This window comes from Acetobacteraceae bacterium (genome assembly GCA_039613835.1).
Taxonomy (GTDB): domain Bacteria; phylum Pseudomonadota; class Alphaproteobacteria; order Acetobacterales; family Acetobacteraceae; genus Sorlinia.
This window is the reverse complement of sequence record CP154827.1, coordinates 1-56291: the sequence shown is the minus strand read 5'-3', so window position 1 is coordinate 56291 and position 56291 is coordinate 1. Positions and strand designations below refer to the sequence as shown.

Genomic DNA, 56291 nt, shown 5'->3' with positions numbered 1-56291 from the left:
GACGCGGTTTGTGGCGGCAGGGGGCGGGGAGAAGCGTCACGCCGCCGCCATGCCGAGCATGAGGCGGATATTCTGGAGCGCGGCCCCGCTGGCGCCTTTGCCGAGATTATCGAGGCGCGCTGTCAGCACGGCGTGACGGCGCGCATCATTGCCATGTACGCGCAACTCAAGAATATCCTCGCCCGCGAGGGCATCTGCCGTCAACCGCCCGGAAGAGTCGTCCGCAACCCGGATGATGCGGCTTTGCCGGTAGGCCGCGCGGAGACATTGCCGCAAATCCTCGGAGGTGGTTGCACCGAACTGATCAAGATGGAGCGGGATGGAGACAATCATCCCCCGCGCGAAATGCCCGATAGATGGCACAAAGACCGGACGGTGGGAGAGCCCGGCATGGCGCATGATTTCCGGCACATGTTTATGCTCAAGTTCCAGCGCGTAAAGCGCGAAAGCGGGGCCGCCATCGCGCTCATGCTGCTCAATGACACGATGCCCGCCGCCGCTATAGCCACTCACCGCGTTGATCGTCAGCCTGATATCCGACGGCAGAAGACCCGCATCCACCAGAGGGCGCAGCAGCGCAATGGCGCCTGTCGGGTAGCAGCCCGGATTGGAGACTCGGCTGGCCTGCGCGATATGCCGGGCCTGCGATGCGGAAATCTCCGGAAATCCATAAACCCAATCCGGTGCCACGCGATGGGCGGAACTGGCATCAAGCACCCGGATTTCGGGGCGATCAGCCAGCAGATTAATCGCCTCACGCGCCGCATCATCCGGCAGGCACAGAACGACGAGGTCTGCGCTGATCATCTTCTCGAGTCGGGCCTTCGGGTCCTTTCTCTGTACCGGATCGATTGAGATCAACGCGATGTTCTGAGCTTCGAGTCGGGCTTTGATATCAAGACCTGTGGTGCCGGCCTCTCCATCGATGAAGATGTGCGGCATCCAAAATCGATCTTTAAAAATGTTTCTGTAGACGAAACGGTTGGAAATGTAGCTACTGGATTTTATGATGAATATAAAGATCATCTTATCGCAGAATAACGTCAATAACGATGTCCCCGGCGCATCGGCCTCCCATAAACTCAAAGATCGACATATTCGCATGATCGCCCTTGGCGGGGTGATCGGGGCGGGTTTATTTGTCGGGAGTTCAGCGGCGATCCGACAGGCCGGCCCATGCGTGCTGATCTCCTACCTTGCGACCGGAATATTGATCATCCTCATCATGCGGATGTTGGGGGAGATGCTGATTTCCCGCGAGAGTGTCGGAAGTTTCGTCGATTGTATTCGCGTCGCAATGGGTAATGGCAGCGGCTTTGTCGCGGGTTGGCTTTATTGGTCTTTCTGGGTCGTGACCATCGGCGCGGAGGCCATTGGCGGCGCGATAGCCCTTCAGGACTGGGTGAGCATACCTGTCTGGATATTGGCCCCGACGCTGATATTGGTGGTGAATCTCGTCAATCTCATCTCCGTGCATGTTTTTGGTGAGTGTGAGTTCTGGCTCTCATCCATCAAAGTCTTTTCCCTCGTGATTTTTTCAGCCACCGGGCTTATCGCCCTCGCGGGATTTATTGGCCCGCAACCCGTTACGCCGGTCGCCAATCTGATGGTGACACATACACTCGCCCCTTATGGCTGGAGTGCGATTTTCGCGGCCATTCCCACGGTGATATTTTCCATGATGGGGTCAGAATCCGCGACCGTCGCTGCGGCAGAATCCAAAAATGCGGGTGAAAATCTGGCGAAAGTCACGCGCTCGATCGGTATTCGCATCACGGTGTTTTTTCTCCTCTCCATCGCGCTGATTCTGCTCCTTTATCCATGGTCCGCCCTTCAGTCAGGCTATTCTCCTTTCGTGACGGTGCTGCGGCATCTCGGCATTCCGGGCGCGGCGGAAATCATGCAATTCGTCACGCTCAGCGCGATTTTGTCCTGTCTGAATTCCTCCATCTATATTTCATCCCGCACCTTGCGGGGGCTTGCCGACAAGGGCCAGGCGCCGGAGCCCTTCTCCCTCCTCTCCGTACGTCTTATCCCGAAACATTCCGTCTTCGCGTCGAGCGTCATTGGACTTGTCTCAGCTTTCAGCTCCATATTCTCGCCTGACCTTGTCTTCGCCTTTCTCTTAAGCGCCACAGGCGCCGTGATCCTGATTATTTACGGTATGCTGATTGTTTCTCACGCGATTTTCGTGCGGCAGGACCCGAGTAATAAGGCCTTCATCCTGCCCATGAGTGGCGTACTGCATGTCATTATGACCGGTGCCATTGTCGCCGTCTTTGTGGCGATGCTGATCCAGCCTGGTAATCGCGGCACAGCCTTTTCGAGCCTTGGCAGCGTCGCTTTTTATGCCATCATCTATCTTTGCACACGCCATCGACATCGTGAGGTCGCGGCTTAAGGCGTGTGACGTTATCAGGATGAACGATGATTTCGGGCAATAATATCGACCGGCTTCTTAAGATCATGCAGCAGCTTCGTGATCCGGGAAAAGGATGATCACGCGCTCGCTGATGAATTGGGGGATCTGCTTCTCCAGGTCGCTTTTCTCAGCCAGATCGCGTCAGAGAAAAATGCCTTCACTTTCACGGATGTGGTGGACCGGATCTGCGACAAGATGATTCGCCACCACCCCCATATCTTCAAAGGCGAGGCGCTTGTTGGTTGGGAGGATGTCAAGGCCGCTGAGCGACGGGAGAAGGCGCAGAATGGTGCGCTGGAGGGTGTGGCGCAGGCTTTACCTGCTTTGAAACGCGCCGCCAAACTTTGCCAGCGCGCCACACGCACGGGATTCGATTGGGAGGACGCGGCTGAAGTCCTCGAAAAAGTGGATGAAGAGGTCGCGGAAGTCCGGGCAGAAATGGCGAGACGCAATCGTGATCGGCTTGAGGATGAAATCGGCGATGTGCTTTTCACGACGGCGAGCCTCGCACGCAAGCTGGAGCTTGACCCGGAAGCCTGCCTTGAGCGGAGCAATCGGAAGTTCATCTCCCGTTTCGAAGCGATGGAGAAGAAACTCGCCGCCGAAGGCAGCCGGCTGGAGGAAAAATCCCTTGCGGAACTGGAAGCCCTTTGGCAAAGCGTGAAACGAGACCTCTCCCATGCGTCGTCATGACGCTTTACACGCGTGTTTCGATATTGATCGACTGAAGATTTCGTCGCACCATGTGTAATCGTGCCCCCGCCTTTATCTGCGGAAAATATGACCAAGATTGAACTTGCCTGGAGGACGCCGGAAGCGCTTTTAACCGCGTTCGAGGACGTGCCGCATCTTGCGTTTCTCGATAGTGGCGGCACAGTTTCAGCGCGTTCCCGCTGGTCCGTCCTCTGTGTTCATCCGCGGGAAATTTTAAGCAGCGCCAACCTGGATGGGTGGGACCAATTGCGGGGGCTGTTACGTACGAAGCGGGATGACCTGCATCATGACATCCCTTTCTCAGGCGGTGTCGTCGGTTTGGCGTCTTATGAAGCGGGTTTAGCGTTAGAGGGTCTCCAATCTCGTTTTCGACCCTTTATCCCTGCTTTGATCGCGATGGCCTTCGATGGCGCGTTTATATTCGACCGACAGGAAAAGCGTCTTTTCTGGTGCAGCGACTCGGGCAGCCCGATGCCGCCTCTGCCATCGCCCGACCGGGTGAAACGCGTCCGCACCCTGCCTCGCGTGCCCCTGAAATCGGATATGCAGGCAAATGACTGGAAGGACGCTGTTGAAGCCACGCGCGCATCGATTGGCAGGGGGGAACTGTTTCAGGCCAATCTGACATCGCGGTGGCGCGGTGAGCTACCGGATGATGTGGATATTTTCTCCCTTTATCTAAGTCTGCGGGGGACCTCTCCCGCCCCGTTCGGCGGTTTTATCAAGTTCCCCCAATTTTCGCTTCTCAGCGCTTCGGTGGAACGTTTTATTTCCCTTGATCGCCGTGGTTGGCTTGAGACCCGTCCGATCAAGGGGACAGCGCCTGTTGGCAGGGATGGGCAGGAAGATGCGCATATCGCTGAGAACCTCGCACACGATGCGAAGGAATATGGTGAAAATCTGATGATCACCGACCTTATGCGCAACGACATCGCGCGTGTCTGTGAGGTCGGGAGCGTGTCCGTCCCCGCTTTATGTCAGATCGAGCGTTTCACCCATGTGCATCACCTCGTTTCCACCGTGCGCGGCAAGCTGGCACGCGGTAAAACGGCCGTGGATCTCATGCGGGCCAGCCTTCCCCCCGGTTCCGTCACCGGCGCGCCGAAACATGCGGCGTTGCAATTGATCGACCGGTTGGAGGGCTCAGCGCGCAATGCCTATTGCGGCACGATGTTCTGGATTGGAAATGATGGCGCGATGGATAGTAACGTTGTGATTCGTTCCATCCTGATCTCGGGTGGGGAAATCGAGATTGGCGCAGGGGGTGGCATCACCTACCCGTCCGATCCGCAGCGGGAGTTTGACGAGATGTGTCTGAAAGCCGAGCCACTCTTAAAGCTGTTTAGATAATGAATCATGTCTGCATAAATGGGCGTTTCGTCCGTGCTGCGGAAGCCACCATCCCTGCGGATGATCGCGGCTTTCTGCTCGGTGACGGCATTTTTGAAACAATCCGCGTTGCGGACGGGGATTTGCAGCAATGTGACCGCCATATGGCGCGCCTGTCACAGGGGCTTGAAACGCTGCATTTTCCCTTCATCCATCAGGACGATCTGGTTGAAAATATGTTGGCGCTGCCGCAGCGTAACGCCGTGAAATCGGGCGCGCTGCGCCTGACCATCTCACGCGGTTCCGGCCCGCGCGGCCTGACACTGCCGCGCCCTGCCTCTCCGCATTACATCATCACGACGCATGACACGCCGCAGACGATGACAGAGGTGCAACTCGCCGTTGCGCGCTTCCCCAAGGATCATCTCTCGCCGTTAGCGGTCATCAAACATACGAACTACCTCCCAGCGATCCTCGCGCGGTGCGAAGCAGCTGAGCAGGGTTTTGATGATGCGCTCTTCCTGAATTCTGAAGGATATGTGGCGGAGGCGTGCGCCGCCAACATCATTGCCCTTTTTGGTGACAGGCTGGTCACGCCGCCTATCCGGGACGGTGCACTCCCCGGCATCAGCCGCGGGCGCCTGCTGGAAAAAAATCTCTGTTCAGAAAAATCTCTTACCGCCGGTGAACTGACAGTCGCAGATGCCATCTGGCTGAGTTCAAGTTTGGGACTTGTCGCTGTCTCTCACATTCATCATCACGAAATGCCGCGAAACGCGACCCTGCAGCGCCAACTGACAAAATTTTTATTCGGGTAAGGCCGCGCACCGTCCGTTAGCGCAACTCATCGCGATCAATGCCGTCAACATCAATCAGGCGAAAGCGTAGACGCTTGATGGATGCCCCCAGATAGGCCCCTTCACCCTTCCCCCGCATATTAACGCGTGTGCCATATTGATTCTCCATCATGAAGACGTTGCCCCCGCGCCCGAGGGCCGCATCCGCGCTGAGAGACCAATAAGTGCCGTCAAAATCAGTTGGTTCTTGATGTCAAAACCCGTCCCTGACCCGATACTGAGGAATAGCCGAGGGCGACAACGCCGCCACCTTCAATGCGGAAGTGATAGGTCTGACCATCATAATGAAGCTCGCCCTTACCCCAGCTATAACCGATACCCAGAGCCGCCTGCCTCAGCGTGAATTTGAATGTCAAATCTTTGTTACTTATCGGCGCCTTATTGCCTGTCGACGCAGCATTCTCCGCCGCACGCACCTGAATGCCCCCAAGCACGAGGATCATGATGGCTCCGAGGAAACAGATCAGTTTCTTCGTCATATGCGGCCCCTTTCAAAGCACCGTTTCACGGCGTCAATATGGAATAAGAGTTTGCGCGGACGGGTCTCTGACTCAATATTTACGACGATTTTGAAAAATAGCCAGACGCGAAAACCGCTCGATCTCAACGCGCCCTTCTGTCATAAGATGCTTTACATATGACGGCATAAAAGGCGGTCCTTCACGCACTCATCTCGACCCGCACAATTGTGGAAAAATATCAGTGTCATGGCCAATCATACCGACGATCATTTAAAATCCCGGTTATGCAGGTGGAAGGGCCGGTTTTTACCATAAGCTTCTTCAGTTGTCTTCTCGTGATGATCGGTGGCGCTATCGGCACGCTCGGGCGTTTCCTTGTCGGATATGCCGCTCGACCCATCAGTCATGGATTTCCCTGGGGGACTGTCCTGGGCATTAACGTTGTCGGATCATTCATCATCGGTTTTTTCGGCACATTAACTCTGGCACATGGGCGTTTTCCCGTTTCAGAAAATACCCGCTTATTTGTTATGGTCGGTCTGTGCGGGGGATATACGACTTTCTCAAGTTTCAGCCTGCAAACGCTGGACCTTATCCGTTCAGGCGCATGGGAGAAGGCGTTGACCAATGTCGTCCTCTCCTGCGCCCTTTGCGTCCTGGCTGTCGCTGCCGGACATGGGATTGCCTCCCATTTGAACGGCCATGCAATTGAGATTGCCCAGCTGGATATTGAAGAAGAGAGCTGAGCAGGGTCCGGCGCAGGCCCACGCTTCGAATCGTCAAGCAATGTTACCAGATCTACCGTGCGCTCGGACGCGACGGGGTGGACCGAGGCATTTCAAAGGTCAATTTCACTGCGGGGCGCTGACGCGGCAGCCTGGAATTATGTCGTGAAGTGTCTCACTACGTTGCACCCGCCTGACCATCAGCAAAGATGCGTGAAACGTTTCAGCCTATAAACGCTTCACCGCAATAAGCGTGTCGATTGACAGCGGCCTCATCCGATCATATCAGCTTCCCCACATGCAATGCGCCAATCATCGTCGCTTTTTTGCGCGAGACGTACAATGTGATCATGAGGTGTCATGTTGAGTCGTTCTGCATCTTTCAGCAAAAACCAGCACGAATCCAATATCGTTATACAATCTCCTCCAAGTCGAATTTATAGTTTAAATCAAGTGAAAATTTATCTCTACTATCTCGATATTTTGTTGAGTATTTGAGAAATTTTTTGATATAATCCGTCATCATCGATGATTTTAATCGAAAAATTTTACGCGTCCTCCAGAAGGAAGGTACGATTTCTCAACGTGAACTTTCGGACCGTGTCGGCCTGTCGCAAAATGCATGTTGGCGACGTATGCAGATCATGCGCGATAAAGGCATCATCATTGGTGAGAGAGTTCAACTCAGCCGGGAAGCGCTTGGGCCTCGGCCTCACTGTGTTCCTCCTTATCAGGACGCGGCAGCATTCAGAGAGCTGGCTTGAAAAGTTCCGGCGCATCATGCTGGACATCCCAAACGTTATCGATTTCCATCGCCTCGCCGGGGATTATGATTACCAGGTAAAGCTCGCTGTGCCGGACATTAAGGAATTTGATCGTATCTACCGAGACTTGATAGCGCGTATCGATCTGAGAACGGTAACTTCATGCATCTCGATGGAGGATTATTGCGACGACCGGGAATACCCGATTTAAGAAATCTACTGCGTTATATGAAACGCACCTCCCAACTCATGATATTCCTTGAACCATGTCGCAAATATTTTGAGCCCATCTTTCAGGGAGGTCTTCGGTCGCCAACCGAGGACTTCACCCACATGGTCGAGCGATGCCCAGGTTGACAGGACATCCGTTTTCGGGAGAGGCGATAAGGAGATGTGGGCTGGTTTGCCGAGGCATTCTGCCAGGAGCGTCACCATGTCACGGATGGGCGTGGGCTGGTCACCGCCAAGATTGAAGATGCGCGCCTCGCCTCGCTTACCTGGATGGTCCATCGCCGCGACAACGCCACTGATGATGTCATCAATAAACGTGAAATCGCGCGCTAAACCCTCGGCATCATAGAGCCGGACCGGCGTGCCCGATAAAATCGCCTGTGCAAATTGATAATAGGTCATATCTGGCCGCCCCCACGGTCCATAAACCGTGAAAAAGCGAAGACCCGTCTGCGGAAATCCGTAAAGATGTGCATAGGCCTCGGAAATCAGCTCATCCGCTCTCTTTGTCGCGGCGTAGACGGAGCTGGGCCGATTTACCGCATCGGTTTCCTTAAAAGGGAGATCCGTATTGAGACCATAAACGGAGGAAGAAGAAGCATAGACGAAATTCTGCAATCCGGGCATGGCGCGTGCGCATTCAAGCATTGTGACATGCCCCTGCACATTGGACGCGACGTAACACGCCGGCGCCGCCAGAGAATGACGGACACCCGCCTGCGCGGCGAGGTGGACAATATGGGTCACATCCTGATGCGGCTTTAATGCGGTCGAAATTGCCGCGAAATCAGCCAGGTCCCGCTGATGGAACGTAAACGCCTTGCTTTGACGTAAATGCGCGAGGCGCGCTTCCTTTAAGGTGACGTCATAATAATCATTGACGTTATCAATCCCGATCACACGATCTCCACGCGCCAGAAGAAAGCGCGCGAGGTGGAAACCGATAAACCCGGCAACGCCGGTGAGGATGACAATCCCTTGAGAATTCAAGGCTTCTGAACCTTAAAATCATCATAAGCCAGTTTATCACCCACACGAATGCCGCGCTTTGCCGTTGTCATGGCGGGGAGCTCTAGCACAGCGACAGAGACGCCATGCCCCCAAATCAGCGCCTCACTCAGTGGCACGGTGTTTTCAGCAATCGCGGCAATCTTATGTGACGCGTCGATAAAGACGATGTCGAGGGGGATGTAGGTATTGCGCATCCACATGATTGAATTGCGGGGCGCGGGCCAGATGAATAACATCCCATGATCAACCGCCAGGCTTTTACGAAACATAAGGCCCCGCGCCTGATCCGCTGATTTGACCGCAACCTCGACGGTAAATCGGTGGGTGACGCCATCCCGCGAGGTGATTGTCAGGCTTTGCGTCGGCAAAGGGTGGATTTTGCCGTCCTCATTGGTTGACGGCGCGGCATGGGGAAGGGCCTCGGCGCATGATGCCGGTGGCGACAGCGCGATCTGCGCCGTGAAGGCGATGGCGATTCCGTAGAAGAGCGTCCAGGACGATTGAAGGAATTTCCGCATAAATAGCCTTTCAAATGTTCGTGACGCGTTATCTGAAGTAGTCGTTATACTGTTTCTCAACGTGGATGAAACTCGGCAATCCGTGCCCGGGCATGATTTTATAGCGGTCGGGCAGAGACATAATTTTTTCTTTGATACCGGAAATGAGGAGATCATAATCACCATAAGCAAAGTCGGTGCGCCCCACCACGCCGCGGAACAACGCGTCTCCCGTCATGACGACTTCTTCCGTCTCATCAATCAGGACGATATGGCCCGGCGTGTGACCGGGGACGTGCCGGACACGTATGACGCGCCCGAGCAAATTCAGCACGTCTCCTTCTTCAAGAAAGCGGTCCGGTATGACCGGACCTGTCTCAAACCCTGATGCATCAACCAGAAAAGCCGCGAGTTGATCCGCCATTGTGTTGAGAAGAAAAGCTTCATCTTTATGCAGCCCATAGACCGGCACATCAGGCTGCCCCCTCTGGGCAAGGTGAGCCTTAAGAGTGTTGACACCACCAGCATGGTCAAAATGCCCGTGCGTGAGCAGGATGGCCTCGACACGCGCATCGCCCAGCACCTGCATGACAAGATCAATATCGCCACCAGGGTCGATCACGACGGCCTCTTTGCGGGCGGGTACCGCTTCTTTTTTCCAGAAAATGGCGCAGTTCTGCCGGACCGGGGTGACCCTCACGATCTGCATAGGCATTTCAGTGTCTCTCCTTGTCCAGACTGACCATGTCGACGGGAAGCGATAACGCGGCGTTTCCGCGCTGGCAAGCGACATGCGTGCTTGACCCTGAGGTCCGTGACCGGCAAAATTACGCCTCGCGCGTCAGCGTGCCGTAAAACGCCATGATCACCTGTTACAGAATCGTAAGGATACGATAAATGAGTCGCATATTGAGGTCCGACCCAACACCCAGCCTCTCTAAAGCTGTCGAATATCACGGCTTTATTTTTACGCAAGGTGTCGTTTCGAGTGATCTCGCAGGCGATATTACTACACAAACTCAAAATATTTTCATGCAACTTGATGCATTGCTCGAGCGTCATGGCACTGACAACACACGTATTCTGCAATCACAGATCTGGTTAAAAAATATTGAGGACCGCGCAAAATTTAATTCTGTCTGGGAAAATTGGCTGCCGGAAGGCCAGGCACCAGCACGCGCCTGCGTGCAGGCCGTACTCGCCGATCCGCGAATGCTCGTTGAGGTCATGCTGGTCACAACGAAATAACGCTGAACCCTGCCTCCGATGCACCAAAATTTTTTGGAAGAATCGCGCAGGAAAATCGGTGCCAAAGCTTGTCAGATTGCCGGTTTACAGTTACTTCCATGCAATAGGTGATAGTATCAGAAAGATGGGAAGCCGTTCGTGAATAAAAAACTCCGCCCAGCGCGCCCGACAAATCGACTTTATCTGACCTGCCTTTCTGCATTATCGCTCCTGGCCGCAAATATTTTCGGCGCTGCTGACGCTTCCGCCCGCACAAAGACATCTTCCCGTCATGGCAAGGTTTCGGCATCGCATCACGCGCGCAGCCATCACGTCACGCGCCTGGCCCATCATCGTATTCGTCACAGATATCGTGGGGGACGCGTGATTCAGTGCGTCGCCTATGCCAAAACGGCCTCCAATGTACACCTGCATGGCAATGCGCGGGATTGGTGGCGCAATGCGGCAGGGATTTACGCCCGTGGTGCAGCGCCTGAGGCAGGTGCCGTTCTCAATTTCCGCCCGATCCGCCGGATGCCCCTGGGCCACGTGGCGGTCGTGCGTCAGCTCGTCAATGACCGCACCATTATCATTGACCAATCTCACTGGGGACAGCGTGGCGTAGCGCGAAATACGCGGGTGATTGACGTGTCGCCAAATAATGACTGGAGCGCGGTGCGCGTGGCCATTAACGGCCATCCTGAAAGCTTTGGCAGCATTTACCCGACCTACGGCTTCATTTACGAGCGCCCGGATCAAGGCATGATTCTCGCGCATGAGGACAGCTCCAATTCGGCGCCCATGTCGGCTGTCGCTCCCAGAATGTCTTCCATGCGGAATACCGAGGTCGCTCAAGTGCCTGAGACGGCTTTCAGCGTTGATGGGCCGGAGCATCGCCTGCAATAAGCGGCCCCACGACTTCCCCTTATCGAAGCGAACACGCCACGGAGTCAGTCACGCCGTGGCGTGTTCGCTTTGAGGAGACGGTAATTTCAGGGACGCATGGCGCGATGGTAAGGGTGCCCGCTTGAAATTAACCGTGCCCGATAGAGCTGCTCAGCCAACATGCAACGCACCATCATATGCGGCCACGTCATTCGGCCAAAAGAAATTTTGATATCGCATTGGTCGAGAACCGCACGATTCAACCCCTCCGCGCCGCCGATCAAAAAGGCGACACCCTTGCCGTGAGACAATATTTTATCAATGGCCGCGGCAAAGCCAATACTGTCGAAGATGGTGCCCCCTTCATCCAAAGCAACGCGCTGATAATTCCCACGCGTCGCATGAAGCAGAGCTGCGCCTTCCTGACGCCGTTTTTCCGCAAGTGCGCCCCACGCTTCCGATAGTTCTGAAATCTCAAGTCGGGGACGAATGCGTGTCTGGTAACGCGCGACGAGCTCACGTTCCGGCCCCTGACGCATTTTACCAATAGCGGCGATCAGTAACATCGGGCTCAGTTATCAGTATCATCATCCAGCTCCGGCGCCCACATCTTCTCAAGGGCATAATGCTGGCGCGCCCGATGATATCAATAATGGTAATGTCCTCCGCCTTGTCCGCCATAAGACTTTCACGAATAACATCCATCAGAATATCGGTGTCGACATCCGGCACGGCGGGGCGGGATCTCGCTTTTTTTCAGGTCCGGCTGAAACGCGCTTTTTCCGGCTTGTTTTGTCAGGAGCCTGACGCGCACCCGTCGTCGCAATTTGAAGAGAAGCTTCGTCTTGAGGCTCATGAGAGGGAAGAGACGCGGCGTTCTTCAACCGCGGGGAAGGTTTGGTAGGGATGGGTTCGTACTCCAGTCGGTAATAGGTCGATAATGTCCCGTTGCGAGACGCTAACCGACGCAGATCGGTCGAAGATATACCGCTATGCGGCGTCATAAGGAAAGCCCACCCCGGCGCATCCAGCGGCGCCAGGATTGGCGCACATCGCGCCTGTTTGCGTAAACGTCTTAACCTTTGCGCCGTTTTGCCGAGAAGGGCACCACGCGTTTGACCCGGTCGGGGCACGACGGCAATCGCCACCATCTGGATGATTTTCCGCCAATGATTCCAACGCGTCAGGGAGGCAAAACTATCCGCACCCATAATCCAGACAAAGGTGATGTGCGGAAAACGCCGGCGCAACATGGTTAATGTCTCGGCGGTGAATTTCGCGCCCAGGCGCGCTTCGATATCCGTTGCAACAATGCGCCTTCCGTCGGAAATGCGCCGTGCGGAACGCAATCGGGCCTCGAAAGCCTCCGAGCCCTGATGTTTCTTGAAAGGGTTGCCCGGTGTCACCAGCAACCACACCTGGTCAAGCCTCAAATGCTTCAAAGCATAAACAGCGAGGCGCTGGTGGCCCTCATGAGCGGGGTCAAAACTGCCGCCCAGAAGGCCGACCGTCATACGCCGTCCATCCCCGAAAACGGGGAAAGAACCGAGTTCAGGGGCGCGTTTGGCCATCGCCCCGAACTTCGTAACGATAAGTGGTTAATTGCGCGACACCGACCGGGCCACGCGCATGGAGCCACCCCGTGGAAATACCGATTTCGCCACCAAACCCGAACTCGCCACCATCACAGAATTGCGTCGAGGCATTCCACATCACGACGGCACTCGGCACACCACGCATGAAGGCTTCTGCCGCCGCTTCATTTTCCGTAATGATCGCCTCTGTGTGCCCACTGCCATAACGCCTGATATGCGCGCATGCCCCTTCAACGCCATCCACAATGGCAATGGAAAGTTCAGCATCAAGCCACTCCGTCGCGAAGTCACGTTCCGAAGCAGGATCAAGTGTTGGCAGGACGGCGCGGGCCGCCTCGTCCCCCCGGCAGTGACAGCCCAAAGCGCTGAGATCCGCGACCAAAACGGGAAGAAACGTTGGCGCAATGGCGCGATCCAGCAATAAAGTTTCCGTCGCCCCGCAAATGTCGAGTCGCCGCATTTTGGCATTAGCAATGACGGCGCGCGCTATCTCAAGCCGGGTATCCTGATTCACGAAGCTATGACATAGCCACTCAGCATGTGCCAGAACCGGCACGCGGGATTCCTGCATGACGCGCGTCACCAGAGATTTACCCCCGCGCGGGATCAGTAGGTCGATTTGCCCTTGAGCGTGCAGCATCTCTGTCACGTGGGTACGATCCGTATCCGGCACGGATTGCGCCGCTGCATCGGGCAGTCCCGCATGGCGCAGGCCCTGTTGAACAGCCCGCATCAGGCTTTGCGTGGAATGGAAACTCTCCGAACCGCCACGCAGGATGATGGCATTGCCCGATTTGATGCAGAGCGCCGCCGCGTCGACCCCGACATTCGGGCAGCTCTCAAAAATCATCCCGATCACACCGATCGGGGTGGAAACCTGCCGGATGACGAGCCCGTTGAGCCGGATCCATTCCTGCATCACCTTGCCCACCGGGTCGGGAAGCGCGGCGATGCGTTCGACGGCTTCTGCCATGTCTTGCAGACGCTGGGAGGTAAGGGTCAAGCGATCCAGAAAGGCTGCATTGCCTTCAGCGTGGGCAAGGTCACGCTGATTGGCCTCAAGGATCTCCGCTTCATGCGACCGCAACGCGGAAGCTATCTCTATCAATGCCTGACGGCGTTGCGCGGCTGAACTGGCGGAAATGACATCATATGCCGTGCGCGCCGCTGTCATGAGCGCGGTGAGATCCCTTATGGAAGTGTCTTCCAGCATCAGCCGAGCCTTCTGAAATTCAACGTTCTCGGCATCCTTGAAACATGCGGGATTTGCAATCCCGTTCCGGTCACCACGCTGATATAAGGGCGGCGCGTGTCAGACATTGAAGCGAAACAGAAGGACATCGCCATCTTTAACGACATATTCCTTGCCTTCGATGTGCAATTTACCGGCTTCCTTTGCACCGGCCTCACCTTTGAACGTCACATAATCACCGTAGCTAACGGTTTCACAGGCGATAAAACCGCGCTCAAAATCATTATGAATGACGGCAGCCGCCTGCGGTGCTTTCGTGCCCGCGACGATTGTCCAGGCGCGCGTTTCCTTCGGGCCGACAGTGAAATAAGTCTGTAATCCGAGAAGTCGATATCCGGCAGCGATGACGCGGTCCAGGCCCGAATTTTTCAGGCCAAGACCTTCAAGAAATTCGCCACGTTCCTCCGCCGCGAGCTGACTGACTTCCGCCTCAATAGCGGCGGAAACCACCACCATGGCCCCACCTTCCGCCGCCACACGCGCCGCGATTTTGTCGGAGAAGGCGTTGCCCGTTGCCGCATGGTCCTCATCGACATTGCAGACATATAGGACGGGCTTTGTCGTCATAAGCTGAAGGCGACGCGCCGTTTCCTCCTCCCCTTCCGGGATGGCGGTGCGCGCAGGGCGATCTTCACGCAGTGCCGCCAGGATAGGCTGTATCACGGCGAGAAGCTGCTGCGCCTCACGATCATTACCGCGTGCGCGTTTCTGCAAAGCGGGTTCCCGCTTTTCCAGCGATTCCATATCGGCGAGCATCAGTTCGAGCTCGATAATCTCCGCATCCCGCTCCGGATCGACGGAACCTTCCACATGGGTGATGTCGCCATCTTCGAAACAGCGCAACACATGAATGATCGCATCGACTTCCCGAATATTGGCGAGAAACTGGTTGCCCAGCCCCTCCCCCTTTGAGGCGCCACGCACAAGCCCGGCAATATCGACAAATTCGAGACTTGTCGGCAGGGTGCGTTGTGAGTTGCCGATGCGCGCCAAAATCTCGAGCCGCGGGTCCGGGACGGCCACGCGCCCCACGTTCGGCTCAATCGTGCAGAATGGATAATTGGCCGCCTGCGCCGCGACAGTTTCTGTCAAAGCGTTGAAAAGCGTGGATTTGCCAACATTCGGCAGGCCAACAATACCGTAATTAAAGCCCATGAGTGGCCTCCCTGACCAGAAGGGTCGTTTTTGTCATGAATTCTTCCGGCTGACTGTCCGCCAATAAAGGGCAGGCAATGGCGATGGAGTCGAGGTAAGCGGTCAGGAAAGGCGTTTCGCTCTTACTGAAGTCACCCAACACGTAACCATGCACCCGGTCCCGGTGGCCCGGATGCCCGATCCCGAAGCGCACACGCCAATAGGATGCTGAATCTAAATGCTGGTCGAGGGAGCGCAACCCGTTATGGCCCGCAGCGCCCCCACCTTTTTTGACGCGTGTTTTACAGAATGCCAGATCAAGCTCGTCATGAAACACAGTGATATGGTCAAGGGCGAGCTTGTAGAAATGGACGAGTTTCTGAACGCTCTCACCTGAGCGATTCATGTAAGTCATCGGTTTGAGGAGGAGGATCTTATGCCCGTCAATCACGCCTTCACTGGTCAACCCGCCAAGGCGGGCACGCCAGGGCGAGAAACCATAGCGACGGGCAATCTCATCGACCGCCATGAAACCGATATTATGGCGCTGCCGCTGCATTGAGGGCTCGGGATTGCCGAGCCCCACCCAAAGAAGCATAAGCGCCCCCTCGTCAGTTTACTTCTTTTTGTCGTCGGCGGCCTCGGCCTCAGCCTTCGCTGCAGCTTCTGCCTCCATCTCCGCATCCACGGTCGGTGGCGCGATGGTGACGATCACAACATGAGAAATCTGCCCGACAGGTGTCACGTTTTCCGTGCCCTTCAGATCTGCCCAGCGAATCGTGTCATGAATGTCGAGACCGGACAGGTCAGCCGTGAAACTGGACGGAATCTTGTCCGCATCGGCCAGGACTTCCACTGAGTGGCGCACGATATTGAGCACACCGCCGCGCTTGATGCCCGGTGCAGCTTCCTCATTCTCAACATGGATCGCGATTGTGACGTGGACTTTCTCACCCGCCGCGAGACGCTGGAAGTCGACATGAATCGGCACATCCGTCACCGGATGAAGCTGGACATCGCGCATGATGGCGCGGACCGGGCCGCCCTTCAGCTCAAGCGAGAACAGGCGTGAGCGCCAGCCATTACGGTGCATTTCACGCATGAGGACGCGCGGATCGAGTTTGATCAGCGTCGGCTCCTGCTTGCCACCGTAAACAACACCGGGCACCATCCCGGACCGTCTCGTTGCGCGCGCTGCCCTCTTACCAGCCTTCGCACGCGTCAAGACCTCAAGTGAAGTCATGTCAACCACGTTAAAACTCCTTGCAGATAGACGAAGATCAGGCCTCCAGGGGTGCCTGATCCGAACCGGCGACTTACCCGAAAACCCGCATCCTTGCAAGTTTTACCCATCCGACAACAATATGCACATGCCCGCGCGCGCTCGTGTGCCCGTGGACAATGCGTTGCCTGATTGGCGGCGGCGTGACCTCACTCCGTGATCTCATAAGACGTCAGGGACCACGCACCCTCATTGAAAGCGCAATATATCGGGGTTGCGTTGGGCAGGCGCGCATTAACAGGCAGATTCATCGCCGCACGTATCGCACGGAAAAGCGCGCCATGGGCGACGATGAGCGGTAACCCTCCATGCGGCTGTTTCAGAGCGCGATTCACAGCAGACACAGCGCGGCTTTTAAGATCGTCAAAGGGCTCACAGCCCTGAGGCAGGTAAGTCCCGGCAATCCATGGGTCATACCAGTCTCCCATGGGATGGCCCTCTTTTTCCCCGAAGGACACCTCATGCAAATCATCATCATCAGAGAGAGGCACGGCTTTACCTTGCACCGCTTCCAGCGCGGATTGCGCTGCGCGCGCCGTTTCCCTGGCGCGCCCCAAAGGGGACGTGACGATATGCGTGATCGGTTTCGCACCACGGTCCCAATATTTTTTCAGCTCTTCTCCCGCCGCGACAGCCTGTTGCCGCCCCACCGCATTGAGGGGAATATCACTGCGGCCCTGGGACAGGTTCCGGGCATTCCAATCCGTCTGACCATGGCGCAGATACCAGAAGGGCTGCGGGAGAATCATGCATCAATCCTCAATGAAACAGAGAAGAGACTGAGCTCTCCTCAGATACGGCTTTCATCGCGTCAGCGAGAAGATTCGCCGTGCTGATCTGCCGGATATTCGGTGCGGCCAGCGTGGCTTCCGTGGCCGGTATTGTATCGGTGATCGACAACATTTTTAAAGGCGATTTTTCAATGCGGGCCACCGCATCATTCGTCAGCACGCCATGCGTTACGTAAGCCTCGACACCGGCAGCGCCGCAATTCATCAAAGCTTCCGCCGCGTTGCACAATGACCCGCCACTATCGGCAATATCATCGACCAGGATACAATAGCGCCCCGTCACTTTACCAATGACATTCATCACTTCAGAGACACCTGGCTGCTCACGCCTTTTATCGATAATGGCCAGATCCGTCGCGAGACGCTCCGCCAATTGTCGCGCGCGGACGACGCCACCGACATCAGGTGAGACGACCATTAATTTCTCATTGGCATGACGCGCCTGAATATCCCGCGTGAAGAGCGGCGCGGCATATAGATTATCCGCCGGGATATCGAAGAAGCCTTGTATCTGCATGGCATGGAGGTCAATCGTCAGGATGCGGTGCGTCCCGGCTTCCACCAGCAGATTCGCGACAAGCTTGGCGCTAATGGGTGTGCGGGGGCCGGATTTACGATCCTGACGTGCATATCCGAAATAAGGCATGACCGCCGTCACCCGCCGTGCGGAGCCGCGACGCAGCGCATCCAGCATGATCAGTAATTCCATCAGATTGTCATTTGTCGGCGCGCATGTGCTTTGAATGACAAAAACATCTTCGCCGCGAACATTCTCCCTTATTTCAACAAAAACTTCCGCGTCCGCGAATCTGCGCACGGAAACTTCGCAGAGCTTCATATTCAGCTTCTGCGCGACGGCAGAAGCGAGCGGAAGGTTACTGTTACAGGCGACAATCTTCATCGAAAGACGACTCCGGTTGGAGAAGGCGGGAATGCGGGCTTCTAACAATGCTGGGCATTCATGTCACCCGAATGACGTAAACCGAAGCAACTTCGATAAATTTCTCGCCTCATGCGTGTCCTGACTGCACCGATTTCGCGGGGGCGTAAAGTCAATGCGCATTTTTCGGCAATGGTTGATAATTGCGCCCGGAATAGGCGGAAATGATCTGTCGCACGGCGCCAGCCGCCTCCTGCGCGGCAGCGAGGGCAACATCCCCCAAGCATGGTCAAGTGATCCGGAAGGAACATCATGAAGTTGCGTCGCCGCCCCGGCTTCCTTCCCGGCTCTGTCACGCACGTGCCATACGATTTCGATATGCTGGCTTGATTTGCCCGTCGTACCTTTCGGGCCATCCGTCATTTTCACACGCCCATCCACAGTAAAATCGGCGGACTCTTTTTTAGTCGTGATCTGGTCATATTGATCAGGCAAGGATGTCATGAAAGCGCGTGACAGGGAGATATCGCCGTCCCCCGGCGTGCCCTGCACACCAAGGAACTGGATTTTCGCAGCGCGGCGCTTGAGACTGTTCGGGTCCGCCATCATGGCTTCCGCCTTGATCCCGGTCAGAAGGCTGGCGATGCGCGGGGCGGCCTCCATCATAAATTGCCGGCGCGTGGCCTCTGACAGGCCGTTCCACTGCGACTCATTGATGGCGGGGCCGTCAATATGTCCCCGCGCATTCCCATCCGGCGCGATGATCGTGTAACGGGACACCACTCCCGCCTGCGTTTTTTCGGGCGCGACTTTCAGCCACCAATCACCCTGACTGGTCGTTTTTGTCACAGCAGGAAGGGATTGTGAGACGAGAGCCTGCGTCATGACACGCGCGAAATCGAGAGATGTTTTCCGATCTCCGAAGAGGGCGTTCGGCGGCGGCACGGCCAGGCGTGGCGGCGGGAGATTGGCGACCAGCCTCTTCCCCTCCTTGCCCGGATCGTAAAATGGTTTGGATACGGAAACGCAGGCAGCAAGGCCTGTCATAAGCGCGATTCCGAAAAATGCGCGGAGAGTGCGCCTGCCTGGCATCATATTCTTTTTCCTGCCTTGATCGCCGAAATCTGACACCCTGTATGCGCATGTCCGCCAAGTGTCATGCGGCGATGGCTGAAGAAACGACGTGGATCACTGAGCGTGTCCAGTCTGATCTGTGAAATGTGGCGCAATCCGGCGCAGGCGCAGGCGGAGGGCGCAATAGCCTCCAAGGTCAAAAGATAGGCGCCAGCCCGCTCAGCATTGATGAAAAAGCGCGCGCTTTGTCATCCTGCGCCAGCAACTCAGCGCGCATATCCTCCTCAACCTCATAGCGCCTCTGGCTGATACGCAGGAGCTGACGGCCGTCAGCTCCTGCGCGCCGAGGGCCTGCATCGTCCAGATCGTGTTTTCAATAACGCCGCGCATGGCGCCACGCCACCCCGCATGAATGGCCGCCACAATATACCCCGACGCGTCGGAAATCAGGATGGGCCCTCAATCCGCCGTCTGCACGCCGATCGCGATGTCACCGCATGTTGAGACGATGGCGTCGGCCGGATCGGCGCTTGAGGGTCGCTGGAGATCGGTCGGGTTCTGGAGCGTCAGCACGTCAGATCCATGGACCTGATGCACCGTGACGAGATGATGTGCGGGAACGCCCATAAATTGGCAACCCGCTCCCGATTGGTCGCCACATTCTCCGCGCGATCACCCACTGACGTCGAAATATTCAGACAATCATAAGGGGGCGTGGAAACGCCGCCCTGACGGGTGAAAAATCCATGCACGATGTCCGGCAGGGCCTGGGCCTGTAAGACATGTTGCGGCGAGAGGACTTTAACCATGATCGCCGCCTCCCGCCATCATGGAAGTCCCGCGCGGGTGCCGCATGGCGTAAATAATGAGGCCGATCCCGGCGACGGCCATGGGTATGGAAAGGACCTGCCCCATTGTCACCCCGAAAGGCAGATAGCCGATGAAAGCATCCGGCTCCCGGAATATTTCACAGAAACTACGCGCCACCGCGTAACCGAGTAGGAAAAGGCTTGACAAAAAACCAAATCGCGCCCGCACCCAGGGGTTTCTGACCGCCCAGAGCATCACGGTGAGGAGCATCACCCCCTCCGTCAGCGCCTCATATAGTTCGGACGGATGACGCGGCAGCGGACCCGCATCGGGAAAAATCATGGCCCATGGGAGGTGATGCGCTACGGGCCGCCCCCAGAGCTCTCCATTGATGAAGTTGGCGCAGCGTCCCAATCCGAGGCCGATCGGCACAACGGGCACAATGCGGTCGGAAAATGCCAGAAAATCGAGGCCATTCCGCCAGGAGAAAATGGCCAATGTCAGTATGACGCCCAGCGCGCCCCCATGAAACGACATCCCACCATTCCAGACTTGAAGGATCGCCGCAGGGTGGGTCAGGTAATATCTTGGCTGATAGAACAGCACGTAGCCGAGGCGTCCGCCCAGAACAACGCCAATCATGGCCCAGAAGACGAAATCATCCATCTGCTCCCGCGTCGCGGATTGGGGCGGGAGGGCTGCCAGATGGGTCGCGATCTTCCAGCCAATATAGATGGAGAAGATATAAGCCAACGCATACCAGTGCACGCTGAGAGGTCCCAGATGAAAAGCGACCGGGTCAATATGCGGAAAATGCAGGGCGCTTTCAGTCATCAGTAATTCCGATCATGAGGGATGGCATCAAGGCAGAGGAGATTGATTGCATGATGTCGGCCCCTGATGCAATCTCGCCGGGACGTTGAACTCACGCAGCCAACGCGCTGAACGACCGGCAGGCTCGAGCGTTGACCTGTTTTCAGTCGCGAAGCGGGCACATCGTGCTTCCACAAGCCGGGTCGCGATCCGCAGGCCGCTTCGCCTTTTATAACGGGCGCGCAGAACGCGCAGCGCAGGAGAGTATCATGAGAGACCGCCCCAGAATATTTGATGATATGTCCGGCCTTGTCGGAGGTGCCTTCTCTGCCCTGACGGGTCTGCGGGAGGAGCTTAAGGCGCTTGTGCAGAACCGTGTTGATGAGTTTCTCGCCCGGCTGGAAGTCGTGCGGAGAGAGGAATTTGACGCCATGGTGCAGATGGCGAGCCATAGCCGCATGGAGACAGAGCGTCTGGCCCAGCAGGTCAAACTTCTGCAAGACTGCCTGAATGCAGCGGAGTCTCGCATCCCGGCCACGTCAAAGTAAAAACCGACATCACCCTGATAACGCCGCCGCCAGCCTGCCCCTCGGTTGAAGAGCCTTTCTTATGCCGTCAAAACAACTTCCTTCGATTCTTCTTATCGGATGCGGGCATATGGGGGCGCTCTGGCGGGGGTGGCTGCGACACGGCATCGCGTCTTCCGTCATCGTGGATCGCCACCTTGAGGCGGTCCCCACAGGTCATCAGATCTGTCGCAAAGCTGCCGACATACCGGCGGACTTCAAGCCGAACTATATCATCCTCGCCGTGAAGCCCGCGCGGATGGAGGACACGCTTCGAGAAATCGCGCCCTGGGTCGGTGACGCCGTTATCATCTCTGTTCTCGCCGGTCGCAGCGTGGAAGATCTGCGCAGGGCCCTGCCACAGCCGGAACTCGGAAATCCCATCATACGCGCCATGCCGAACACGCCGAGTGAAGTCGGCCAGGGTATAACCGGCGCGTATGGGGTAGGGTTGTCAGATGCGCAGCGCCGCATCTGCGATGCGTTGCTCGCGACGGTTGGTGTCGTTCTGTGGCTTGACCGGGAGGATGAGATCGAAATCCTGACCCCTCTCTCCGGTTCAGGCCCTGCCTATGTCTTTCTCTTCGCGGAATTGCTTGAGCAGGAGGCGGTGGCACGGGGATTAGCGCCGGCGGTTGCCCGCATTCTGGCCCGGCACACTGTGGCAGGGGCCGGTGCGCTCCTTGTCACATCTGAGGAAGACAGTGCGACATTGCGCCGCAACGTCACAAGCCCTCATGGCGTTACACAGGCAGCTTTAAACGTCTTCATGCGCGAGCATCAGGGGATAAAGCAACTCGTTTCCGAAGCTATAGCGGCTGGGCTTCAGCGAACGAAAGAGCTTTCCAGGTCCTCCTGACCCTACCGTCGCGACCGCGCCCGATGACAGCCGACATGTAAGATAGGATGAAGAGATTGACGGCAACGCACCACCGCCCCGAAGACATTGAGAAAAAGATCCTTCGCGCCATGATGACGCGCGCCGCTGAACGGGGCTGGGCCCATGCGTCCGTCTACCAGGCTGCGGAAGAGGCCGGTGTCACATTGAGTGAGGCGCGACGGCGCTTTCCAAATAAGAACAAAGTTTTGATCTATCTGGGTCAATATGCGGATCAGCTCGTTTTGGGACATCACGCCAAGGGCACCCCGCGGGAGCGCCTGTTTGACCTTATGATGCGCCGTCTCGACGGGTTTCAGGAATATCGTGAGGGCGTCCGCGCCGTGTTGCGGTATATCCCTTTCGACCCGAAGCTTGGGCTGATGCTGGCTGTCATGACGGAAGGGTCCATGGAATGGGTGGCGGAAGCTGCCGGGATGGATGTGAGTGGATGGATGGGCAGGATACGCCTCAAATCGCTTCTGGCCCTATGGGGTTATCTCATCCGCATCTGGGAACGTGATGATAGTGAGGACCTGGCCGTGACCATGTCCGGACTTGATAAGGCGCTTGACCGGGCAGAACGCCTTGGATTGCTGAGATTAGCAACATCTCACTTCAATGATGACCCGCCAGAGCCCTTTTCCGAAAATCTCGACCGGCAGGTGAAATAGAGGCTTTACCTCCGGGCCGTCTCAAAGTAGAAACGCGCCGAGATTGGGGTGTAGCCAAGTGGTAAGGCAGCGGATTTTGATTCCGCCATGCGGAGGTTCGAATCCTCCCACCCCAGCCAGATCTTCCGATGACAATCATCCGGGCTGCTTGCGACCCCGCCCGATCATGGCCAATAACGCACGTCCAGAGACCACGCCATGGTCACCGTGCTGGACAAGGCATAACCGATTGTGATGACGTTCCATAGTCGGTACCTGGCAGAACTGGCGGCCATCAAAGCCGTGTCAGGCCGCATCGCGACGATAAGGAAAGCCGCGACGGGTATGAAATAACGCCCCTGTAAGACGATAATCTCATCCTGACCCACGATTGTCCAAATGATGTAAAGCGATATGCAGACGAGTATTGTCGCACAGACCATCACGGCCAGAGTCATCACGACACGTCGCCTCTCCCAAGATGACCGACGGATTTTCGGCAGGTAGAATATGAGCAGGATGAGCGCAAATATCACGGAAGCGACATAGAAAGCGTGGGGCAGAAATGTATCGAGCCAACCCAAAACACCGATGAATTGCTCGCTCAAATGCTGGCCTTGCAGGTAAAATGTGCGCAGCATCGTGCCCGGGAACTGAAGGGGATGGTGCAGCAGAAATTGTATCTGGCCGTGTTCAGACATACCGGCGGATGACTCATAGGCTGCCTTACCCCACCTGATACCTGTGAACGCCCAGCCGATTGACACCACGAACGGGATGGCAAGTGAGACGAACCAGCGCCAGATGAGCGGCGTTGTCAGGATTGGCAGGATGGCAAAAACCAGCATGGGCGGCTTGCCGACAAACGCAGCAAAGCAGAACCCGACACCCCAGATGAGCGCCTAGCTGGGAGGTTCATCGACTCCCTGACGCGTCAGGAGCGCCGCAGCCATAAAGGCGGCGGAGATCAGCAGGGCATCCTGTGAGCAACTCCCGAAAAAGATGCAAGGTCATGGGCATGGAGGCCAGCGCCACGAGGAAGAGCGTCCCCTTGCGACAGAGCGCGATCGCCAAGGTTGTGAGCGTGACGGCGAGAAGACCTGTCGAAGCCCGCGCCAGCATGAAAGTGGTGAAAACCGAGAAATGGAAAATCCTGCCAAGCCAGATTCCAACCACCACGCCGGGATAGGACCAAGGGGGGATTTACGGCCGTATTTGCGATTCCGAAGTATTTAACGGGACCACCCCAGCCATTTTGTTTGACGAAAGCCAGTCTCTCAGGCGAAATACGTTGATCAGCATGAAAGTTAATATCATCGTAAGCATGAAGCACCCGCATCATTTCAGCCGGGAAATAACCGCCTGAGTCGGTGGGCGCCACTCTTTTACTGTAGAATACCCCTTCTGAAATCTGAAGCGCCCTCGCAAAGTGATTAGGCTCATCCGGTATAACGCTGATCGGAGAGAACCAGATATTACAGAGAACCGCGCTCAAACCGATAATAAGGTAGATAATGGAAATTTTTCGACAATCATAGTGTAATGGCCGTGAAGTGATCATATCGCGTTTCATAATGAGGCACAATGTCTGTAGATCCTGGCAATCTCATCCGCCTGGTCCTCAAGCGTCATCAGATCGCCTTTAAGAGGATTAACGTAGAAATCGAAACGTCCAGGATTATCGACCAAATTCTGCATCGCAACCATGAGGGGTTTTGGATTTTCGCCCATGGGGATGAGGTTGCCATTGACACCTTCCACAATCGGTTCACTTTACCCCCGGCATTGTTGAGATAACCCAGACATCGCGCGCCAAAGCCTCGAGCACTGTGAGCCCGAAACTTTCCTCCCACTGTGAGGGAAACAGCAAAACGTCGATCTCGTCGAATTGGGCAGGAAAAATCCGTTATTATTGACGATGATTTTTTCCGGAGGGATGCCGTTCCGCACATAGGCGCGTTTATGGGATTCCGACGGCGCGAGAAGCGCTGCCGCGTGCGTCAATATGTCAAAAGACAATCCGCGCCGCGTCGATAAGAAAGAATCGTGGCGTGAAAGGGGTGGCGTCCTTCCTGCCTGTTTGAGATTATACTGCCCGTGATCATCGGTGATGAAAAGATTTTCAGAGATCCACCAGCAATCATGCAAAGTGATGATATAAGGGATATTACGTGCGCGGCATTGCATCGCGAGGCCCATCCCCATCGTCTGGATCGCGTGCAGATGCACGATATCGGCCGACTAAGCATCAAGCCATTGCCCGAATACATCGCCCGTTTTCGTATTTGACATCCAGAGACATGGCTCAGAAGGCGTAGCAATAATGGGCATCCCGTCAAAATCATAGCGAATAACGTGATGATCCTCGTTATTTGCTTCAGCCTTTGTCGTAAACATACTGAGGTCGAAGCCGCGATCTCGCAATAAAGGTTGCAAGGCTTCAACCAGTAAAGCGGCCCCGCCGAAAGATTGTGGCGCGTAATAGACGCTGGCAGAGAGCACTCTGAGTTTTTCCTTCAGGAAAGTCGGGGGTAAATCGAATAATTCGAGCATCTGGTGCCGGATGATATTTTCGGATGAGAATTTTGTTTCCACAGTCTGGCGTGCTGCCGCCCCGATTTCAACCCGCTTCCCAGGATCCGCACATAGCATCATGATCGCGCGATACCAGGATTCCTCTGTATCGGCGATCAGTCCATTCACGCCGTTCTCCATAACTTCGCAAATAGTTTGCGACGGGGAACAAATGACGGGAACAGACAATATTCCCGCTTCCATGAACTTGATCACGCTTTTGCAATCATTGAAGCGAGATTTTTCCAGGGGCGCGATCGTGAAATCAGCCGCGCCCAAGTGACGCAGATATTGCTCGAAAGACGTTTCCTGGGAATGACGGAACCGATCACCATAACGATGCAGCGCGTGCGACGGCACAAGATTTCCGACGAGGTGCAGATGCAGGCGGGGCTCATCCGCCATGGCGCGCAGGATCGCGCCTTCAGCCTCTCGGAAATCGACATTACGCGCACGGCTACCCGTGCCAAAGCAGAGCCATATCGGACCTGTTTCTGAAGATTTTACCGGAAGCTTGGCCGCGATTTCTCTCGCGACGTCCATCGTTTCGTGATCGAGCGCATTTTCAATAACGTGAACTTCTTCCACCCCGGCCTCAACCATAAATTCGGCAAGGGCGCGTGTGGATGCAATACCTCGACCCGCATAGATGAGGCTTGAACGGTGACGATCCGCCTCTTCAAAGTAAAATGCGCGCTCCAGATAAGAGATCGTTTCGAGATTACCATTTTCTTCGTAACTTTGGCGATCAAATATCAGGTCATCGACTTCCCAGTAAGTCTGAATGCCTAAATGCTTCGCCAATTTCATGGCGCGCTCAATGCGGAGCGACAATGTCAGGCGATAAAATATTGCGATCGTCGCTGTTAATATTGGGGTGAGAAGATCACGCTCGCGAAATGGGTCGATCACGAGGACTTTCCAGCCAATCTTCTCAAGATGCTCTTTTCTTTGCGTTACACGGTACTTTGTGCAAGCACTGATACCTTGATCAGCAATGATGACAATAGAAGGTCTGACAAGGCCGGGATTTGGCGTAACGTCCCAATGGTAAACCTCCGCACATTTTTCATAATGATGCGTTTGCACAAAATGGCGACCGCCGGTTTTGGCCAGCAGCACAGAGCGCTCCCAATTCTGGCGCAGGCACTGAAAGCATGTTTTAGCGCTATGCTCTCTAAAAATGGTAACTCCATGCTGAAGGAATTTCGTCGCAACGCCCCTCTTTACCCCGCTTGAGAGCAGGGTTTTAGCAAAACGTAGCGGCCAGGTGAGGCGCATCGATATTAAGTTATAAACGCATTCCTGATGATGCCTGAGGTCCGCAACCTCAACCGTCAATCGGTATAAGTCATTTCGGAGAAGGGTTTCCTCGTCACTATTTCCGTTAAGAACGCGAGGAATATCTTTATCAATTATGTCGAGCAAGTTGGACCCCAATGCTTTCTTCGCACAAAGGAGTGTATATCGAAGATAGGCAAGTGGAAATACAGTATTTGGTAAAAAATCCTCGAAAACAATATTTTTCGAGGCGTTAAAAGTTATAAAAACTTGTTAATTTTTAAATAATGTCGAAATTCGAAGAATTGAGACGCGTAATACCTACGAAAAGTCACGGTAATATTGTTGTCGAGAGTAATCGTCTTATTTTTACCGTTAACTACAGCTGTGTCGAGAAGCTTCTGAAAGGCCTATGCCGGATTCGCCGGATTGTAATTATACATGAAGAACTTGTTACCAGCATTGGACATGAAGTCCTCGATAGTAATGTGACCGCCGGAATGTCCCTTAAGCATACCAAAATCGCTGAGACCCTGACCAGACCGGACAGTCGCGAAGCTGTCACCGCTCGTCCCCTGGAAGGCTGTGCCGAAGACGAAGTGGTTGAAGCCCGAACCACCAATAAGTGTCTGGCTGCCAGGACCCGTCCAGAACTCAACTTTACCGGTTGAATTGGACGCATTGATGTTCTGATCACCCACAGAGCCAGGCTGGTTTGTGGTGTAGATCAGATATTTATCCGCGGACAATGACAGATTGAGCCCGGATGCGCCCCAAACCGTTCCATATTGAGTCGTGACACTGGTATTACCCGTGCCATTAATGAAGCTGAGCGCGCCATTGACACTGATCGTGTGGTTGGAGCCCTGGGCCAGGTAGAGATCACCTGCCGCAGAAATCGTATCACCCGACCAACCAATGATTGAGCCTGTCGCCCCAGAGAAGGTGATTGTCGAGCTGATGGCACTATCGACCGTGCTCGCATTACCAACGTTGATTGTGCTTCCGACAGTAACGCTGGCATCCGTGTGGACGTAGGAATTTGTTGCGAGGTTAAGGATTGGTGTTACCACTATAGACGGTGACATTCGCGCGCCCGCCAATTGTGCCATCGACCGTATCCGTCCCATAGAGACTGACGTTGTTTGTACCTTTGCCGAGGCGGACCGTATTATTGCCGACACCCGTCTGGATCTCGTTATTACCGTCCGATGCGTAAATTTGGCTATTGCCCTGCCCGGTCACGATCGTCCAGTTGCCGGTCGTCCCCGAAGCCCTGAAAGCATTATCCCCCGTCGTCGCGACGAAAGAGCCGTTATAATTGCCCGCCGTGAAATCGACACCCGCCAGATCACCTGACAGTACGGAGAGGAACGCTGAGTTTATATTGATGGCGTTGACAGTAACACGCTGATTGAGCTGCGGATCGACAATCGTGCCAGCGAGGACATTTGCATCTGCGCCCGTACCAATAACAAGGTGGGTATAGTCTCCCGACACAGTGTAACCGCCATCGGCTGAAATGACGCCTTAAGACACGGTGATCGGCTGAGAAGGTGCTTGACCAATATTGTTGCCTGACGTCATGAAGTCTTCCGACGTAAATTTACCATCGGAGTAAGCCGTCAAAATCTGCTGCGCATAGTCTTGGGCAAGGGTTTGCGCTCCCCCACCGTCGACAGTTACCTGAACCGACCCACCTGAAGACCCGACAACTGTTACAACGGCCATTCCCGTATCCTCATTCAAGTTATCCCGCCGTTAAGCTCGGCAACGTTGTTGCGACCTCTGTATTTACTACTTCAAGTTACAGATAAACTAAAAGTTAATTCACTATCAAACCAAAACGCGCAGTCAAATGGTAAAACTTAAAGTTTCTTTACCGCTGCACCTTCTCTTGACTCGACTAATACGTGTGGCCGAACCAACAACCGCGAATGACACAACTTAAAAATGGTTAACGCGAGTACACAGAATTAAACAGACAGCACCCCCCGCGCTGTCAAAGTGCGAAACCATTGCCATGCGAAATATATTTTAACCATTTGGACCAACTCCAGCAAGAAAAATCTGCCTGACTCACAAGTTTTTATGAAAATCGCCAATTTTTTAGGGAACTTTCCCGAAAAGCTCGTTCAACCAGAGTTGCGCTTGCGAGTCGGAAGGCATCCGCCAATCTCCACGAGGGGAAAGCACGCCGCCGGGACTGATCTTCGGCCCGTTCGGCATAGCGGAGCGTTTAAATTGACTGAAACTAAAGAATCTTTTTAGAAATACTTCCAGCCATCTCCTGATATCAGACAAAGTATAACATAACTTTCTTCCCTCCGGGTAGTTCGCAGGCCACTGGCCTTGTGAGGGGTTTAACCATGCATGCATTGCAAGAAAAGCGATTTTTGACGGTTTCAACCCGTATCGCAGCGTAAAATATAAAAAGAAATCCTGTAGGTCGTAAGGGCCCACAATGTCCTCGGTTCGCTGCACGCTGCCATTTTGCGCCGGCACGAGCTCAGGTGAGATTTCTGCCTCGATAATTGATCGGATGATCGGCACTGCCGCTGCCGAAGGAAGTTTTTCGGCCGCCAACCAACGTAATACATGTTGAATCAGGGTTTTCGGCATCCCGGTATTGACGTTGTAATGCGACATCTGATCACCAACGCCATAAGTGCACCAGCCAAGGGCCCATTCTGATAAATCACCCGTGCCGATAACAATGCCGCCTGCCTTATTGGCGATGCGGAAAAGATAATCCGTCCGCAGCCCGGCCTGAACATTCTCGAACGTCGTGTCGAAAACCGCCTCCCCGCGCGCATAAGGGTGGTTCAGATCGCTCAGCATACGTGTCGCGGCGGGACGGATATCCAGCTCACGCGGTTCAATGTCCAGCGCGCGCATCAACGCCACGGCCAGCGTTTTACTTGCGTCGCCCGTGGCAAAACCCGGCATGGTATAAGCGTGTATCGACTCCGCGGGCCAGTCCATCTGTTGGGCGACACGGCGACAGACAAGCAGCGCGAGTGTCGAGTCGAGCCCTCCGGAGATGCCGATGACCATCCGGGTGACGCCACTGGCCCGAAGACGCTGGATGAGGCCCGTGACCTGGATCGTCCACGCCTCAAAACAATCCTGCGCGAGGCGTGATGCCTCATTCGGAAGGAAGGGAAATCGCGGAATATTCCGCTTCAGACCGATATCGACTCGAGGCGGTTTCGTATGGAGAGATATGTCCCGCCATATTTGGGCTGCGTGACCTGTGTCAACCTGCACGACACTCTGTCGTCTCAGGCGCTCCTGCACGATGCGCTCAAGGTCAATATCGGCGTGAACAATTTTCGCGCCGGAAGGAAAACGCTCCGATTGCGCGAGAATTTCACCCATTTCATAAATCGAGACCTGCCCATCCCAGGAGAGGTCAGTCGTCGATTCCCCCTCCCCCGCAGCGGCGTAAAGATAAGCGGAAATTGTCTTGAGCGATGCCGCACGGCAGAGGAGATCCCGCGTTTCCGACTTGCCGATCGTGATGCTGCTGGCTGAAAGATTTGCCATGACCGTCACACCGGCCCGCGTCAGGCAGATATGGGGTGAGTCCGCAACCCATAAATCTTCGCAGATCTCCACGCCGAGGATGAAATCAGCTATGTCTTTATATCTGAAAATCAGATCGCGGCCAAAAGGCACCTCGTCACCCGCAACGGAAATCACCGCGCCATTTATCCCTGAACCAGCCGAGAAATGACGGCTCTCGTAGAATTCGGCATATTCCGGCAAATGAGATTTCGGTACCACGCCACAGATCCTGCCGCCCTGGAGCACGACCGCACAATTATAAAGCCCGTTCCGGAAACGCAGCGCGGCGCCAACAATCAGCGTGATCTGTAAGGCGCGCGTCTCATGTACAAGCGCCCGGATCGCCTCATGCGTCGCTTCAATCACGACAGTTTGATGGCGGAGATCCTCAAGACTATAACCTGTCAGACATAATTCAGGAAAAACAGCGAGGACACTGCCTTCCTTCTCACATTGCGCTGCGAGTCCGGCGATGATTTCCGCGTTATGAAGGGGTACGGCGAGTTGGACGGGAAAAGTGCAAACACTGCCCCGCGCTATCCCGTGACTGTAGATTGAGTAAAAATCTTCCATAATATCAACACCGTTCAAACGGCTCGGCAGAGATGACGTTGCACGTTTAAAGGATATATCACAAAATGGGAGCGAGCCCGGCCGCCCGCAATACCTCCCGAACGCGTCTTATCTGAAAGAAGCGCTATGGCGGAATCGTTTCCGCGATGTCGTGAAATAAGCGTGCGCCCAATAGACCAGAGCGATCATCACAACAAGGGAAACAGCCCCACCCATCAGGGCCATCGAAAATGGCAGATGAAACAGATAGATCGGCGCGTCACAGGGTTTCACGGGGCGCGGGGGCATGGCCGCCAAATGCTGTGAAAAACTACCACCTTTAAAAACGGGCGCATGGCAGGCGGGAAAAGGGCTCTCCCACCATTTCTGCTCAACCCCGATATTGATGGCGGAAAGCACAACCCCGACGAATGTCATGGGGATGGCCGTGACATTGGCGATGGCACCGACACGCCCATTGACCAGCAACGCCACCGCACCGAGGAAAAAGGTGATCTTCCACGGTATGCGCTCAAGCAGGCATAATTCACAGGGCGGCAGCCCGATGACGCGCTCCGCGAACCACGCCGTTGCAAGAGCAAGAATGCTGAGCAGGAAAAGAAACGCCCCACAGGCCCGGACGGACATCATGTCACCTCACTTTCTTGAGTACGGAGAGGAATTCTGCAGCCCAGCGCGCCGCCGTGTTGCGTTGCACCTCGACGTTGAGAAAACGCCATCTTTTTTTCCGTGCTTCTTTTTTCATTGTCAGCGCAAGATGAAGCGCCTCAGCGATCTGATCGGGATCATAGGGATTAACCTGAAGGGCGGCCTTAAGTTCAGGCGCCGCACCGGCCAGGGACGATAAAATGAGGACGCCCGGGTCATCCCCATCCTGCGCCGCAACATATTCCTTCGCGACGAGGTTCATCCCATCCCGTAATGGCGTCACGAGGGCGATATCCGCGCGGCGATGAAACCCTGCCAGGACATGTCGCGGCACGGATTGCGTCAGGAAGCGGACAGGCGTCCAGTCAAACGTGCCGAACGTGGCATTGACATGTCCGCTCAACTCATCGACTTCTCGCCGAAGATGCTGATAGGCGGACACCCCCGCGCGTGAGACCGGGGCAATCTGCAACATGACAACTTTCGCCTCATGCTGCGGATAACGCCGGATCAATTTTTCAAAACCCTTGATACGTTCCGGGATGCCTTTGGAATAATCGAGCCGATCAACACCGATCACCAGCTTGCGGCCGCGCAGACTATCCATAAGGCGGACGACTTCCGGCGCATCGACGTTGCGGCGTGCCTCTTCCCGGAATTCCTCCGGCGCGATGCCGATCGGAAAATGCTCCACCCGCGTAAAAAGACCGATTGCTGAAAAGCAGCTATTGAAGTTTTCGCGATCTTCCTCAGTCTGCACGCCTATCAGGTCATATTGCGTCAGGTCGCGCAGCAATTCCGTCACACAGGGCAGAACCCGCGTCACGCTCCAGGGTGGTAGCGGGATATGCAGGAAATAGCCGATGCGGTTTCTGACGCCGAGGGCGCGCAGCTCGGCACCCAGAGTCATCAGGTGATAATCATGCACCCATATGACGTCGTCTTCCTGCAATAAGGGAGCCAGCTTCCGCGCGAAAAGCGTGTTGACCTCACGATAGGACTCATAATCCTCCCGCCGGTAACGGATCATCTCAAGGCGGTAATGGCAAAGCGGCCAAAGCGTACCATTCGCGAAATTCTCATAAAAGCGGGTGTGCTGATCGGTTGTCAGATCAATCGTCGCGAATGTGACCCTTTGAAGTTGCTCAATCTGCACGTCGGAAGAAACAGCATTCTCCCGATGTTGACCGGACCAGCCGAACCACAGCCCCTCTGTGTCACGCACGGCGTCGCCAAGCCCGACTACGAGCCCACCGGCCGACTGCACGCGCTCCTTGACATCCGGCACGCGATTGGACACGAGGACGAGACGACTCATGGTCGCATCTCCGCGAAAAGTCGTAACCAGGCCCGGAATATATCTGAGGTTGCGAAATCTTCTGGAATGAGATACCCTTTCCCGCCCATTGCCTGCGCTGCATGCACACCATCAAGATCCGTTCTGTCGTCGCCGACGAAGACCGGAAGTTTATCACGAAATTTTGGCAATGACATGATGCGCCTCAGGGCCTTGCCTTTGTCAACGCCTTTCGTCCGGATCTCCCACGCCATTTTCGCGGGTTGAACATAAAAATCAGTGTGATCCGCGGTGATCTCACGCGCGAAACGCTCAAAAACGTCCGCAGCATCCGGACAGTTCCGGTAATGCAACACCAGCCCGTTTTTCTTCGGCTCAATAATGCTGCCTTCATGCGACGCACCTAATTGCCGGGCCTGCCGCAACCATTCAGGCGGCGGCGTTGGCATATCGAGATGCGTGATGGCCGCGTCGGGCGCTTCCCGGAGAGTTGCGCCATGTTCACCGGAGATGGCGTAGACAACATGCGGTAGAAAGTGGTCGATCTCCTCAATCGTCCGGCCCGAAATAATCGCGACCGCATCGCCCGTTGCTACTCTCAGGCGCTGCAATGTCTCAGGCAGTCCCGGCGCGACCGTCACGGCATCCGGGGTGGGCGCGATATCGACGAGTGTGCCATCAAAATCGAGGAGAAAAGCCGTCTTGGCAAGAGTCAAGGGGGGAGGCAGTGCGGGCGGGTTTTGAGCAGGGTCAGAGGCACGGCGAGGATGCATCTTGTCTCAACTTCTCCCGCTTCTACGGGTTGCGCGGCTTAAGCAGCGATGAGAGATCGCGCGCGGAAAAAATCTCCGGATCTGCCGGAAAAATCCGGAGATTTTATCTCTCGATTCCTGTCAGCTCAGGGCGGCGCCAATTGCAAGGGCGCGTCTTGGGGCATTTTGCTAGATGGGGCGCTATCGGCGGGCGCGGTCAGGCCCTGCCCCCCGGGCGCGAGTTCGAAAGGTGCAGCTTGCTGCGGCGTTTGAGAATTCGGGCTTGAAAGCTGTGGCCCGGCAGCTTCCCGGGTCGACCCTTGCGCATCTTCCGGCTTTTTGACCGCATCCGGCACCGGCTTAGCCGGTGCCGGTAAGGGTGCCAGCAGGGGGGCAACCGGGTTGCCCTCACATCGCACGACACTGACCCCGTAAAGCGGGTTTGTATAAGTCGAAAGGGCGGGGGCATTCTGCACGATCCACCCATCGAAATGAAAATCCAGGTTCGTGTCATCGCGGATGGAGAGGCGGGCCGCCGCGTCTCGCGGCAATGTCGGCGGTTTTTCAACGCATTGTTCGACATGAAGGTGCAACGTTTTATATTGCCCCTCCTGCCCGACGGGGATGGTCATTTCCTCAATATGAGAGTCGACCCGGCGCAACACGCGGATGACGGCCACGCTCTTCCCCTGCCAGAGGTTCGGCGCATACATAACCGGCGGCGCGACCAGATCCGCCGCGCGGGCCGTTTCTCCCCCGGACAAATGACCCACCAGCCCCAGTAGAGCCACCGCGATCAACCGGCCCTCTGCCTGGCGCGCCCTTCGCATCATGAAGCTGACCCTTCCTTCAACCCAGTCACCAGTTTTTCCAGGTACGTCCGCATGATGGCCGGTGCCACGCCCATCAAGATGGCGTCATCCCACGCATCCCGTAACACCTGCTCAAGCTCCGCCGCATTCTCATCAAGGAGGCGCCGTTTTTCGAGACAGGAGATCGGCACACCATGCACGTCTTTCCAATCCGGCCGCATCATTTGAGGGGTGACCCGGCATTATCAACATCCGACCGGTCGTTTTTCTGGATGCTGTCCGTCACAGAGAAGATAAATTTGCTCAAAAGCTGCTCCAGACTAATGGAACCCTGGGTGATGAACATAAGCTGTCCTGATTTCAGCAGCGCCGCGTCCCCACCAGGAGAGAGGGCGATGTATTTGCCGCCCAGCAGACTATCCGAGGTGATGATTGCCGCACTATCCACTGGCAGGGCAACCGAACGATCGACAGTGAAGGTGATGTTGGCGCGATAGGTTTTCGGGTCAACGCGCGTGGTGGCGACGTGTCCAACTGTAATCCCGGCGAGCCGGACGTCCGAGCCGATGGAGAGGCCGTCAATCTGGTTGAAATCCGCTTTTAAGTTATAATCGTCCCCGCCGCTGCGATAGCGTCCGGCGATGGCAAGGACCAGCATCAGGAGGAGAACGGCAAGCACCAGCATACCGACAATGATTTCTGCGGTCTGCCGTCGTGTCTGAGTGGCTGAAACGCGTTCCATATTCCTCCGCCTTACCTTAAATTGACATGCCGGCCACGCATCCATGCGCCCGGCATGACCAGCGCCACCGAAGTCTCTGACCCTCTCAGACAACTTGTGCGCCGATCCATATCAAGTTATCCACCTTATCCTCGTTATACAGACCATTAAACGCCTATCATGCGGTTCGTATAGCCTTTTTATCTCGCACGACCTCACTTAAGCTGACGGTATGACGATGATGGAAACAATCAAAGCCCTCCCCCTCCGATCCGTCCGCATCGGCGCGGACCCGGATACCGGCCCGCTTGGCAGCGTCACCCTTCCCATCACCTGGGATGATGTGGCGGCGCGCGCCATGCTGGATCTGTCCCTGTCGCAGGACTCCCTCACTTTTGATGACGCCATCATGCCCTGGCTGACAATGATCCAGGCCAATATCACAGGCGATGAGAATCTGGGCGTCGAACGGTGCAGGGAATTTCTTGATCTGCTCTTACAGCGTCAGGTCGCACCGACTGCCGATTTATGGCAGGGGCAGCATGACCGTCAGGGGGGGCTTCATCGTCAATGTCGCGTCCCTCTGCGGTCACGGCGTGTTTGATGGGCGCCGGGTTATGTCGCCGCATTGCGTCGCGTCTGCGGCACGCTGCGTGAGATCCACGCCCATGCCGGCACGCAGCTCAATGGAGAGTTACCGCTTTTCGACACGCCGGAAGAAGCTGACATAAGCGCCGCACCGCCGAAGGACGCGCTTCTTCCCCGTCGGGCGGGCACGCTCCTTCTGACCAATATCGACGCAGCCCTTGCCGCGCTCGGCTTTGATTATGACAGCGATGCAGGGCGGGATGCCGCGTGTTATATGGCCTGGCTGACAACCTCCGTCGCGCGGCAAAATGCGGGGCCGGTCCCGCTACCGCCCACATCATGCCCTATTGCCGGGCTTGCCTCGATCGGTGAGCAGATCCGTGATGAGATCGACCATGCGGATAACAGCCTGCCATCCCAACCGCTGATTGAGACCGGGTTTTCGGCGCCAGGTCCCATTGATTGCATTCTCGGTGTCGATGCTTGCGGTTTTACACCGATTTTCTCCCCCTTCAACGAGAATGGCGCGCTCAGAGCGAGCACACTCGCGCGGCTCGCTTATCAAGGCTTCACGCCCGAGACAGCCCTCGCGGCCGCTTTTGTGGGACAGACGCCCCTCACCCAGCCCGATATTGCGGCCCATCTGGCGATGCATCGCGCCATAGCGGGTTTTGTCGATCGGATGCCCGCGCGCCCTGACCCGACGCTTGTCCTGTCGCCGCAATCCCGGCTGGAGCGTGGGCAGCGCAGGCTGCTACCGCACCGGCTCAATGGCGTCTCCATGCGTGTTTCCATCGGGGGCAGCGCCTTTACCTTCGGACAGGAGAATTTGATGACGGCTCACTGGGTGAAGTCACGATCAATGCGGCGCGCGGTAATTCGATGGTCAAAGGGTTGATTGACAGTCTCAATCAGGCCGTGTCGATCGGGCTGCAATATGGTGTCCCGCTGGATGTCTATGTGGATCAATTTGCCTATGCACGTTACGGGATTGGCGGCACGGTTGAAGGTGACGCCACAGCCAATCATGCCTCATCCATAACGGATTATGTCTTCCGCAGCCTTTCGAAAACCTATCTGGGTGTGAAACTCCCGGATATCAGCCCGGAATCGGAGCATGACCCAATGTCGTCCGCCGATCCTTTCCTCCCTTTCGAGGCTGACGCGGAAGCAGGTGATCTGGACGGAGCTCATCGGCAGCATTTACGCGTCGTGTAAATGTTTTACTAAAGCGATATGGCGCTCCTGATACGCCTGACCTATAAATTCAGCTCCGTCATGCATGCAATATGCGTGAGGCTAAAAAAGTAAAGGGTCACTCCATGTCTCTCGATATTGAAAAAAATTGCCGCATTGGGCCTGACATTGCCTGAAGCCGCAAAGCCGGTCGCCAATTATGTCGCCTGCGTCCATACAGGCTCACTTCTCATCATATCCGGCCAGTTACCGCTTGAGGCGGGCACCCTGAAGGCGAAAGGGAGGCTCGGAGGTGAGGTTTCGGAAGAGATTGGCTTGCCTGCGCGCAAGCCTGCTTCCTGAACGTCGTTGCCCAGGCGAAGGCGACTCTCGGAAATCTGGAGCGTGTCAAAAGAGTTGTGCGCCTCGGCGGATTTATCAGCTGCGCGCCCGCTTTCACCAACCACGCCAAAATCATGAATAGCGCCTCTGGCCTCGCTGTCGGGCTCTTCGGGGAGCTCGGCATCCACGCGCGCTCAACCATCGGCGTTCCCTCTCTGCCATTGGATGCCCCGGTGGAAGTCGAGGCCATTTTTGAAATTGCGCCCTGATGAACCGTTACAGCGGGCCGGAGGGTTTCAGCCCTCCCGCCTGCCTTTCGCCGCATGACAGGTAACGATTTCAGCATCGCACCCCGTGCGGAGGCTATTCCTCCAGAGGACTGGCGCCTTTGTGTCGGCGATGACGTTCTGACGGGCCGCGATTTCTTCCTCGCGCTGGAGCAGAGCGGTTCCGCCGTTCCCTCTCAAGGGTGGCATCCCTGTCACGACGTTTTGCGTGAGAACGGTCAGGTCCTAGCCATCGCCCCGCTTTACGTGAAAAGCCACTCTTTTGGTGAATATGTGTTCGACCAACCATGGGCAGAGGCTTTTATGGAGGCAGGCGGCCGATATTACCCAAAGCTCACGGGATGTGTCCCCTTCACACCCGTCTGCGGGGCCCGCATCTTATGCGGCCTGACCGGAGAAGGGCGGGCATGGTTAAGCGTCGCATGGCGGCGCACATGGTTGAAATGGCGCAATCTGCCGGGCTTTCATCCGCGTATCTGACATTCTGCTCGGAGGAGGAAGCCACCCTCCTCGCGGAGTTGCGCTGGTTGACGCGCCGTGGCCTGCAATATCACTGGTATAATGATGATTATGCGGATTTCAGTGCGTTTCTGGATTCCCTCACCTCGCGTAAGCGAAAAATGATCCGCAAAGAGCGGGAATTAGCGACATCCTACGGCCTGAGCTTTTCAATCCAACGCGGCGACACGTTACGGCCGGATGAATGGCGGCGTATCAACGCGCTCTATCGCGCCACGACGGATCGAAGATTCGGAAACGCCTATCTCGCCCCCGGATTTTTCGCGTCTCTTGCAGCGTCACAAGGCGAAAACATCATCCTAATGACCGCCTCACGCAATGAGGAAATTGTCGCTGCCGCTTTTAATATACTGAGTGGTGACACGTTTTACGGGCGTTACTGGTGTTACGCTGAGGATTGGCCCGCTTTGCATTTTGAGCTTTGCTATTATCAAGCCATTGAATGGGCTATCGCGCATCAACTCAAACGCGTTGAGGTCGGTGCGCAAGGGACGCACAAAATATTGCGAGGTTACCGCCCAACATATACGTGGTCGGCGCATTACATCGCGCATGAAGGTTTGAGGAAAGCCCTGCGGGACTTCCTGGTGGAGGAGGCAGCTGAGATGGCCGCGCAGAAACGCGCCTTTGAGGCAGCTCTACCTTACCGTAACATTTTTAGTTGCGAATAATTCTCATAAACATTATTGTGGTGCTCTCTTTTACAGCCCGCTATTCGGAGGCCACCCCGATGATAAGATGTCTCGCCACCGGACACGAAGTCATCGCACGACTCATGAATGACGCTTCCATATCATCTCCGGATGCGCAGCAAATGGAGTGGCTGTAATTTCTCGGCTTCGCGCCCCCTGCATCGCCGGAGAAGACCGCCCATGCGGCCAAACCCGGAAAAAGTCCTCGGCGGAACGACAAGACTCATTGAATAATATCGGGTAAAAGGGCTGTGCTCCCCGAATTGGACCCGACTTATGACACGTCATCGCTTTACAATTACTGCGCTCTATCATTTCACGCCCTTTCCCGACCCCGCATCGCTCAAAGCGCCGCTTCTCGAAAATGCAGGGCGCACTCCATTTGCGGGACGCTTCTCCTCGCGCAAGAGGGGATAAACGGGACCATTGCGGGCCAAGACAATGATATTCGCGCCATCATCGCTGAAATTAAAGCTTTGCCCGGATGCGAGTCTCTGGAATGGAAATTGTCACACGCGGACGCTCCACCTTTCCACCGTATGAAAATACGGCTCAAGAAGGAAATCGTGACGATGGGTCAGCCCACTATTGACCCGCTGAAATCGGTCGGGCGTTACGTCGCGCCGGAGGCATGGAACGCGCTGATTACCGATCCCGATACGATCGTTATTGATACACGCAATGATTATGAGGTCGCCATCGGCAGTTTCAAGCACGCGATTGACCCTAGTACGAAGAGTTTCCGGGATTTCCCCGATTGGTTCCGACAATTCCGGGCGCAGCAGGCGCAACAAGGTCGGAAGGCCAAGTTGGCGATGTTCTGCACGGGCGGCATTCGCTGTGAAAAAGCGACCGCCTTTGCGCGGGAGGAAGGGTTTGAGGAGGTCTATCACCTGAAAGGCGGCATCCTCAAATATCTGGAAACTGTGCCGGAGGCGGAAAGTCTGTGGCAAGGAGATTGCTTCGTTTTCGACCATCGTGTCAGCGTACAGCACGGCCTCAAGCCCGGCGATTATACGCTCTGCCACGCCTGCCGGATGCCCCTCTCACCGGATGATCGCGCATCGCCTTTTTATGTGGAGGGTGAGTCCTGCCCTCATTGCCATCATGCGCGCAATGCGACGCAGCGCGTCAGCGACAAATGGTGATAGCGCAAGCGCGCGTCACCGTGCATCTAGGGCATCCTTATGCGACGCGCCCTTCATCCGGGACAAAGCGCGACGAATAGGTGCTGACTTCGGAGAAAAATCGCTGAGACGTGTCAACGCGTCTCAGCAGTTAAGTTTCAAAGCAGGCGTGCGACTTTGAGAAAGATCCAAGTCAGCAACATGAAGACCGCACAGACAATCCCGGCCCAGATGGTGCCGAGCGCGCCTGTCTGGAGGAACATCCCCCCCGTATTCATCCCGAAAAACCCCGTGACCAATGTTGCGGGAAGCATCAGGATTGTCGCGACGGAGACGATATAGAGGCGGCGATTTGTCTCCTCAACCTGCATGGAAGAGAGCTCATCCTGCAAAGAGCGTGAGCGCTCCTGTACCGCCAGCAAGTCATCCAACGCGGCATGAACCTGGTTTTCCAACCGGTCACGCAGCTCATCCTCCGCCCAAAGCGGCAGGTTGAGATCCGCATCGCGTATCACGCGGTCGATCGGGGTCACGACGCGGCGCAACTCCGTCGCGCGGCGGCGGGATTTACCCACAATCGCGCCGAGATGACCGAGGTCGCGTTTTCTTTCAAAGCGCAGAAGGGCATATTCAGCCCGATCAACCTCATCATCCAGCCGACTGATCTGCCGTCGGACGCTCGCAATGAAGACGCGTATGGTGCGCTCAATGACGCCGATCGGCCCCGCCGAGACTTTCCCCGCCTTGAGGGATCGGAAGGTGCTGCCCAGAACCGGGATCGGGTTACGGCGCGTCGTCACCAGCAAGTCCTGGCGCATCGCGAAGCGCCACGCGCAGAAATCGCGATCCTCCTCAAGCACCGCATCATCGAAAGCCGGCATCGCGCCCCAGACGACGTGGTCCGTCGCTTCGAGCGTGATGCCGTATTCCGTCTCCGCCAGGACCTGACATGCCTCGCGCGGGAAGCATGTCAGATGCGCAACCTGAAGGCGCGCGGCGCTGTGTACCGTGTCAAAATGCAGCCAGAGCCATTTATCAACAATGCCCGGGACTTCATCCTCCGCAGGCATACTGCCATTGAGAATGGCGTTGATTTCCTCATCCGTCAGAGGTTGCGATTCGCCGGATGACGCGACGCTGACCGCCCATACAAGCCCATTTACGACACCACTACGCTTGCCGCGCCGTTTGACGAGATCCGTCCCGCCAATAATGGGATACGGTTTCTTCACACGTGGGGATGACATCTTACCCTCCCGGGTCTGCATTGCCCGAAACCCGAAATTTGAGGCCGCCCATGGCGCATCAAAAACTCCCAGCCCGGTCAGATGTTTCCAGAGTTCTTAAAATTCAGCGATCTGTATACAAGTCCGAAACTTAATGGGAGTAAAAATGTTCAAAGGCTTGGGGCCCGTCGGCGCCTGGTTGTCCGGCATCTGAAACGCTCTCCGTCATAAGGTTGCTGCATGACATCCGTGCATAAGAGTTTTCTCACCCTCGCTGTACTGGCGGGCTTTTCCCTGGCCGCCGCGGCGCAGGCGCAGCCAACCTCTGAACCTTCAAACGACGCGCCCCTACTGCTGAAAAGGCAGATCGGATGCGCCAGCGATCTGCGGGCGCGCATAATCCGACGGAGAAAAACCCAACCTACCGAAATCAGGCGATGGAGCAACCGACTCCGGCCCGTCCGAGCAAACCGCAGGTCAAACTCAAACCTGGCGAGAAGACGACGGCGCAGCATGACCATCGGAAATATCGGCGCGCACCGCATCTCTAAGCGCTGTTAACGTCGGAAGACCGCTTCAGGTGCCACTTTAGGCGCGCAGCCATCTCCCGCCATCGACATAAACATACTGAAATCCAGACCTCGTCACATTGGGCGCAGAGGTGCCTCAAACGGGTAGGCGGCGAAAATCCGTCTGACAATTTCGACATTACCCGTGGTGGGCATCCTACCAAAACAAGGCCACTGGCCCTCACGCCTCACTCGCTTTATAACCCTTGCGAGATAAGACTGCTAACAAGTGAGGCGCCGCGCACATGAGCGATTACAAAGTAAGTGATATGTCCCTGGCCGAATGGGGCCGGAAAGAAATTTCCATCGCGGAAGGCGAAATGCCAGGGCTGATGGCCCTTCGGGAAGAATTCGGCAAAAAGCAGCCCCTGAAAGGCGCGTGCATCGCGGGTTGCCTGCATATGACGATCCAGACGGCTGTACTCATTGAAACGCTGATCGCACTCGGCGCGGAAGTGCGCTGGTCATCCTGCAATATTTACTCCACCCAGGATCAGGCCGCCGCCGCGATCGCCGCCGCCGGTATCCCGGTTTTTGCGTGGAAAGGCCTGTCGGAAGAAGAATTCTGGTGGTGTATTGAACAGACCATCAAAGGCCCGAATGGATGGACGCCCAATATGATCCTCGATGACGGGGGTGATCTGACCGTTCTGATGCATGATAAATATCCTGAAATGCTCAAAGATGTGCGCGGCCTGTCGGAAGAGACGACCACGGGCGTGCACCGGCTCTGGGAGATGGAGAAGGCAGGCAAGCTGCTCGTGCCAGCCATTAACGTTAATGACAGCGTGACCAAATCAAAATTCGATAATCTTTATGGCTGTCGGGAAAGCCTGGTCGATGCGATCCGCCGTGGCACTGATGTGATGATGGCGGGCAAAGTCGCTGTCGTCGCCGGATATGGTGATGTTGGCAAAGGGTCAGCCGCCTCCCTGCGCAATGCAGGTTGCCGCGTCCTTGTGACAGAGGTGGACCCGATCTGCGCGCTTCAGGCCGCGATGGAAGGTTATGAAGTCGTCTCCATGGAAGATGCAGCGCCGCGCGGAGATATTTTCGTCACCTGCACGGGCAATGTCGACATCATCACGCTTGAGCATATGCGCGCCATGCGACACCGCGCCATTGTGTGCAATATCGGCCATTTCGACAGTGAAATCCAGATTAAGGCGCTACGCAATTTCAGATGGGACAACATCAAGCCGCAGGTGGATGAGGTTGTTTTTCCGGATGACAAGCGAATCATTCTGCTTTCCCAGGGCCGTCTGGTCAATCTCGGGAACGCGACCGGGCATCCTTCTTTCGTTATGTCAGCCTCCTTCACGAACCAGACGCTCGCGCAGATTGAGCTTTGGACGGCGCAGAAAGGACAATATGAAAATAAGGTCTACACGCTGCCGAAGAAACTTGATGAGAAGGTGGCCGCGCTTCACCTCGCGAAGGTCGGCGCCAAACTGAGCCGCCTGAGCCCCGAGCAGGCGAAATATATCGGCGTGCCGACGGAAGGCCCCTTCAAACACGAGCTTTACCGTTACTGAAACTTCCATTCAACGCAGTTGAAAAAGGGGCCCGTTCGGCCCCCTTTTTTTGCGGTCGGGAAAGGTGCTATCTGCCGGAGAAGTCGAGGAAATACGAGGGAACAGTTTAGAGCACGCCACGTTAAGTAAATGACAAATTTTTCCCTGATTTTCTTCTGATTTTGAGGTTAATATGAGTATCTTCAGCACCCTCGTTTCCAAAATTTTCGGCCGTGCCGATGCTAAAACACCTGGCACGATGGAGGGGAGTTCAGCTGGCACGGATGTCAACGCCATCCTGACCGATCTTGCCAATAAAAAAGGTGGTGGCGCTTCCAATTGGAAAACATCCATTGTGGATCTTATGAAGCTCCTGAATATGGACAGCTCTCTTGAAGCGCGCAAACAGCTCGCGAAAGAACTTGGCTATACGGGCGACATGAATGACAGTGCCAGCATCAATATCTGGCTCAGCAAGCAGGTGATGCAGAAACTTTCAGAGAATGGCGGCAAGCTTCCCGATTCTTTCAAGAAGTAAAATCCGTCCTCAATTCTGCTTCAATGACGCCCGCCTCGTGGACGGGCGTCAGACGCGTCACACTTAAACTGCCGGCATCATCAGTCCGCCAAGATAAGCGGCGAGGTCAATGCGTAAAGGCATAAAGTAAATATTGCTCTTCTCCCTCTTAACGAAGTCGAGCATTTTCTGCGCGAAAGCAATATTTGCGGAAAGAGACGCGTCAAAATCCCGTGCAAAGACGACGTGATTGACGTTTTCCCAATAAGCGCGGCTTTTCTCACTCACGACCGGGGACACACCCCAGAAAACGGACTGACCCTCCAGCCACCTGGCGCAAAGCTCCAACATAGGGAGGTCAAAAAGCGGCTGTGTAAAAAACCCGACAGCACTCGCATCAATCTTCCGTTTGACGGCCTCAAGCTCCTGATAAGGTGCGCGGCGATAGGGGTCAAACGCGGCATAGACTTCCAAATGCGGCGCCTCACGCTGGTAACGCCGAATGATACCGACGCTGTCATTCGGATAGGTCGGGCGCGACGGGTCGGCGGGCGGATCACCTTCCACCACCAGAATTTCGTTTATACCGGATTGGTGGGCGCAGGGCAGAGGCGCATCCGGGGCAATATCAATCGCACGAATATGCGGGATCACCGGGACATCCCCCTCCCGTTTAAGGAGATGCGCCGCCTCCCATGATCGCATCTCCATACGTGTAAGATCGGGAATATTGATCAACCCCGCCTGAGGCAGAGCGCGCCGCACCGTCTCAAAATCCTGACGCAGCGACGCCGCATCACGCGGCACAAGTTCAATGGATATCCGCGTCATGTGACGCCCTTATCCGCTTTACACGCCGCGTCGAACGTGTTACTGAGCAGGCAGGCAATAGTCATCGGCCCCACCCCGCCTGGCACAGGGGTGATGAAAGCGGCTTTTTCAAGCGCGTCATCGAACGCCACATCGCCAACGAGGCGGGTTTTGCCATCGGGCAGGTCCTTGCGGATGATGCCGACATCAATGACGGTTGCACCGGGCTTGACCCAGTCACCCGGGACGAGTTCGGCTTTCCCCACGGCGACAATGAGAATATCCCCCTGACGCGCCAGACCACCTGGATCTTTCGTGTCGATATGGGCGATGGAGACGGTGCAACCCTGCTTCAGCAGGAGCTGCGCCATCGGCTTGCCAACAAGATTGGACGCGCCAATGATGACGGCATGCAGGCCACGCAACGTCCCCAGCGTTTCCTGAAGCAGCTTGAGGCACCCCAAGGGTGTGCAAGGCACATGCCCGTCCATACCCAGGCTGAGTCGACCGGCATTAACTTCGCCCAGCCCATCCACATCCTTATGCGGCGCTATCGCATTGATGACGATATTCCGGTCAAGATGCTTCGGCAAAGGGAGTTGGACGAGGATACCATGGATCGCCACATCCGCATTGAGCCGCGCGATCAACTCAAGCAACTCATCCTGCGCAGTTGTTTCCGGCAGCATATGCATGAAAGAGCGCATTCCCGCACGATGTGTCTGGATCGCCTTGTTTTTGACGTAGACCTCACTGGCCGGGTCATTGCCCACCAGTACGACCGCCAATCCCGGGATTTTGCCGATCTCAAGGCGGAAGCGCTCCACTTTATTCTTGATGGACTCAGTCAGAGCGCGGGCGATCGCCTTGCCATCTATGATTTTGCGCCGACACGCTTCGTCAGGTTTCATCGCACACAGCACCTGTTTCAGGGAACGTTTTGTCGCGTCCAACCTCCCCTTACAGCAAATTGACAGCGCAAACCACCTTGCCCGCCCCGTCAATATGGCGTTTCGGAAGCGTGAGGCAGAGAAGCGCCGGATGCCATTTATTGCACCCGGCGCGTCGCCTGGTCATGGCGGGAAACGATTTTTAATCATCATCCCGATTATTATTCTGAGCGATCGCGATAAAAATCCGCTGACCGTCCCGATAGATTCGGAGTAGGACCGGCTTATTTTTTCTGAGTACGGCGCGCACGGCCAGGGTCGCTGCCTCCGGATTCAAAACCGGCGTGCGATCAACACTCTGCACGATATCACCGGGGCGAATTCCGGCCTGTTCCGCTGGGGAGCCAGGCGTGACCGCACTCACAACGGCACCTTTCACGCTTCTGTCGACACCAAGCTGGTGGCGGATATCATCCGTGAGCGGGGAGAGCGATACGCCAAGCTTCGTTGATCCCGCATCGTCCGCATTATCCGAGTCGGATGATGCGACGTCACCATTTTTGGGAAAATTGCCGACCCGCGCCTTGATGGACTGGGGTTTGCCGTCACGTAGCACCTGAATCACAATTTCGGAGCCAGGCTTATTGGCGACAGTTTGCATAACGACATCATGGTCGTTTTTCACCTTCACGCCGTTGACTGACATGATGATGTCACCACTGCGGATACCGGCGTGATCCGCGGGGCCGCCCGCGATGACATTGGCCACCAGCGCCCCCGTCGGCGCGATACCGGGTGACGGGTTTGTCAAGCCAAGCGCTTTCGCCATCGTTGGCGAAATCCGCTGAACCGTAACGCCGAGATAGCCCCGCGTGACATGCCCCGTTTTCTGGAGCTGATTGACCACATCCTTGACCGTGTTGGACGGGATGGCAAAGCCAATCCCGATTGAGCCGCCGGACGGCGAGATGATGGCCGTGTTCATCCCGATCACGTCCCCGTTTTGGTCAAAAAGCGGCCCGCCTGAATTGCCGTGATTGATCGGCGCATCAACCTGGATAAAGTCATCATAAGGCCCGGCACCGAGGTCACGACCCAGCGCGGACACAATCCCGGATGTGACAGTGCCGCCCAACCCGTAAGGATTGCCGACGGCCACAACGAAGGCACCCGGCTGCACATTGTCGGAATTACCCAATCGGATGAAAGGGAGTTTATCAGTGGTTTTGATTTTCAACAAGGCGACATCGCTTTTACTGTCACGGCCGATGATTTTCGCGGGGAAGCTCGACCCATCATCAAGCGTCACCGTCACTTTTGTGGCGTTTTTGACGACATGGTTATTCGTCACCACATAACCATCCTGCGAGATGATGAAGCCGGACCCATGCGCTTCCACCATGCGCTGGCCGGTGGGCGGTGCAAATTGGAAAGGAAACGGAAAGGGAAATGGCATCGCACTTTGCGGCCACTGCCCGTTATCATCAAAATTACCCTGATCATCCGCGTCCACACGGATGCGCGCCGTGATTGACACGACTGCGGGTTTAACAGCCTTGACGAGTCCGACGAGATCCGGAGCATTCTGAAGCTGCGCCCCGGGCTTGATCGGGCCATCAGCATAAGCCCGCGGCGGGATAATCGCGCTGAGTCCGATAAGCGGCACGGTCATCAGTGCTAAATGTTTTGATATGGAAAGATGTTTGGAAATCGGACGAAAACGAGTTTTCACGGGCCCTCTCCATCAGGATCATATGACCGACCGTCGGCGCATCCTGATCAAATAGTGTTATTTGCGCAACGAGTTTAAGAAAAATGTCTGGCCTCGTAAAGATTCTCTTGGTGTCTTTTTATTTAAAAACGATGTCAGGGTTTTTCCGCCCCCTTCTCCGCTCTCAACCTACTAAAAAATCCCGTCAGCAGGGCGGCGCTTTCCTCCCCGCGGACGCCGCCAATCACTTCCGGCCGGTGCAGGCAGTTTTTCTGCTCAAAGATGCGCGGACCATGCTCAACCCCGCCCCCCTTCGGGTCATAGGCGCCAAAAATCAGGCGACCGAGTTTGAAATGCACCATGGAGGCCGCGCACATGGGACATGGCTCCAGCGTGACATAAAGTGTGCATCCCGACAGATATTTCGTCCCGCAATGACGCGCGGCCGCCTGCATCGCGCGCAACTCCGCATGGGCGGAAGGGTCACCATCGGATTCGACCTTATTGGCCTGAGCTGCGCAAAGGCGCCCATCTGCGTCCAATATGACAGCCCCGACGGGCACCTCCCCGGCCTCACCGGCCTCCCGGGCGAGAGACAGGGCCAGCTTCATCGCCCGTTCGGGTGGAAGCTCTTCCTGCACCTTTCAGAGATTCTTTCCCGTGAAGAAAATCGCTTTTTTCTCAGTCATGGTTTGATATTTGCACATCATATGATGCAAAAACCATGTCGTTTGCACGCGAACGTGCGTGAATATGCTTTTCCTGCCGCGCCCTGAGGGCGATTTGCAAAATCCCGATCGGGCGCGGACAAAGGTCGGAAAGTCCCTCCCCGGGGCTTAAAAGGATGTTGAGATCATGACGGACGACGTCAAAGGCGAACGTATCGCGAAGTTTCTGGCGCGGGCCGGTGTCGGAAGCCGTCGCGATGTGGAGCGTATGGTGGCGGAAGGGCGGATCATCGTGAATAACGAGGTCATCCAGCAACTTGCAACCTTTGTCACCGCTCAGGACATGATCCGCGTGGATGGCGCCGTCATCGGCCCGCAGGAGTGCACGCGCGTCTGGCGTTATCACAAACCCACCGGACTGGTGACAACCCACCATGACCCGCAAAATCGCAAAACCGTTTTCGAATCCCTTCCCCCCGGTTTACCGCGCGTCATCAGCATCGGACGTCTGGACCTGAATTCCGAAGGGCTGCTTTTATTGACGAATGACGGTGCCCTCGCACGTCGGCTTGAATTGCCTTCTCACCAATGGGTCAGGCGCTATCGCGTACGTGTTTTCGGCCTGGTGGATGAAAAGCGCCTCGCCACCCTCGCCGAAGGCTCGGTTTTTGATGGGGTCCATTACGGGGCGATCCAGGCGGGTCTCGATTCGCGCAAAGGCGATAATTCCTGGCTGACCGTCAGCCTGCAGGAGGGGAAGAACCGGGAGATCCGCCGCGTCATGGCGGCGCTGAACCTGCATGTCAGCCGGCTGATTCGGGTGGCATATGGCCCGTTCCAGCTCGGAACCCTTCAGAAACGTGCCTTGGAAGAAGTGCCAACCAAAACATTGCGAGAGCAGATCGGGGGTTTCGAAGCCGCACCCCGACGCAAAGCCGCGCGCTCCGTGGCGCGCTGATGCGCGTTATTGCCGGCATGAGGCGGGGCCTTATCCTTGATGGCCCGGATGATCAGGCGACACGCCCGACCTCAAACAGGGCGCGGCAGGTCATATTCGATGTGCTCGCCCATGCGGGATGGGCCGCCACGCACCCTGTGCGGGATGCGGTGATTCTTGACGGTTTCGCGGGCACGGGCGCTTTCGGCATTGAGGCCATGTCTCGCGAGGCCGCTCACGTTACTTTTATGGATCACCATTCTGCCGCACATCGCATTTTGCTGAAAAATCTCAGGCGCGCACGCTTCGAAGATCATAGCGTTGTGCTGAAATGCGATATCACCGCACCGCCACGTGCCACCGGGCAGATGGATATCGCTTTTCTCGACCCGCCTTACGGCCAAAATCTTCTGCCGCTTTCCATCGAGGCACTTATGCGGTCTGGCTGGATCGGGCCTGATACATTGATCATCATGGAGTCGGAGAAGAATCTGGATCCGATCAATTCCGAACCGTCTCTCGACCTGCGCACAATCGGAATCGGGAAGATTTCCTTCTGGAAAGGTGCGCAATGGAAGGGGGTTTGAATGCAAAACCGGAGCACCTCTATTTTTATTTTAGCGACGTATCCGCGCTTCAGATGTTAACTTGAACAAAACAAGCACGCTCTCCATCGCGCATCCGACCCTAACTGGACATCAAGATCAGAGGTTACAGTGAGTTTATTCCGGCGTCGCGCAGCTTCAGGCGGCACAACTTTCCATTTTCGTCACGCCGTCTCACTGCGTCTCATAGAATGTGGCGGGCTCGCCCTTGTCGCTGTGGCTCTGTGCCTCGCCGCCGCACTTTGGTCTTATAATCCGCAGGATCCTTCGTTCAACACGGCCAATGCCAATGTTACCCCCTCCAATTACCTCGGGCTTTTCGGCGCCTTTATCGCGGATGAATTTGTGCAGTGGCTGGGACTGGCCAGCGCGTTGCCCACCATTATTTTTACATGCTGGGCATGGCAGATTATCCGATACCACCAACTCGCTTCGCCGATCCTGCGACTCATCAGCGCGATGGCGCTGATCCCGACCGTGGCGATGACAGTCGCCTCACTTCAACAGCTCCTCCCGCTGACGCAGGTCGCCTGGCCATCCGCCTCAGGTTTTGGCGGGACGGCGGGTGACTTGCTGGCACGGAAACTTATCGAATCGGGGCGGTCATTGCTCCATGGTTATGGCGCGACGGGGTTCTTCCTCCTGGCCATTGCGCTTTGTTTCCTCCTCGTGCCTCTTGCTTTGGGTCTCCAGCGTCATGAATGGCGGGCTCTGATGATCGCCGTTATGCGCACAAGTCGGGGCATTGCCTCACTTTTCCGCACGATCGGGCGGCGGGGCGTTGCCCACGCCGCCCCGGATATCGCTGGTTACGCGCCGGAGGAGCCTGCGCGTCGCGGCTACGCAGACGCTTCACCCGCTTATGCGCCACCATCGGGCCGCACGCAGAACGCCACGTCACATCACGGCGATGAATGGCTCCACCCGCCCGATGCGCGACGTGAGCCGCAAATCTCACCAGCTTCGACACCGGGTCATGCGGCACCGGGCGCGCCTTCACGGACCGATAATCCCTATGCGCGTCAATTGGCGCAAATCTCCCCCCAGGAACAGGACGCCGCGCGACATCATCCGGAAATAATGCACGCTGAGGAGGAAAGCAGCGTCGACCCCATGACGATGCGGATTGAACCTCAAAGATTGGCGCCAGAGCCGCCTGCGCGGCGGGGATTTTTCAGCTTCGGGCGGCCACGCCAGGCGGCCAGTCCGGCGGAACCGCCGTCACGCCCGGCACAGATGGATCCGCAACTCGATGGTTGGCAGCTCCCATCCCTCACCCTTCTCAAGCCGGCCCCGCCAGCCGCGAATTCAGGTCCGACGCAGGAAGTCCTCCAGACGAATGCGCGGCTGCTGGAGCAGGTCCTGGCCGATTACGGTGTGCAGGGCCAGATCGGCGATATCCATGCCGGGCCGGTCGTCACGCTTTATGAGCTTGAACCTGCACCGGGTATACGCTCTGCCCGCGTGATCGGGCTGGCGGATGATGTCGCACGCTCTTTGTCGGTGCTGAGTGTGCGCATCGCGACGGTGCCGGGGCGCAATGCCATCGGCATTGAAGTCCCCAATGCGATCCGTGAGACGGTTTTCCTCAGTGAAGTCCTGGACACGCCCGAATTCAAGGAGCCCGGCTCTCACCTCAAACTGACGCTGGGGAAGGATATTGCGGGGGATCCGATCTGCGCTGATCTGGTGAAGATGCCGCATCTCCTCATCGCCGGCACGACGGGGTCAGGTAAGTCGGTCGGCGTCAATGCGATGATTCTCTCACTTCTCTTCCGTCACCCGCCGGAAGAATGCCGATTGATTATGATCGACCCGAAAATTCTGGAATTGTCGATTTATGAAGGCATCCCCCACCTCCTCACCCCTGTTGTCACCGAGCCGCATAAAGCTGTCGCCGCGCTGAAATGGGCGGTGCGAGAGATGGACCGGCGCTATCGTGCTATGGGGCATCTGCAGGTGCGGAATATTGCCGGTTATAATCATCGCGTCCGTCAGGTCCATGCACAGGGTGAGGTGCCGATGCGACGCGTCCAGACCGGCTTCGATTCCGAGACGGGCCGACCAGTCTTTGATGAGCAGCGACTCAATCTCGAGACCATGCCATTTATCGTCATCATCATCGATGAGATGGCGGATCTCATGATGGTTGCGGGTAAGGATATTGAGGGTGCCGTGCAGCGATTGGCGCAGAAAGCGCGGGCGGCGGGCATTCATGTCATTATGGCGACGCAGCGCCCCTCCGTCGATGTCATCACCGGCACGATCAAAGCGAATTTCCCGACGCGGATATCCTTTCAGGTTATCAGCAAATTCGACAGTCGGACGATCCTGGGTGAACAGGGAGCGGAGCAGCTTCTGGGCCAGGGTGACATGCTTTATATGCAGGGCGCAGCGCGCATCACCCGCGTCCATGGTCCTTTCGTGGCGGATAGTGAGGTTGAGGCGGTCGTGGCGGACCTCAAATCCAAAGGTGAGCCCATTTATAATGATGAAATCGTCGCAGCCGAGCCGGATGAGGATCTCTCTTCCTCCGGAAATGGTCTTAGCGGCGGATATGATGGCGAAACCACCCTTTTTGACCAGGCGGTTGACCTCGTCGCGCGTGAAGGCAAGGCGTCAACGTCCTTTATTCAGCGTCACCTCTCCATTGGTTATAATCGTGCTGCCAAAATTATCGAGGAGATGGAAAAGCAGGGCATTGTCAGTGCCGCCAACCATGTAGGGCGGCGTGAAGTTCTGGTAAGAAGCCGGCGTGACGAGGGGTGATGCCCGGCAGCGCCAAAGAAACTTGCCGGTAAAGGAAGCGCCCCCTTTCGATTTGGACATTCTTTATCGCAGCACGCATTTCGTGGCCATCAACAAGCCGGCCAGACTCCCCGTTCACCCCGGTCGCGGGACGGCGCTTTCAGTCGAGGCATTTTTCCCATCTCTTTCAAAACGGAAAGACGGGCCTTGGCTGGTGCATCGGCTTGATCGGGACACGTCGGGATGTCTGCTCATCGCGCTTCGGAAGCAGGCACTGATCGCGGCGCAAACCGCGTTCTCGCAACGTCAGGTCACGAAAACCTATTGGGCCATTGTAAGCGGGCACCTGGCCCGTGACGCTGGAACCTTCGATTTGCCTCTCTTGCGGGTTGAGAAAAACCGACAATGGAAGATGGAAGTCGATCCTGAAGGGCAGGAAAGTCGCACGCACTGGCGCGTCCTGCATCGTGGCTGCGACGCGACCCTTTTGGCGTTGCAGCTTCTCACCGGGCGTACCCATCAGACCCGTGCACATTGTGCCGCAATGGGCCATCCGATCATTGGCGACCCGATTTACGGCGCGTCATCCAGTGACTCGCAACTCCTCCTTCATTGCCGCGCCCTGAATTTGACTTGTAATGAAGAGGCAATTTCCGTAACGGCACCGCCGGGCGGCGCCATGGCAGACTGGATCAACGCTGTGTCAGGCGACGGTTTCTGAGATCGCGCCTGACGTTTTTTATATTGTTCGGAGCTTGCTTTGCCCTGGACAAATCATGGGGTGAGCGTGCGCGATTTGTCATATTGAAGCGCTATTTCCCGTCCGCGGCTATGTGGCTGAGACGCACGCCGCAGGATAAACCACAGGCAAAACATGATATGCTCCAACCGGCCCTGACGCTGCAGGCCACGATGACGGAAGAGGAATTTGACACGCTCAAGTGGCGACGCCATGAGCGCTTCCTCAATCTCATCCAAAAGCGCGCGATGTTGCTGTGCGGGGACTTGAAGCGCTTTCGACGCGCGCTCTGACATTGCAGCGGAAAGAAGAGCCGTCGCGACTTGCCGCAGAGAAGCGACATTGCCCGTAAATCGCCGCATGAAAACAGTTGGCCCGCGCCGCATCGCGCGACGGGCCCGTATTAGAAGGTGCGAGGTGGCGCCGACCATATTCTGACGATGTTGCCGGTAAAGACTTGCCGGGCGATTATCCGTCATGATCTCGCCGCCGAATAAAGCAACGACGAGATAACTCCACCAATCAAGAAGCACATCCTCCGGCGCGACGCTTTTCTTGATGAGCGCGATAGCAGCAGGGTTGAGGAGCACCGTATGACCGACTGCGAGGTTCTGCGTCAGGGCCGTCGCGAGATGAAGGCTTTCACCGGGCGGCAGCGCGGGGGACAGGCGGCGATGACCAAGATTTTCATCAACGATATATTGACGAGCACAATATAAGGCCGGTTTGCGTGATGCTTTCAGAGCATTGAAGGCACGTGAAAGCTTGTCATCCAACCAGACATCGTCTTGATCGGCAAAGGCGACATAACCATTGTCGGGCACGTGATTGAGTAAGAGCTCGTAAGAACGTCTCACGCCGATGCGACGTGGTGACGCAGACACTTCAATGCATTTCCCTGAGGCGCATTCCGCTGAAAACGCCCGCATCAAAGCTCGGGACTCGTCGCTCGACTCGTCATCCCGCCAAAGAAGCTGCCACGACCGGAAATCCTGCCGCAGAAAGCTTTCCAGCTGGTCAGGGAGATAGGTTGCACCATTATAAAGCGACAGGAGAATGTAGATAACCGGCGACTCAGATGCCCGAAGCGTTGAAGCCTCTCTAACATGAGAGGCTTCATCTTTAAGAGAAAAGGTCAAACCGATTTACATGTAAAAACCTCGCCAACGGCGCGTTTGAGGCTGGCGCGCCAATCCGGCAGTTCAATCCCGAAGACCTCTTTCAATTTTTGACATGACAGGCGCGAATCCATGGGGCGCTTTGCGGGCGTCGGCCAATCTTCCGTCGCGATCGGCGTAGCTTCCTCCGGGAAGGGCTGACCATATAACACTGCATCCTCTAACGCCGCGACCGCGAGTCCATGCCATGTGGTTTCTCCCGTCCCCGCCGCATGATAAATGCCTCCCAAAGCGTCTCCTTCCCCTTTCGAGAGAAGTTGATGCATGATTTCGAGGACGGCTTCGGCCAAGTCGTCCGCATTTGTCGGGTTGCCGCGTTGGTCCGCAACCACTTTCAAGCGTGGATTTTTAGCGCCGGCATTCAACATCGTCCGCACAAAGTTTTTGCCGTGCGGCGCGTAAACCCATGATGTGCGCAGGATGACGCTTTCGGGGTAAGCCGCCATAACGGCCGCTTCACCCTCGGCCTTTGTCCGGCCATAGACGGCGCAGGGCGCGATCGGATCGGATTCCCGATAAGGCGCGCCCTTATCGCCTGAAAAAACATAATCCGTCGACACATGGATGAAGGGCACACGCGCCTCACGACAATATCGCGCGATGATTTCCGGGCCCGATTGATTGGCCGCCCTTGCCTCAACTTCATGACTTTCGGCGAGGTCAACCGCCGTCCATGCTGTCGCATTGATAATTACGGAAGGTCGGTAGCGCGCCAACGTTTCCAGAATAGTCTCCGGCCGATCGAAATCAAACTCAGGCCGACCGACGACGACAACCTCACCCGGTGCGCGTTTTTTGAGAGATGTTGCGAGCTGCCCGCTTCCCCCGGTGACGAGGATTTTTTGTTGATTATTTTCAGTCATCAATATTTGAACCAGTCTTTGACTTCCGTGAAATGAGGCGTCTCCCAGTCCTTTTCCGACAGGACAATGTCGGAGGATGGTAAAGGCCATTTGATACCGAGATGCGGACAATTCCAGATAACGGCACGTTCAGACGCTTTGTCATAGATGGAGGTGCACTTATATTGCACCATCACGTGATCGGTCAGGGTCATGAAACCATGCAGAAAACCCGGCGGCACCCAGAGTTGAGACCAGTTTTCCTCAGATAATTCCCCGCCGACCCATTTCCCGTGTGTCGGGGAGCCAGAGCGCGCATCCACCGCAACATCCCAGATAGCGCCCTGCGTGCAGTGCACAAGTTTGCCCTGCTCATAAGGTGCCAGTTGACAATGCAGCCCGCGCACCACGCCTTTCTGGCGCGACAGGCTTTGATTATCCTGCACAAAAGGAAGCGCGATCCCGGCCTCCTCATAACGTGCCGCATTATATGTTTCGGAAAAAAACCGCGTGCATCGCCGAATTTTGGCGGCGTGACGAGAATGACATCGGGGATGTCCAGTCGCGTGACTTTCATATTTTATCCTTTTTACGACCTGGCTTTAATTTTTCAATTTATGAAGCATCCGGGAGAGCATCGTTTTACCGAGCGTGGCCGCGTGGTGATCCAGCTGCGCCTCATCAACAAAACCCATGCGGTAGGCGGCTTCCGATGGCAGGCCCACCAACATGCCCTGACGGGACTGGATCGTCTGCACAAACAAACCTGCCTTCATCAGGCTGTCGGGCGTGCCCGCATCAAGCCATGCACAACCCCGCCCAAGCTTATCGACCTGAAGCGTTCCTTCCTCAAGATAGATCTGGTTGAGGTCCGTAATCTCCAGCTCTCCACGCGCGCTGGGTTTCACTTGCTTTGCAAATTCCACGACACGATGATCATAGAAATAAAGTCCCGTAACGGCCCAGTTTGATTCAGGATGCGCGGGTTTCTCGACGATGCGCAGCGCCTTCCCGCTTTCATCGAAACTGACGACGCCATATCGTTCCGGATCACGGACCTGATAGGAAAAACAGTCGCGCCATGGGTCCGTGTCGCGGCGTCACGCAACATGGTGCTGAGATGTTCAGCGAAGATGAGATTGTCACCCAGGGTCAGCGCACAGGGATGCCCGTCGATCCAGTCTTCTGCGATCAGGAAGGTCTGGGCCAGGCCTTCCGGTGAAGGTTGCACGCGATATTCAAAATTAACCCCGAATTGAGATCCATCCCCGAGCAGACGTTTAAACTGCCCGATATCCTGGGGCGTCGAGATGATCATAATATCGCGAATCCCAGCGAGCATCAGTGTCGTCAGGGGATAATAGATTATCGGTTTGTCATAGACAGGAAGGAGTTGCTTCGATGTCGCCAACGTCATGGGATAGAGGTGTGTCCCCGATCCCCCGGCCAGCAAAATACCCTTCATGGCGTTATTCTCGTTTTTTGACGACATATTCTCAGATTCCCAATCTTTGTCCGTCATAACGCT

Annotated in this window: 63 protein-coding genes, 1 tRNA gene and 4 pseudogenes; 27 read left to right on the top strand and 41 right to left on the bottom strand. The window is 56.0% G+C overall.

Annotation, left to right across the window (positions count from 1 at the left end; all coding sequences use genetic code 11):
• Positions 1-36 precede the first annotated feature (36 nt).
• Positions 37-942, bottom strand: a complete 906-nt coding sequence (gene argC / locus AAYR33_00340) for an N-acetyl-gamma-glutamyl-phosphate reductase (GenBank protein ID XAO71481.1) — start codon at positions 940-942, stop codon at positions 37-39.
• Positions 943-1006: 64 nt separating this feature from the next.
• Here argC and AAYR33_00335 point away from each other — a divergent pair, with 64 nt between their 5' ends.
• From AAYR33_00335 to AAYR33_00320, 4 genes are all read left to right on the top strand, one after another.
• Positions 1007-2401 carry an amino acid permease gene (locus AAYR33_00335; GenBank protein ID XAO71480.1) on the top strand — a complete coding sequence of 465 codons (1395 nt, stop codon included), beginning with the start codon at positions 1007-1009 and terminating at the stop codon, positions 2399-2401.
• Between the two features lie 78 nt (positions 2402-2479).
• Positions 2480-3115, top strand: a complete 636-nt coding sequence (mazG, locus tag AAYR33_00330; protein XAO71479.1) for a nucleoside triphosphate pyrophosphohydrolase — start codon at positions 2480-2482, stop codon at positions 3113-3115.
• Between the two features lie 87 nt (positions 3116-3202).
• A complete protein-coding gene (locus AAYR33_00325) occupies positions 3203-4486 on the top strand; it encodes an anthranilate synthase component I family protein (protein ID XAO71478.1) in 1284 nt (427 codons plus the stop codon).
• Positions 4486-5283, top strand: coding sequence for an aminotransferase class IV (locus AAYR33_00320; GenBank protein ID XAO71477.1), 798 nt, complete (start codon positions 4486-4488; stop codon positions 5281-5283). Before AAYR33_00325 ends, AAYR33_00320 begins: the two co-directional genes overlap by 1 nt.
• A gap of 16 nt (positions 5284-5299) precedes the next feature.
• Here the strand turns inward: AAYR33_00320 and AAYR33_00315 are convergent, their stop codons facing one another.
• Together AAYR33_00315 and AAYR33_00310 are read right to left on the bottom strand one after the other, a co-directional pair.
• On the bottom strand, positions 5300-5434 hold the full coding sequence (locus AAYR33_00315) for a hypothetical protein (protein XAO71476.1): 135 nt from the start codon (positions 5432-5434) through the stop codon (positions 5300-5302).
• Between the two features lie 64 nt (positions 5435-5498).
• Positions 5499-5801, bottom strand: a complete 303-nt coding sequence (locus tag AAYR33_00310; GenBank protein XAO71475.1) for a hypothetical protein — start codon at positions 5799-5801, stop codon at positions 5499-5501.
• Positions 5802-6094: 293 nt separating this feature from the next.
• Between AAYR33_00310 and crcB the strand changes: the two genes are divergently transcribed.
• The 3 genes from crcB (at position 6095) to AAYR33_00295 (ending at position 7483) form a co-directional block, all read left to right on the top strand.
• Positions 6095-6529: a fluoride efflux transporter CrcB gene (gene crcB / locus AAYR33_00305; GenBank protein ID XAO72477.1), complete on the top strand. Its 435-nt coding sequence runs from the start codon at positions 6095-6097 to the stop codon at positions 6527-6529.
• Between the two features lie 500 nt (positions 6530-7029).
• The gene (locus AAYR33_00300) at positions 7030-7272 is read left to right on the top strand and encodes a winged helix-turn-helix transcriptional regulator (GenBank protein ID XAO72476.1); all 243 of its coding nucleotides are present in this window, start codon (positions 7030-7032) and stop codon (positions 7270-7272) included.
• Positions 7208-7483, top strand: a complete 276-nt coding sequence (locus tag AAYR33_00295) for an Lrp/AsnC ligand binding domain-containing protein (protein XAO71474.1) — start codon at positions 7208-7210, stop codon at positions 7481-7483. The genes AAYR33_00300 and AAYR33_00295 overlap by 65 nt, the downstream gene beginning before the upstream one ends.
• A 5-nt stretch (positions 7484-7488) precedes the next feature.
• On the opposite strand, the gene AAYR33_00290 is transcribed toward AAYR33_00295, so the two are convergent.
• The 3 genes from AAYR33_00290 to AAYR33_00280 are packed head-to-tail and all read right to left on the bottom strand — an operon-like array spanning position 7489 to position 9804.
• A complete protein-coding gene (locus tag AAYR33_00290) occupies positions 7489-8493 on the bottom strand; it encodes an NAD-dependent epimerase/dehydratase family protein (GenBank protein XAO71473.1) in 1005 nt (334 codons plus the stop codon).
• Positions 8490-9032: a DUF192 domain-containing protein gene (locus AAYR33_00285; protein XAO71472.1), complete on the bottom strand. Its 543-nt coding sequence runs from the start codon at positions 9030-9032 to the stop codon at positions 8490-8492. Before AAYR33_00285 ends, AAYR33_00290 begins: the two co-directional genes overlap by 4 nt.
• A gap of 28 nt (positions 9033-9060) precedes the next feature.
• Complete coding sequence (locus tag AAYR33_00280) at positions 9061-9804, bottom strand: MBL fold metallo-hydrolase (protein XAO71471.1); 744 nt, start codon at positions 9802-9804, stop codon at positions 9061-9063.
• Positions 9805-9908: 104 nt separating this feature from the next.
• Between AAYR33_00280 and AAYR33_00275 the strand changes: the two genes are divergently transcribed.
• Both AAYR33_00275 and AAYR33_00270 read left to right on the top strand, forming a co-directional pair.
• Complete coding sequence (locus AAYR33_00275; GenBank protein XAO71470.1) at positions 9909-10259, top strand: RidA family protein; 351 nt, start codon at positions 9909-9911, stop codon at positions 10257-10259.
• Positions 10260-10397: 138 nt separating this feature from the next.
• Positions 10398-11144, top strand: a complete 747-nt coding sequence (locus tag AAYR33_00270) for a CHAP domain-containing protein (GenBank protein XAO71469.1) — start codon at positions 10398-10400, stop codon at positions 11142-11144.
• Between the two features lie 86 nt (positions 11145-11230).
• Here AAYR33_00270 and AAYR33_00265 read toward each other — a convergent pair whose 3' ends face one another.
• From AAYR33_00265 to lgt, 13 genes and pseudogenes are all read right to left on the bottom strand, one after another.
• Positions 11231-11689, bottom strand: coding sequence for a 23S rRNA (pseudouridine(1915)-N(3))-methyltransferase RlmH (locus tag AAYR33_00265; protein ID XAO71468.1), 459 nt, complete (start codon positions 11687-11689; stop codon positions 11231-11233).
• Positions 11664-11855, bottom strand: a complete 192-nt coding sequence (locus AAYR33_00260; GenBank protein XAO71467.1) for a hypothetical protein — start codon at positions 11853-11855, stop codon at positions 11664-11666. The genes AAYR33_00265 and AAYR33_00260 overlap by 26 nt, the downstream gene beginning before the upstream one ends.
• A complete protein-coding gene (locus tag AAYR33_00255; protein ID XAO71466.1) occupies positions 11828-12694 on the bottom strand; it encodes a nicotinate-nucleotide adenylyltransferase in 867 nt (288 codons plus the stop codon). Before AAYR33_00255 ends, AAYR33_00260 begins: the two co-directional genes overlap by 28 nt.
• Positions 12675-13931, bottom strand: coding sequence for a glutamate-5-semialdehyde dehydrogenase (locus AAYR33_00250; protein XAO71465.1), 1257 nt, complete (start codon positions 13929-13931; stop codon positions 12675-12677). The genes AAYR33_00255 and AAYR33_00250 overlap by 20 nt, the downstream gene beginning before the upstream one ends.
• Positions 13932-14030: 99 nt before the next feature.
• Positions 14031-15125: a redox-regulated ATPase YchF gene (gene ychF / locus AAYR33_00245; protein ID XAO71464.1), complete on the bottom strand. Its 1095-nt coding sequence runs from the start codon at positions 15123-15125 to the stop codon at positions 14031-14033.
• The gene (gene pth, locus AAYR33_00240; protein XAO71463.1) at positions 15115-15702 is read right to left on the bottom strand and encodes an aminoacyl-tRNA hydrolase; all 588 of its coding nucleotides are present in this window, start codon (positions 15700-15702) and stop codon (positions 15115-15117) included. Before pth ends, ychF begins: the two co-directional genes overlap by 11 nt.
• A gap of 18 nt (positions 15703-15720) precedes the next feature.
• Positions 15721-16356: a 50S ribosomal protein L25/general stress protein Ctc gene (locus tag AAYR33_00235; GenBank protein ID XAO71462.1), complete on the bottom strand. Its 636-nt coding sequence runs from the start codon at positions 16354-16356 to the stop codon at positions 15721-15723.
• 179 nt (positions 16357-16535) lie between these two features.
• Entirely contained in the window at positions 16536-17135 is a 600-nt protein-coding gene (locus tag AAYR33_00230; protein ID XAO71461.1) for a histidine phosphatase family protein, read from the bottom strand.
• Positions 17136-17145: 10 nt separating this feature from the next.
• Complete coding sequence (locus AAYR33_00225; GenBank protein XAO71460.1) at positions 17146-18078, bottom strand: ribose-phosphate pyrophosphokinase; 933 nt, start codon at positions 18076-18078, stop codon at positions 17146-17148.
• Positions 18079-18141: 63 nt separating this feature from the next.
• Positions 18142-19104, bottom strand: coding sequence for a hypothetical protein (locus AAYR33_00220; GenBank protein XAO71459.1), 963 nt, complete (start codon positions 19102-19104; stop codon positions 18142-18144).
• 44 nt (positions 19105-19148) lie between these two features.
• On the bottom strand, positions 19149-19361 hold the full coding sequence (locus tag AAYR33_00215) for a laccase domain-containing protein (protein ID XAO72475.1): 213 nt from the start codon (positions 19359-19361) through the stop codon (positions 19149-19151).
• Positions 19351-19940 (bottom strand): annotated as a pseudogene (locus AAYR33_00210) (laccase domain-containing protein). The gene AAYR33_00215 and the pseudogene AAYR33_00210 overlap by 11 nt, the downstream one beginning before the upstream one ends.
• Positions 19933-20775 (bottom strand): prolipoprotein diacylglyceryl transferase, encoded by an 843-nt coding sequence (gene lgt, locus AAYR33_00205; protein XAO71458.1) that lies wholly within the window; start codon positions 20773-20775, stop codon positions 19933-19935. Before lgt ends, AAYR33_00210 begins: the two are co-directional and overlap by 8 nt.
• Before the next feature lie 248 nt (positions 20776-21023).
• On the opposite strand from lgt, the gene AAYR33_00200 reads away from it, so the two are divergent.
• The 4 genes from AAYR33_00200 to AAYR33_00185 all read left to right on the top strand — a co-directional run bounded on the left by AAYR33_00200 (position 21024) and on the right by AAYR33_00185 (position 22990).
• Positions 21024-21302: an accessory factor UbiK family protein gene (locus AAYR33_00200; protein XAO71457.1), complete on the top strand. Its 279-nt coding sequence runs from the start codon at positions 21024-21026 to the stop codon at positions 21300-21302.
• 61 nt (positions 21303-21363) lie between these two features.
• Positions 21364-22179 (top strand): pyrroline-5-carboxylate reductase, encoded by an 816-nt coding sequence (locus AAYR33_00195; GenBank protein XAO71456.1) that lies wholly within the window; start codon positions 21364-21366, stop codon positions 22177-22179.
• 56 nt (positions 22180-22235) lie between these two features.
• Positions 22236-22871 carry a TetR/AcrR family transcriptional regulator gene (locus AAYR33_00190; GenBank protein ID XAO71455.1) on the top strand — a complete coding sequence of 212 codons (636 nt, stop codon included), beginning with the start codon at positions 22236-22238 and terminating at the stop codon, positions 22869-22871.
• A 44-nt stretch (positions 22872-22915) separates the two neighbouring features.
• Positions 22916-22990, top strand: a tRNA-Gln gene (locus tag AAYR33_00185).
• Positions 22991-23035: 45 nt separating this feature from the next.
• Here the strand turns inward: AAYR33_00185 and AAYR33_00180 are convergent.
• From AAYR33_00180 to mlaD, 13 genes are all read right to left on the bottom strand, one after another.
• Complete coding sequence (locus tag AAYR33_00180; GenBank protein XAO71454.1) at positions 23036-23698, bottom strand: DUF2142 domain-containing protein; 663 nt, start codon at positions 23696-23698, stop codon at positions 23036-23038.
• A gap of 67 nt (positions 23699-23765) precedes the next feature.
• Positions 23766-24026 carry a hypothetical protein gene (locus tag AAYR33_00175; protein XAO71453.1) on the bottom strand — a complete coding sequence of 87 codons (261 nt, stop codon included), beginning with the start codon at positions 24024-24026 and terminating at the stop codon, positions 23766-23768.
• Positions 24027-24419: 393 nt separating this feature from the next.
• Positions 24420-24611 carry a hypothetical protein gene (locus AAYR33_00170; protein ID XAO71452.1) on the bottom strand — a complete coding sequence of 64 codons (192 nt, stop codon included), beginning with the start codon at positions 24609-24611 and terminating at the stop codon, positions 24420-24422.
• 480 nt (positions 24612-25091) lie between these two features.
• Positions 25092-26546, bottom strand: coding sequence for a glycosyltransferase (locus tag AAYR33_00165; GenBank protein ID XAO71451.1), 1455 nt, complete (start codon positions 26544-26546; stop codon positions 25092-25094).
• Positions 26547-27115: 569 nt separating this feature from the next.
• On the bottom strand, positions 27116-27778 hold the full coding sequence (locus AAYR33_00160; protein ID XAO71450.1) for a hypothetical protein: 663 nt from the start codon (positions 27776-27778) through the stop codon (positions 27116-27118).
• On the bottom strand, positions 27759-28205 hold the full coding sequence (locus AAYR33_00155; GenBank protein ID XAO71449.1) for a hypothetical protein: 447 nt from the start codon (positions 28203-28205) through the stop codon (positions 27759-27761). The genes AAYR33_00160 and AAYR33_00155 overlap by 20 nt, the downstream gene beginning before the upstream one ends.
• A gap of 609 nt (positions 28206-28814) precedes the next feature.
• Entirely contained in the window at positions 28815-30848 is a 2034-nt protein-coding gene (locus AAYR33_00150) for an NAD(+) synthase (protein XAO72474.1), read from the bottom strand.
• 108 nt (positions 30849-30956) lie between these two features.
• The gene (locus tag AAYR33_00145; GenBank protein XAO71448.1) at positions 30957-31478 is read right to left on the bottom strand and encodes a disulfide bond formation protein B; all 522 of its coding nucleotides are present in this window, start codon (positions 31476-31478) and stop codon (positions 30957-30959) included.
• Position 31479: 1 nt separating this feature from the next.
• Complete coding sequence (locus AAYR33_00140; GenBank protein ID XAO71447.1) at positions 31480-32814, bottom strand: trehalose-6-phosphate synthase; 1335 nt, start codon at positions 32812-32814, stop codon at positions 31480-31482.
• The gene (gene otsB, locus AAYR33_00135; GenBank protein ID XAO71446.1) at positions 32811-33566 is read right to left on the bottom strand and encodes a trehalose-phosphatase; all 756 of its coding nucleotides are present in this window, start codon (positions 33564-33566) and stop codon (positions 32811-32813) included. Before otsB ends, AAYR33_00140 begins: the two co-directional genes overlap by 4 nt.
• A gap of 125 nt (positions 33567-33691) precedes the next feature.
• Positions 33692-34378 carry a DUF2155 domain-containing protein gene (locus tag AAYR33_00130; GenBank protein XAO71445.1) on the bottom strand — a complete coding sequence of 229 codons (687 nt, stop codon included), beginning with the start codon at positions 34376-34378 and terminating at the stop codon, positions 33692-33694.
• A complete protein-coding gene (locus tag AAYR33_00125; protein ID XAO71444.1) occupies positions 34375-34581 on the bottom strand; it encodes a hypothetical protein in 207 nt (68 codons plus the stop codon). The genes AAYR33_00130 and AAYR33_00125 overlap by 4 nt, the downstream gene beginning before the upstream one ends.
• Entirely contained in the window at positions 34578-35099 is a 522-nt protein-coding gene (gene mlaD, locus AAYR33_00120; GenBank protein XAO71443.1) for an outer membrane lipid asymmetry maintenance protein MlaD, read from the bottom strand. The genes AAYR33_00125 and mlaD overlap by 4 nt, the downstream gene beginning before the upstream one ends.
• Before the next feature lie 217 nt (positions 35100-35316).
• Between mlaD and AAYR33_00115 the strand changes: the two genes are divergently transcribed.
• From AAYR33_00115 to AAYR33_00085, 7 genes and pseudogenes are all read left to right on the top strand, one after another.
• Positions 35317-35682 (top strand): hypothetical protein, encoded by a 366-nt coding sequence (locus tag AAYR33_00115; protein ID XAO71442.1) that lies wholly within the window; start codon positions 35317-35319, stop codon positions 35680-35682.
• Positions 35683-35706: 24 nt separating this feature from the next.
• Entirely contained in the window at positions 35707-36564 is an 858-nt protein-coding gene (locus AAYR33_00110) for a hypothetical protein (protein ID XAO71441.1), read from the top strand.
• Positions 36549-36884, top strand: coding sequence for a hypothetical protein (locus AAYR33_00105; GenBank protein XAO71440.1), 336 nt, complete (start codon positions 36549-36551; stop codon positions 36882-36884). Before AAYR33_00110 ends, AAYR33_00105 begins: the two co-directional genes overlap by 16 nt.
• 114 nt (positions 36885-36998) lie before the next feature.
• Positions 36999-37453: pseudogene (locus tag AAYR33_00100) on the top strand (RidA family protein).
• Between the two features lie 54 nt (positions 37454-37507).
• Positions 37508-37951, top strand: coding sequence for a peptidogalycan biosysnthesis protein (locus AAYR33_00095; protein ID XAO71439.1), 444 nt, complete (start codon positions 37508-37510; stop codon positions 37949-37951).
• Positions 37852-38661 (top strand): GNAT family N-acetyltransferase, encoded by an 810-nt coding sequence (locus AAYR33_00090; GenBank protein XAO71438.1) that lies wholly within the window; start codon positions 37852-37854, stop codon positions 38659-38661. The genes AAYR33_00095 and AAYR33_00090 overlap by 100 nt, the downstream gene beginning before the upstream one ends.
• Before the next feature lie 272 nt (positions 38662-38933).
• Positions 38934-39830, top strand: a complete 897-nt coding sequence (locus tag AAYR33_00085) for a rhodanese-related sulfurtransferase (GenBank protein ID XAO71437.1) — start codon at positions 38934-38936, stop codon at positions 39828-39830.
• Positions 39831-39967: 137 nt separating this feature from the next.
• On the opposite strand, the gene AAYR33_00080 is transcribed toward AAYR33_00085, so the two are convergent.
• A complete protein-coding gene (locus AAYR33_00080; protein ID XAO71436.1) occupies positions 39968-41056 on the bottom strand; it encodes a CorA family divalent cation transporter in 1089 nt (362 codons plus the stop codon).
• Between the two features lie 350 nt (positions 41057-41406).
• On the opposite strand from AAYR33_00080, the gene AAYR33_00075 reads away from it, so the two are divergent.
• The 3 genes from AAYR33_00075 to AAYR33_00065 all read left to right on the top strand — a co-directional run bounded on the left by AAYR33_00075 (position 41407) and on the right by AAYR33_00065 (position 43656).
• Complete coding sequence (locus tag AAYR33_00075) at positions 41407-41586, top strand: hypothetical protein (GenBank protein XAO71435.1); 180 nt, start codon at positions 41407-41409, stop codon at positions 41584-41586.
• Positions 41587-41849: 263 nt separating this feature from the next.
• Complete coding sequence (gene ahcY, locus AAYR33_00070) at positions 41850-43139, top strand: adenosylhomocysteinase (protein XAO71434.1); 1290 nt, start codon at positions 41850-41852, stop codon at positions 43137-43139.
• A gap of 172 nt (positions 43140-43311) precedes the next feature.
• Positions 43312-43656: a DUF3597 domain-containing protein gene (locus tag AAYR33_00065; GenBank protein XAO71433.1), complete on the top strand. Its 345-nt coding sequence runs from the start codon at positions 43312-43314 to the stop codon at positions 43654-43656.
• Between the two features lie 63 nt (positions 43657-43719).
• Here AAYR33_00065 and AAYR33_00060 read toward each other — a convergent pair whose 3' ends face one another.
• The 4 genes from AAYR33_00060 to AAYR33_00045 form a co-directional block, all read right to left on the bottom strand.
• Complete coding sequence (locus tag AAYR33_00060) at positions 43720-44466, bottom strand: methylenetetrahydrofolate reductase (protein ID XAO71432.1); 747 nt, start codon at positions 44464-44466, stop codon at positions 43720-43722.
• Positions 44463-45356, bottom strand: coding sequence for a bifunctional methylenetetrahydrofolate dehydrogenase/methenyltetrahydrofolate cyclohydrolase FolD (gene folD / locus AAYR33_00055; protein ID XAO72473.1), 894 nt, complete (start codon positions 45354-45356; stop codon positions 44463-44465). The genes AAYR33_00060 and folD overlap by 4 nt, the downstream gene beginning before the upstream one ends.
• Before the next feature lie 181 nt (positions 45357-45537).
• Positions 45538-47007 carry a Do family serine endopeptidase gene (locus AAYR33_00050; protein ID XAO71431.1) on the bottom strand — a complete coding sequence of 490 codons (1470 nt, stop codon included), beginning with the start codon at positions 47005-47007 and terminating at the stop codon, positions 45538-45540.
• Between the two features lie 194 nt (positions 47008-47201).
• The gene (locus AAYR33_00045) at positions 47202-47657 is read right to left on the bottom strand and encodes a nucleoside deaminase (GenBank protein XAO72472.1); all 456 of its coding nucleotides are present in this window, start codon (positions 47655-47657) and stop codon (positions 47202-47204) included.
• 244 nt (positions 47658-47901) lie between these two features.
• On the opposite strand from AAYR33_00045, the gene AAYR33_00040 reads away from it, so the two are divergent.
• The 4 genes from AAYR33_00040 (at position 47902) to AAYR33_00025 (ending at position 52725) form a co-directional block, all read left to right on the top strand.
• A complete protein-coding gene (locus AAYR33_00040; protein XAO71430.1) occupies positions 47902-48672 on the top strand; it encodes a pseudouridine synthase in 771 nt (256 codons plus the stop codon).
• Positions 48672-49238 (top strand): RsmD family RNA methyltransferase, encoded by a 567-nt coding sequence (locus AAYR33_00035; GenBank protein ID XAO71429.1) that lies wholly within the window; start codon positions 48672-48674, stop codon positions 49236-49238. Before AAYR33_00040 ends, AAYR33_00035 begins: the two co-directional genes overlap by 1 nt.
• A 129-nt stretch (positions 49239-49367) precedes the next feature.
• A complete protein-coding gene (locus AAYR33_00030) occupies positions 49368-52025 on the top strand; it encodes a DNA translocase FtsK 4TM domain-containing protein (protein ID XAO71428.1) in 2658 nt (885 codons plus the stop codon).
• The gene (locus AAYR33_00025) at positions 52012-52725 is read left to right on the top strand and encodes an RNA pseudouridine synthase (protein ID XAO71427.1); all 714 of its coding nucleotides are present in this window, start codon (positions 52012-52014) and stop codon (positions 52723-52725) included. The genes AAYR33_00030 and AAYR33_00025 overlap by 14 nt, the downstream gene beginning before the upstream one ends.
• A 53-nt stretch (positions 52726-52778) precedes the next feature.
• On the opposite strand, the gene AAYR33_00020 is transcribed toward AAYR33_00025, so the two are convergent.
• The 4 genes and pseudogenes from AAYR33_00020 to rfbA form a co-directional block, all read right to left on the bottom strand.
• Positions 52779-53882, bottom strand: a complete 1104-nt coding sequence (locus tag AAYR33_00020) for a glycosyltransferase (GenBank protein XAO71426.1) — start codon at positions 53880-53882, stop codon at positions 52779-52781.
• Positions 53879-54784, bottom strand: coding sequence for a dTDP-4-dehydrorhamnose reductase (rfbD, locus tag AAYR33_00015; GenBank protein ID XAO71425.1), 906 nt, complete (start codon positions 54782-54784; stop codon positions 53879-53881). The genes AAYR33_00020 and rfbD overlap by 4 nt, the downstream gene beginning before the upstream one ends.
• Positions 54784-55340 (bottom strand): annotated as a pseudogene (rfbC, locus tag AAYR33_00010) (dTDP-4-dehydrorhamnose 3,5-epimerase). The gene rfbD and the pseudogene rfbC overlap by 1 nt, the downstream one beginning before the upstream one ends.
• Before the next feature lie 25 nt (positions 55341-55365).
• Positions 55366-56228, bottom strand: a pseudogene (gene rfbA / locus AAYR33_00005) (glucose-1-phosphate thymidylyltransferase RfbA).
• Positions 56229-56291: the final 63 nt, after the last annotated feature.

Coding starts and splice junctions, on each gene's coding strand:
- AAYR33_00080 (XAO71436.1), bottom strand. CDS start 41,056: ATGTCATCCCCACGTGTGAAGAAACCGTATCCCATTATTGGCGGGACG.
- AAYR33_00095 (XAO71439.1), top strand. CDS start 37,508: ATGACAGGTAACGATTTCAGCATCGCACCCCGTGCGGAGGCTATTCCT.
- AAYR33_00280 (XAO71471.1), bottom strand. CDS start 9,804: ATGTCGCTTGCCAGCGCGGAAACGCCGCGTTATCGCTTCCCGTCGACA.
- AAYR33_00315 (XAO71476.1), bottom strand. CDS start 5,434: ATGATGGAGAATCAATATGGCACACGCGTTAATATGCGGGGGAAGGGT.
- AAYR33_00335 (XAO71480.1), top strand. CDS start 1,007: ATGATGAATATAAAGATCATCTTATCGCAGAATAACGTCAATAACGAT.
- AAYR33_00225 (XAO71460.1), bottom strand. CDS start 18,078: ATGAAGATTGTCGCCTGTAACAGTAACCTTCCGCTCGCTTCTGCCGTC.
- AAYR33_00140 (XAO71447.1), bottom strand. CDS start 32,814: ATGAGTCGTCTCGTCCTCGTGTCCAATCGCGTGCCGGATGTCAAGGAG.
- AAYR33_00250 (XAO71465.1), bottom strand. CDS start 13,931: ATGCTGGAAGACACTTCCATAAGGGATCTCACCGCGCTCATGACAGCG.
- AAYR33_00090 (XAO71438.1), top strand. CDS start 37,852: ATGCGGCCTGACCGGAGAAGGGCGGGCATGGTTAAGCGTCGCATGGCG.
- AAYR33_00065 (XAO71433.1), top strand. CDS start 43,312: ATGAGTATCTTCAGCACCCTCGTTTCCAAAATTTTCGGCCGTGCCGAT.
- ahcY (XAO71434.1), top strand. CDS start 41,850: ATGAGCGATTACAAAGTAAGTGATATGTCCCTGGCCGAATGGGGCCGG.
- otsB (XAO71446.1), bottom strand. CDS start 33,566: ATGCATCCTCGCCGTGCCTCTGACCCTGCTCAAAACCCGCCCGCACTG.
- AAYR33_00075 (XAO71435.1), top strand. CDS start 41,407: ATGCGCCAGCGATCTGCGGGCGCGCATAATCCGACGGAGAAAAACCCA.
- AAYR33_00145 (XAO71448.1), bottom strand. CDS start 31,478: ATGATGTCCGTCCGGGCCTGTGGGGCGTTTCTTTTCCTGCTCAGCATT.
- mlaD (XAO71443.1), bottom strand. CDS start 35,099: ATGGAACGCGTTTCAGCCACTCAGACACGACGGCAGACCGCAGAAATC.
- AAYR33_00275 (XAO71470.1), top strand. CDS start 9,909: ATGAGTCGCATATTGAGGTCCGACCCAACACCCAGCCTCTCTAAAGCT.
- AAYR33_00195 (XAO71456.1), top strand. CDS start 21,364: ATGCCGTCAAAACAACTTCCTTCGATTCTTCTTATCGGATGCGGGCAT.
- AAYR33_00035 (XAO71429.1), top strand. CDS start 48,672: ATGCGCGTTATTGCCGGCATGAGGCGGGGCCTTATCCTTGATGGCCCG.
- AAYR33_00255 (XAO71466.1), bottom strand. CDS start 12,694: ATGGCCAAACGCGCCCCTGAACTCGGTTCTTTCCCCGTTTTCGGGGAT.
- AAYR33_00060 (XAO71432.1), bottom strand. CDS start 44,466: ATGACGCGGATATCCATTGAACTTGTGCCGCGTGATGCGGCGTCGCTG.
- pth (XAO71463.1), bottom strand. CDS start 15,702: ATGCTTCTTTGGGTGGGGCTCGGCAATCCCGAGCCCTCAATGCAGCGG.
- AAYR33_00050 (XAO71431.1), bottom strand. CDS start 47,007: ATGACCGTGCCGCTTATCGGACTCAGCGCGATTATCCCGCCGCGGGCT.
- AAYR33_00045 (XAO72472.1), bottom strand. CDS start 47,657: ATGAAGCTGGCCCTGTCTCTCGCCCGGGAGGCCGGTGAGGCCGGGGAG.
- AAYR33_00040 (XAO71430.1), top strand. CDS start 47,902: ATGACGGACGACGTCAAAGGCGAACGTATCGCGAAGTTTCTGGCGCGG.
- AAYR33_00285 (XAO71472.1), bottom strand. CDS start 9,032: ATGCGGAAATTCCTTCAATCGTCCTGGACGCTCTTCTACGGAATCGCC.
- AAYR33_00130 (XAO71445.1), bottom strand. CDS start 34,378: ATGATGCGAAGGGCGCGCCAGGCAGAGGGCCGGTTGATCGCGGTGGCT.
- folD (XAO72473.1), bottom strand. CDS start 45,356: ATGAAACCTGACGAAGCGTGTCGGCGCAAAATCATAGATGGCAAGGCG.
- ychF (XAO71464.1), bottom strand. CDS start 15,125: ATGGGCTTTAATTACGGTATTGTTGGCCTGCCGAATGTTGGCAAATCC.
- AAYR33_00105 (XAO71440.1), top strand. CDS start 36,549: ATGGTCAAAGGGTTGATTGACAGTCTCAATCAGGCCGTGTCGATCGGG.
- lgt (XAO71458.1), bottom strand. CDS start 20,775: ATGACTGAAAGCGCCCTGCATTTTCCGCATATTGACCCGGTCGCTTTT.
- AAYR33_00230 (XAO71461.1), bottom strand. CDS start 17,135: ATGATTCTCCCGCAGCCCTTCTGGTATCTGCGCCATGGTCAGACGGAT.
- AAYR33_00115 (XAO71442.1), top strand. CDS start 35,317: ATGATGGAAACAATCAAAGCCCTCCCCCTCCGATCCGTCCGCATCGGC.
- argC (XAO71481.1), bottom strand. CDS start 942: ATGCCGCACATCTTCATCGATGGAGAGGCCGGCACCACAGGTCTTGAT.
- rfbD (XAO71425.1), bottom strand. CDS start 54,784: ATGACTGAAAATAATCAACAAAAAATCCTCGTCACCGGGGGAAGCGGG.
- AAYR33_00150 (XAO72474.1), bottom strand. CDS start 30,848: ATGGAAGATTTTTACTCAATCTACAGTCACGGGATAGCGCGGGGCAGT.
- AAYR33_00265 (XAO71468.1), bottom strand. CDS start 11,689: ATGTTACTGATCGCCGCTATTGGTAAAATGCGTCAGGGGCCGGAACGT.
- AAYR33_00310 (XAO71475.1), bottom strand. CDS start 5,801: ATGACGAAGAAACTGATCTGTTTCCTCGGAGCCATCATGATCCTCGTG.
- AAYR33_00325 (XAO71478.1), top strand. CDS start 3,203: ATGACCAAGATTGAACTTGCCTGGAGGACGCCGGAAGCGCTTTTAACC.
- AAYR33_00220 (XAO71459.1), bottom strand. CDS start 19,104: ATGACAGGCCTTGCTGCCTGCGTTTCCGTATCCAAACCATTTTACGAT.
- AAYR33_00200 (XAO71457.1), top strand. CDS start 21,024: ATGAGAGACCGCCCCAGAATATTTGATGATATGTCCGGCCTTGTCGGA.
- AAYR33_00125 (XAO71444.1), bottom strand. CDS start 34,581: ATGATGCGGCCGGATTGGAAAGACGTGCATGGTGTGCCGATCTCCTGT.
- AAYR33_00320 (XAO71477.1), top strand. CDS start 4,486: ATGAATCATGTCTGCATAAATGGGCGTTTCGTCCGTGCTGCGGAAGCC.
- AAYR33_00180 (XAO71454.1), bottom strand. CDS start 23,698: ATGCTGGTTTTTGCCATCCTGCCAATCCTGACAACGCCGCTCATCTGG.